At 74.1% G+C, this 53,941-nt stretch carries 54 protein-coding genes and 1 pseudogene; 14 read left to right on the top strand and 41 right to left on the bottom strand.

Translation table 11 applies throughout. The features are described 5' to 3' along the window. Positions 1–87: 87 nt before the first annotated feature. The 15 genes from J4709_RS51055 to J4709_RS50985 all read right to left on the bottom strand — a co-directional run bounded on the left by J4709_RS51055 (position 88) and on the right by J4709_RS50985 (position 12,330). Positions 88–876 carry a hypothetical protein gene (locus tag J4709_RS51055; RefSeq protein WP_208252768.1) on the bottom strand — a complete coding sequence of 263 codons (789 nt, stop codon included), beginning with the start codon at positions 874–876 and terminating at the stop codon, positions 88–90. A gap of 109 nt (positions 877–985) precedes the next feature. Then, positions 986–1,723, bottom strand: coding sequence for a VIT1/CCC1 transporter family protein (locus J4709_RS51050; RefSeq protein ID WP_232385343.1), 738 nt, complete (start codon positions 1,721–1,723; stop codon positions 986–988). A 10-nt stretch (positions 1,724–1,733) separates the two neighbouring features. Then, on the bottom strand, positions 1,734–3,071 hold the full coding sequence (gene lgt, locus J4709_RS51045; RefSeq protein ID WP_208252767.1) for a prolipoprotein diacylglyceryl transferase: 1,338 nt from the start codon (positions 3,069–3,071) through the stop codon (positions 1,734–1,736). A 156-nt stretch (positions 3,072–3,227) separates the two neighbouring features. Further along, entirely contained in the window at positions 3,228–4,049 is an 822-nt protein-coding gene (locus tag J4709_RS51040) for a DsbA family protein (protein WP_232385342.1), read from the bottom strand. A gap of 97 nt (positions 4,050–4,146) precedes the next feature. After that, a complete protein-coding gene (locus J4709_RS51035; protein WP_208252766.1) occupies positions 4,147–4,926 on the bottom strand; it encodes a DsbA family protein in 780 nt (259 codons plus the stop codon). A 56-nt stretch (positions 4,927–4,982) separates the two neighbouring features. Then, a complete protein-coding gene (locus J4709_RS51030; protein ID WP_208252765.1) occupies positions 4,983–5,471 on the bottom strand; it encodes a vitamin K epoxide reductase family protein in 489 nt (162 codons plus the stop codon). 218 nt (positions 5,472–5,689) lie between these two features. Continuing rightward, the gene (trpA, locus tag J4709_RS51025) at positions 5,690–6,502 is read right to left on the bottom strand and encodes a tryptophan synthase subunit alpha (protein WP_208252764.1); all 813 of its coding nucleotides are present in this window, start codon (positions 6,500–6,502) and stop codon (positions 5,690–5,692) included. Next, entirely contained in the window at positions 6,499–7,731 is a 1,233-nt protein-coding gene (gene trpB / locus J4709_RS51020; protein ID WP_208252763.1) for a tryptophan synthase subunit beta, read from the bottom strand. Before trpB ends, trpA begins: the two co-directional genes overlap by 4 nt. A gap of 132 nt (positions 7,732–7,863) precedes the next feature. Further along, the gene (gene trpC / locus J4709_RS51015) at positions 7,864–8,670 is read right to left on the bottom strand and encodes an indole-3-glycerol phosphate synthase TrpC (protein WP_208252762.1); all 807 of its coding nucleotides are present in this window, start codon (positions 8,668–8,670) and stop codon (positions 7,864–7,866) included. 134 nt (positions 8,671–8,804) lie between these two features. Beyond that, positions 8,805–9,260: a DUF2752 domain-containing protein gene (locus J4709_RS51010; protein WP_307802160.1), complete on the bottom strand. Its 456-nt coding sequence runs from the start codon at positions 9,258–9,260 to the stop codon at positions 8,805–8,807. 73 nt (positions 9,261–9,333) lie between these two features. Next, positions 9,334–9,993 (bottom strand): response regulator transcription factor, encoded by a 660-nt coding sequence (locus tag J4709_RS51005; RefSeq protein WP_173100100.1) that lies wholly within the window; start codon positions 9,991–9,993, stop codon positions 9,334–9,336. Then, positions 9,990–10,712 (bottom strand): Trp biosynthesis-associated membrane protein, encoded by a 723-nt coding sequence (locus J4709_RS51000; RefSeq protein ID WP_208252761.1) that lies wholly within the window; start codon positions 10,710–10,712, stop codon positions 9,990–9,992. Before J4709_RS51000 ends, J4709_RS51005 begins: the two co-directional genes overlap by 4 nt. Beyond that, a complete protein-coding gene (gene hisI, locus J4709_RS50995; protein WP_208252760.1) occupies positions 10,709–11,101 on the bottom strand; it encodes a phosphoribosyl-AMP cyclohydrolase in 393 nt (130 codons plus the stop codon). Before hisI ends, J4709_RS51000 begins: the two co-directional genes overlap by 4 nt. 113 nt (positions 11,102–11,214) lie before the next feature. Beyond that, positions 11,215–11,421 (bottom strand): cold-shock protein, encoded by a 207-nt coding sequence (locus J4709_RS50990; protein WP_018657218.1) that lies wholly within the window; start codon positions 11,419–11,421, stop codon positions 11,215–11,217. A 252-nt stretch (positions 11,422–11,673) separates the two neighbouring features. Then, positions 11,674–12,330, bottom strand: coding sequence for a TIGR03085 family metal-binding protein (locus J4709_RS50985; protein WP_208252759.1), 657 nt, complete (start codon positions 12,328–12,330; stop codon positions 11,674–11,676). Positions 12,331–12,495: 165 nt separating this feature from the next. On the opposite strand from J4709_RS50985, the gene J4709_RS50980 reads away from it, so the two are divergent. From J4709_RS50980 to J4709_RS50965, 4 genes are all read left to right on the top strand, one after another. Continuing rightward, on the top strand, positions 12,496–14,316 hold the full coding sequence (locus tag J4709_RS50980) for an ABC transporter ATP-binding protein (protein ID WP_307802159.1): 1,821 nt from the start codon (positions 12,496–12,498) through the stop codon (positions 14,314–14,316). After that, positions 14,313–16,094, top strand: coding sequence for an ABC transporter ATP-binding protein (locus tag J4709_RS50975; protein ID WP_208252757.1), 1,782 nt, complete (start codon positions 14,313–14,315; stop codon positions 16,092–16,094). The genes J4709_RS50980 and J4709_RS50975 overlap by 4 nt, the downstream gene beginning before the upstream one ends. Positions 16,095–16,528: 434 nt before the next feature. Further along, positions 16,529–17,596 carry a hypothetical protein gene (locus J4709_RS50970; RefSeq protein ID WP_232385341.1) on the top strand — a complete coding sequence of 356 codons (1,068 nt, stop codon included), beginning with the start codon at positions 16,529–16,531 and terminating at the stop codon, positions 17,594–17,596. Between the two features lie 75 nt (positions 17,597–17,671). Beyond that, positions 17,672–18,118: a hypothetical protein gene (locus tag J4709_RS50965; RefSeq protein WP_208252756.1), complete on the top strand. Its 447-nt coding sequence runs from the start codon at positions 17,672–17,674 to the stop codon at positions 18,116–18,118. 11 nt (positions 18,119–18,129) lie between these two features. Here J4709_RS50965 and J4709_RS50960 read toward each other — a convergent pair whose 3' ends face one another. Beyond that, on the bottom strand, positions 18,130–18,702 hold the full coding sequence (locus tag J4709_RS50960; protein ID WP_208252755.1) for a phosphorylase family protein: 573 nt from the start codon (positions 18,700–18,702) through the stop codon (positions 18,130–18,132). Between the two features lie 78 nt (positions 18,703–18,780). Here J4709_RS50960 and J4709_RS50955 point away from each other — a divergent pair, with 78 nt between their 5' ends. Next, the gene (locus J4709_RS50955; protein WP_208252754.1) at positions 18,781–19,956 is read left to right on the top strand and encodes a winged helix DNA-binding domain-containing protein; all 1,176 of its coding nucleotides are present in this window, start codon (positions 18,781–18,783) and stop codon (positions 19,954–19,956) included. 115 nt (positions 19,957–20,071) lie between these two features. Here J4709_RS50955 and J4709_RS50950 read toward each other — a convergent pair whose 3' ends face one another. Genes J4709_RS50950 through J4709_RS50940 form a run of 3 tightly spaced genes read right to left on the bottom strand, consistent with a single transcriptional unit; the run spans position 20,072 to position 22,130 of the window. Continuing rightward, a complete protein-coding gene (locus J4709_RS50950) occupies positions 20,072–20,386 on the bottom strand; it encodes a hypothetical protein (RefSeq protein WP_208252753.1) in 315 nt (104 codons plus the stop codon). Continuing rightward, positions 20,383–21,594 carry a hypothetical protein gene (locus J4709_RS50945; protein WP_208252752.1) on the bottom strand — a complete coding sequence of 404 codons (1,212 nt, stop codon included), beginning with the start codon at positions 21,592–21,594 and terminating at the stop codon, positions 20,383–20,385. Before J4709_RS50945 ends, J4709_RS50950 begins: the two co-directional genes overlap by 4 nt. After that, positions 21,591–22,130, bottom strand: coding sequence for a sigma-70 family RNA polymerase sigma factor (locus J4709_RS50940; protein WP_307802158.1), 540 nt, complete (start codon positions 22,128–22,130; stop codon positions 21,591–21,593). Before J4709_RS50940 ends, J4709_RS50945 begins: the two co-directional genes overlap by 4 nt. A 132-nt stretch (positions 22,131–22,262) precedes the next feature. On the opposite strand from J4709_RS50940, the gene J4709_RS50935 reads away from it, so the two are divergent. Next, the gene (locus J4709_RS50935; RefSeq protein ID WP_208252751.1) at positions 22,263–23,417 is read left to right on the top strand and encodes an acyl-CoA dehydrogenase family protein; all 1,155 of its coding nucleotides are present in this window, start codon (positions 22,263–22,265) and stop codon (positions 23,415–23,417) included. Between the two features lie 16 nt (positions 23,418–23,433). On the opposite strand, the gene J4709_RS50930 is transcribed toward J4709_RS50935, so the two are convergent. Further along, positions 23,434–24,042 (bottom strand): hypothetical protein, encoded by a 609-nt coding sequence (locus J4709_RS50930; RefSeq protein ID WP_208252750.1) that lies wholly within the window; start codon positions 24,040–24,042, stop codon positions 23,434–23,436. A gap of 161 nt (positions 24,043–24,203) precedes the next feature. Here J4709_RS50930 and J4709_RS50925 point away from each other — a divergent pair, with 161 nt between their 5' ends. Then, a complete protein-coding gene (locus tag J4709_RS50925; protein ID WP_208252749.1) occupies positions 24,204–25,907 on the top strand; it encodes a CocE/NonD family hydrolase in 1,704 nt (567 codons plus the stop codon). Between the two features lie 4 nt (positions 25,908–25,911). Here the strand turns inward: J4709_RS50925 and J4709_RS50920 are convergent, their stop codons facing one another. The 9 genes from J4709_RS50920 to J4709_RS50880 form a co-directional block, all read right to left on the bottom strand. Further along, complete coding sequence (locus J4709_RS50920) at positions 25,912–26,772, bottom strand: ATP-grasp domain-containing protein (protein ID WP_208252748.1); 861 nt, start codon at positions 26,770–26,772, stop codon at positions 25,912–25,914. A 72-nt stretch (positions 26,773–26,844) separates the two neighbouring features. Further along, complete coding sequence (gene hisF / locus J4709_RS50915) at positions 26,845–27,621, bottom strand: imidazole glycerol phosphate synthase subunit HisF (protein ID WP_208252747.1); 777 nt, start codon at positions 27,619–27,621, stop codon at positions 26,845–26,847. Next, positions 27,618–28,337: a bifunctional 1-(5-phosphoribosyl)-5-((5-phosphoribosylamino)methylideneamino)imidazole-4-carboxamide isomerase/phosphoribosylanthranilate isomerase PriA gene (priA, locus tag J4709_RS50910; RefSeq protein ID WP_208252746.1), complete on the bottom strand. Its 720-nt coding sequence runs from the start codon at positions 28,335–28,337 to the stop codon at positions 27,618–27,620. Before priA ends, hisF begins: the two co-directional genes overlap by 4 nt. Positions 28,338–28,359: 22 nt before the next feature. Beyond that, entirely contained in the window at positions 28,360–28,998 is a 639-nt protein-coding gene (gene hisH, locus J4709_RS50905; RefSeq protein WP_208252745.1) for an imidazole glycerol phosphate synthase subunit HisH, read from the bottom strand. Then, positions 28,995–29,165 carry a CG2302 family histidine operon protein gene (locus J4709_RS50900; protein WP_208252744.1) on the bottom strand — a complete coding sequence of 57 codons (171 nt, stop codon included), beginning with the start codon at positions 29,163–29,165 and terminating at the stop codon, positions 28,995–28,997. Before J4709_RS50900 ends, hisH begins: the two co-directional genes overlap by 4 nt. A 2-nt stretch (positions 29,166–29,167) precedes the next feature. Continuing rightward, entirely contained in the window at positions 29,168–29,761 is a 594-nt protein-coding gene (hisB, locus tag J4709_RS50895; protein ID WP_208252743.1) for an imidazoleglycerol-phosphate dehydratase HisB, read from the bottom strand. Then, positions 29,758–30,846: a histidinol-phosphate transaminase gene (locus J4709_RS50890; protein ID WP_208252742.1), complete on the bottom strand. Its 1,089-nt coding sequence runs from the start codon at positions 30,844–30,846 to the stop codon at positions 29,758–29,760. The genes hisB and J4709_RS50890 overlap by 4 nt, the downstream gene beginning before the upstream one ends. Continuing rightward, on the bottom strand, positions 30,843–32,150 hold the full coding sequence (gene hisD, locus J4709_RS50885; RefSeq protein WP_208252741.1) for a histidinol dehydrogenase: 1,308 nt from the start codon (positions 32,148–32,150) through the stop codon (positions 30,843–30,845). The genes J4709_RS50890 and hisD overlap by 4 nt, the downstream gene beginning before the upstream one ends. A gap of 91 nt (positions 32,151–32,241) precedes the next feature. Beyond that, a complete protein-coding gene (locus J4709_RS50880; RefSeq protein ID WP_208252740.1) occupies positions 32,242–33,069 on the bottom strand; it encodes a PhzF family phenazine biosynthesis protein in 828 nt (275 codons plus the stop codon). Positions 33,070–33,261: 192 nt separating this feature from the next. On the opposite strand from J4709_RS50880, the gene J4709_RS50875 reads away from it, so the two are divergent. Together J4709_RS50875 and ybaK are read left to right on the top strand one after the other, a co-directional pair. Then, the gene (locus J4709_RS50875; RefSeq protein WP_208252739.1) at positions 33,262–33,924 is read left to right on the top strand and encodes an LON peptidase substrate-binding domain-containing protein; all 663 of its coding nucleotides are present in this window, start codon (positions 33,262–33,264) and stop codon (positions 33,922–33,924) included. 58 nt (positions 33,925–33,982) lie between these two features. Then, positions 33,983–34,489 carry a Cys-tRNA(Pro) deacylase gene (gene ybaK / locus J4709_RS50870; RefSeq protein WP_208252738.1) on the top strand — a complete coding sequence of 169 codons (507 nt, stop codon included), beginning with the start codon at positions 33,983–33,985 and terminating at the stop codon, positions 34,487–34,489. Here the strand turns inward: ybaK and J4709_RS50865 are convergent. Further along, a complete protein-coding gene (locus tag J4709_RS50865) occupies positions 34,373–34,951 on the bottom strand; it encodes a hypothetical protein (RefSeq protein WP_232385339.1) in 579 nt (192 codons plus the stop codon). The two genes, ybaK and J4709_RS50865, sit on opposite strands and share 117 nt — an antisense overlap. 166 nt (positions 34,952–35,117) lie before the next feature. Here J4709_RS50865 and J4709_RS50860 point away from each other — a divergent pair, with 166 nt between their 5' ends. Both J4709_RS50860 and J4709_RS50855 read left to right on the top strand, forming a co-directional pair. Further along, a complete protein-coding gene (locus J4709_RS50860; protein ID WP_208252737.1) occupies positions 35,118–35,834 on the top strand; it encodes a DUF6882 domain-containing protein in 717 nt (238 codons plus the stop codon). A gap of 94 nt (positions 35,835–35,928) precedes the next feature. After that, entirely contained in the window at positions 35,929–36,819 is an 891-nt protein-coding gene (locus tag J4709_RS50855; protein ID WP_208252736.1) for an LLM class flavin-dependent oxidoreductase, read from the top strand. A gap of 13 nt (positions 36,820–36,832) precedes the next feature. Here the strand turns inward: J4709_RS50855 and dnaE are convergent, their stop codons facing one another. After that, positions 36,833–40,363 carry a DNA polymerase III subunit alpha gene (gene dnaE, locus J4709_RS50850; protein ID WP_208252735.1) on the bottom strand — a complete coding sequence of 1,177 codons (3,531 nt, stop codon included), beginning with the start codon at positions 40,361–40,363 and terminating at the stop codon, positions 36,833–36,835. A gap of 489 nt (positions 40,364–40,852) precedes the next feature. On the opposite strand from dnaE, the gene J4709_RS50845 reads away from it, so the two are divergent. Then, on the top strand, positions 40,853–41,248 hold the full coding sequence (locus J4709_RS50845; RefSeq protein ID WP_208252734.1) for a chorismate mutase: 396 nt from the start codon (positions 40,853–40,855) through the stop codon (positions 41,246–41,248). Between the two features lie 33 nt (positions 41,249–41,281). On the opposite strand, the gene J4709_RS50840 is transcribed toward J4709_RS50845, so the two are convergent. Genes J4709_RS50840 through J4709_RS54385 form a run of 3 tightly spaced genes read right to left on the bottom strand, consistent with a single transcriptional unit; the run spans position 41,282 to position 43,358 of the window. Then, positions 41,282–42,214: an RluA family pseudouridine synthase gene (locus J4709_RS50840; RefSeq protein ID WP_208252733.1), complete on the bottom strand. Its 933-nt coding sequence runs from the start codon at positions 42,212–42,214 to the stop codon at positions 41,282–41,284. After that, positions 42,214–42,939 (bottom strand): signal peptidase II, encoded by a 726-nt coding sequence (lspA, locus tag J4709_RS55315; RefSeq protein WP_269757696.1) that lies wholly within the window; start codon positions 42,937–42,939, stop codon positions 42,214–42,216. Before lspA ends, J4709_RS50840 begins: the two co-directional genes overlap by 1 nt. A gap of 38 nt (positions 42,940–42,977) precedes the next feature. Further along, positions 42,978–43,358, bottom strand: coding sequence for a TraR/DksA family transcriptional regulator (locus J4709_RS54385; protein ID WP_232385347.1), 381 nt, complete (start codon positions 43,356–43,358; stop codon positions 42,978–42,980). A gap of 944 nt (positions 43,359–44,302) precedes the next feature. Here J4709_RS54385 and ileS point away from each other — a divergent pair. Both ileS and J4709_RS50820 read left to right on the top strand, forming a co-directional pair. After that, on the top strand, positions 44,303–47,479 hold the full coding sequence (gene ileS, locus J4709_RS50825; RefSeq protein WP_208252731.1) for an isoleucine--tRNA ligase: 3,177 nt from the start codon (positions 44,303–44,305) through the stop codon (positions 47,477–47,479). Positions 47,480–47,637: 158 nt separating this feature from the next. Beyond that, positions 47,638–48,417 carry a DUF1707 SHOCT-like domain-containing protein gene (locus tag J4709_RS50820; protein ID WP_307802157.1) on the top strand — a complete coding sequence of 260 codons (780 nt, stop codon included), beginning with the start codon at positions 47,638–47,640 and terminating at the stop codon, positions 48,415–48,417. A 222-nt stretch (positions 48,418–48,639) separates the two neighbouring features. On the opposite strand, the gene J4709_RS50815 is transcribed toward J4709_RS50820, so the two are convergent. From J4709_RS50815 to J4709_RS50785, 7 genes and pseudogenes are all read right to left on the bottom strand, one after another. After that, positions 48,640–50,064, bottom strand: a complete 1,425-nt coding sequence (locus J4709_RS50815) for a hypothetical protein (protein WP_208252730.1) — start codon at positions 50,062–50,064, stop codon at positions 48,640–48,642. Between the two features lie 176 nt (positions 50,065–50,240). Then, positions 50,241–51,185, bottom strand: a complete 945-nt coding sequence (locus tag J4709_RS50810; protein WP_173100066.1) for a DivIVA domain-containing protein — start codon at positions 51,183–51,185, stop codon at positions 50,241–50,243. A 49-nt stretch (positions 51,186–51,234) separates the two neighbouring features. Next, the gene (locus J4709_RS50805; RefSeq protein ID WP_173100065.1) at positions 51,235–51,519 is read right to left on the bottom strand and encodes a YggT family protein; all 285 of its coding nucleotides are present in this window, start codon (positions 51,517–51,519) and stop codon (positions 51,235–51,237) included. 21 nt (positions 51,520–51,540) lie between these two features. After that, positions 51,541–52,077: a cell division protein SepF gene (locus J4709_RS50800; protein ID WP_173100064.1), complete on the bottom strand. Its 537-nt coding sequence runs from the start codon at positions 52,075–52,077 to the stop codon at positions 51,541–51,543. Between the two features lie 102 nt (positions 52,078–52,179). Then, positions 52,180–52,911, bottom strand: a complete 732-nt coding sequence (locus tag J4709_RS50795) for a YggS family pyridoxal phosphate-dependent enzyme (protein WP_372442249.1) — start codon at positions 52,909–52,911, stop codon at positions 52,180–52,182. Continuing rightward, the gene (gene pgeF, locus J4709_RS50790) at positions 52,908–53,693 is read right to left on the bottom strand and encodes a peptidoglycan editing factor PgeF (RefSeq protein WP_208252729.1); all 786 of its coding nucleotides are present in this window, start codon (positions 53,691–53,693) and stop codon (positions 52,908–52,910) included. Before pgeF ends, J4709_RS50795 begins: the two co-directional genes overlap by 4 nt. Next, a pseudogene (locus J4709_RS50785) lies at positions 53,690–53,941 on the bottom strand (cell division protein FtsZ); the annotation flags it as partial. The gene pgeF and the pseudogene J4709_RS50785, both read right to left, overlap by 4 nt.

Genomic DNA, 53,941 nt, shown 5'->3' with positions numbered 1-53,941 from the left:
CCCTTACCACTCTTACCCGACCGGACGCCCTTCCGATCGGGCGGCCGCCGCGGCGGCCGCGGTCATCGGGTTCCACGACGGCGGAGACTACTGCCCGGCCAGGTCGAGCCGCTGGTAGAGGAAGTCACCGGCGTTCTCCACGACCAGGCTGACGTCGATCATCTCGTTGAGCGAGGCGGGCCGCTCACCGCCCGCGCGCTCCACCCACGTCACGACCGCGTAGTGCCCGTAGACGCTGGCGTACGCGGCGGTGAACCCGGGCCCGAACGCCGGGACGCCCTTGGGCTGCAGCGGCGTCAGGCCGCCGGCGCCGGTCGCCTTGTCGAGGTCGCGGAGCACCTGCGCCGAGCCCTCCTGGCTCACCAGGTTCACGACCATGAACTGCCCGACGTACTTCTTGTCCGGGCTGACGTAGGCGCTGCGGACCACCTGGGTGCAGCCGTACTTGGCGAGGTCGCCCTGCAGCCGCTCGCCCCAGCTGGCGGCCTTGCAGTCGGACGTCAGGTCCGAGGCGGCCATCGACAGCGTGTACTTGCCCTGCTTGAGGGTCTTGGCGTCCGCGGAGAACGCCTCCCCCTCGGTGATCGCCCGGTTGTCGGCGCCGCGCTGGGCGATCTTCCCGAAGCCGTCGGCGCTGAAGTCGGGCGTGTAGGCGGTCGGCACGGCCTTCGCCGCGGGCTTGTCGCCGCCGCCTCCGCCGCCGAGGGCGACCACGGCCACCACCGCGATCACGATCACGGCGACGAGCGCGGCCGCGCCGCCGTACAGCAGCTTGGGGTTCGGGAGCTTCCGGGAGGGCTTGTCCTCCGGCCAGAAGTCCTGTCCCGCACCGTCGCGCCCGGCCGCGGGGGAACCAGTATCACGGGCCTCGATCACGCCCCGGAGCTTAGCGGTCCCGCCGCACCCGCCGCGCCCAAAAGGGCGATTCATCCGTATCTGTTGCGAAGCCGGCCGCGGCGAGGCGCAGCTCAGCGCCCCGCCCGGGTCACAACCCGTTCGTTCCGATGAGCGCGCCGACGCCGTAGGTGATCGCGGCGGCCGCCGCGCCGAACAGCAGCTGGCGCGCCCCGCCGAACCACCACGCCCGCGTCGTCACCCGCGACACCAGCGCGCCCGCGGCGAACAGCCCGAGCGCCGCGACCGCGGCGGCCGGCCACAGCGTGGACGCGCCCAGCAGGTACGGCAGCACCGGCAGCAGCGCCCCCACCGCGAACGACAGGAACGACGACCCCGCCGCCAGCAGCGGCGACGGCAGGTCCCCCGGGGACACCCCGAGCTCCTCCTTGGAGTGGACCTCCAGCGCCCCCTCGGGGTTGCGCGACAGCTGCCGCGCCACCTCCGCGGCGGTCTCCGGGTCCACCCCGCGCGCCTCGAACACCCCGGCCAGCTCGCGCTGCTCGGCCACCGGGTTGCGGGCCAGCTCCAGCCGCTCGATCTCGATCTCGGCGAGCGCCAGCTCCGACTGGGACGCGACGGAGATGTACTCCCCCGCCGCCATCGAGAACGCGCCCGCCGCCAGCCCGGCGAGGCCCGCCAGCAGCACGATCTTCGGGTCCTGCCTGCCGCCCGCGATCCCCGCGATCAGCGCGAAGTTGGAGACCAGCCCGTCCATCGCGCCGAACACGGCGGGCCGCAGCCAGCCCCCGCTGACGTCGCGGTGCTGGTGGTGCAGTTCCGGCGTGTGCTCGGACTTCTCCCCGGTCATCTCCCCCGAACCGGCCATCTCGCTCGTCCTACTTCCCGTCCTTGACGGGCTCTCCCTTCCCTACCCGCTCGGAAGCGTCGGCGGCACCGTCGGGATCATTCTCCCCGGTCACGGCGGCGGCTTCGGCGCGGGGTTCGGGTTCGGGTTCGGCGCCGTCCGCCGGCTCGGGCTCGACGGCCGCCTCCGGGCGCTCAGCGGGCTCCTCCGCCGCCTCGGGGGCCGGGGCGGGCACCGGCGCCTCCGCCGGCTCGGCGGGCTCGTCCTCGGCGGGCTGCGCGGCGTCCGCGGCGTCCGCGGACTCCGCGTCGGCGGGCTCTTCCGCCTCGTCCTTCCCGGCCGTGTCCTTCTCCGGCGCGGGCTCCGCGGACTCCGGCTCGGCGTCCGCGGCGGGCGGCTCGTCCTGCGCGGGCCCGTCGTCGGCGGTCCCGGCCTTCGTGATCTCGACCTTCGCGGGCTCCGCCGCCTCGGCGGCCGCGGGCTCCTCGCCGGCGGGCCCCTCGGCCGCGACGACACCGGGCGCGTGGCCGGCGACGGCCTCAGGGCCGGTCTTGTTGCGCGCGAAGTACAGGTAGGCGGCGGCGCAGAGGAACACCACGATCGAGGTGTAGTCGTTCAGCCGCAGGCCGAGGAAGTGGTGCGCGTCGTCGATGCGCAGCGCCTCGATCCAGCCGCGTCCCACCGTGTAGGCGGCGACGTACAGCGCGAACGCGCGGCCGTGCGTGAGCTTGTAGCGGCGGTCCGCCCAGATGATCAGGATCGCGACGCCGATGCACCACAGCGACTCGTACAGGAACGTCGGGTGGTAGGTGCCGATGTTCTCGTACTTGGGGTCCAGGGCGGGGCCGTCGCCGAGCGTCGGCCGGTGGCTCGGGTCGATCTTCAGGGCCCAGAACGTGTGCAGCGGCTTGCCGTACAGCTCCTGGTTCCAGTAGTTGCCCCAGCGGCCGACCGCCTGCGCGAGGACGATCCCGGGCGCGCACGCGTCGGCGAGCGCCAGGATCGAGATGCCGCGCCGCCGGCAGCCGATGTACGCGCCGACCGCGCCGAGCGCGATCGCGCCCCAGATGCCGAGGCCGCCCTTCCAGATCTCCAGTGCCCGGACCGGGTCGCCGCCGCTGCCGAAGTACCGCTGCGCGTCGGTGATCACGTGGTACAGGCGCCCGCCGACCAGGCCGAACGGCACCGCCCACACGGCGATGTCGATGATCGTGCCGGGGCTGCCGCCCTTGGCCGCCCAGCGTCGCTCGCCGACCCAGACCGCGGCGACGATGCCGAGAATGATCATGATCGCGTAGGCACGGAGCGGGACGGGTCCGAGGTGCCAGACGCCCTGGGACGGGCTCGGGATGAAGGCGACCGGGTGCATGACCGTTGACGTTACCGCCTCCGGCGGCGTGGGACGGAAACGTCCGCGCCACCGACAGCCGATCGCCGCGCTACGGACACCGGTACGAGACCGTACAGAGCGGCGAACAGCCCTCGCGCGGAGCGGTTTCAGCCCTGCGCGGAGCGCGGCGGCCCGTCAGCGCTGGGCAGGCGCCGTGCCCGCGGAGCGCGGCGTGCCGGAGCCCGCCTGGGCGACGGCCTTCTGCAGGGCGTCCGAGGAGCCCAGGGCGTCGTTGCCGAGCTGCTTGCCGTTCAGCGCCAGGAACGGGGTCGCGGTCACGCCGACCTTGCCGGCGTAGGCGGTGGCCTGGTCGACCTGGCCCATCTTCTGCGCGCCGTTCACGCACGCGGCGAACGAGGGGGCGGTGACGCCGAGCTGCCCCGCCCACTTGATCAGGTCCGGGTCGGAGAAGCCCTTGTCGCCCTCGGGCGGCTGCTCGGCGTACAGCTTGTCGTGGTACTTCACCCAGTGGTCGGCCGGCATGCAGGCGGCGGCGTTGGCGGCGCGCCGCGAGTTGGACATCAGCGGGTCCTGCTGGAACAGCTGGAACGGCCGGTAGACGACCTTGACCCGGCCCTCGGCCGCGAGCTTCTTGATCGTGCCGCCGACGCGGGCCTCCATCGCCTTGCAGGCCGGGCACTGGAAGTCCTCGAAGACGTCCAGGACGGGCGCGGTGACGCCGGAGTTCGCCATGGCGACCGAGCCGTCCTGCTGGCGGGTCGCGGGCGCGATGGGGCCGGTGTACTTCTGCGCGGCGGGGCCGCCGTCGCCGCCCCGGTTGCCCAGCGCGACGACGACGATGACGACCACGACGGCCACGGCCGCCACCGCGCCGAGCACGACCACCAGCAGCCGCCTGCGCCGCTGCTGCGCCGCCGCCCGCCTCCGCTCCTCCGCGAGCCTGTCCCGCGCGGAACGCTCCCTGTCGGCCTTGCTCATCGATCCCCCAACGGCCATGACGATGTGTTACCGGGTCATGTCCGAGCGTAGTGGGGAGGGGCGTCCCGCGCGGTGAGGCCGCACGGAGGGTCCTGCGGTCAGGGGCGGCGGGCGGTCACTTCTTCGGGGTGGCGGCGGCCGCCGCGACCATGGCCTTCAGGCCGTCGGGGGTGAAGACGACGTTGGTGTCGAGCTTGCGCCCGTCGAGGAAGACCGTCGGGGTGCTGTCGACCTTGCGGGTCTGCAGCGCGTAGTTGGTCATCGCGGCGACGTCGGCCTTCTTCTGCTCGCCGGTGACGCACTTCTCGAAGTTCGGGTCGGAGATCCCGATGTCCTTGCCCCACTTGACCAGGTCCTTGGGCGCGAAGCCCTTCGAGCCCTCGGCCGGCTGGAAGCGGAACAGCGCGTCGTGGTAGGAGATCCACTTGTCGGCGGGGACGCACAGCGCGGCCTCGGCGGAGCGCAGCGAGTTCGTCTTGACCGGGTCGGGGCTGTTGCCGAACAGGTGGAACGGCCGGTAGACGACCTTCACCTTGCCCTCGGCGGCGAGCTGCTCGACGGTCGAGCCGGTGTTCTTCTCGAACTCCTTGCAGTTCGGGCACTGGAAGTCCTCGAAGATCTCCAGCTCCGGCTTGGTGACGCCGGCCTTGGCCATCACGATCGAGCCGTCGGCCTGGCGGCTGAGGGGGGCCAGCGCGCCCGAGTGGACCTCGGCGCGGCCGCTCTTGTTCTTGTGGTCGACGACGAGGACGGTCGCCACCACGATCACCGCCACCGCGACCACCGACCCGAGGACGATGGACAGCAGCCGCCGCTGCTTGGCCCGCGCCGCCTGCCGCCGCCGTTCGGCGGCCAGGCGCTCTCTCGCGGACCGCTCCCGTGCGGCCTTGCTCATTGGTACTCCTAGGAATGGGGGCCGCGCGTGGTGCGTGCGGCGCGGGTCCGGCGGGACTAGTCGGCCTGACCGATCCGCCGGAACTCGTCGAACAGAACGAGGACGAAGAGCAGGATAGTGATGGCGTGGACCCCGCTGCACCACAGGCAGATCTTGTGGAGCAGCGCGAACTCGACCGTCACCAGGTAGACGACGAACAGGACGCCCACCGACACCGCCGCCAGCCGCCCCCAGCGCAGCGGCGGCCACGGCGAGCGCATCGCCCACGGGGTGATCAGCGCGCCGAAGCCGACGAAGAACGCGAGCCCGAGCAGCGGCATGGGGATGCCGAGCAGCGTGGAGTACTCGCTGGTGGTGACCGCGTGGCAGTCCACCGTGGCGGTCGCCGAGCAGACCAGCGCGCCCTGGTCGTAGTGGGTGATCGTCAGGTAGACGGAGATGCCGAGCCCGGCCAGGGTCAGCAGCCAGGCGAGGGCCTGGTACCACAGGGCCGGGACGGGCGCCGCCGCCGTCGCGCGTTCCCGCGCCGTCATCTCTTGCGTCATCGTGGATCCTTCCGGGACGGCCTCCGCCGGCGAAAACACCTTACGGGAGCGGGAGGCCGCCACAAGCATCAACCGGACGGCGGTGACGGCGAGTTCCCGGAACGCGGAAAAACGTCCGCGGAAACGGCGGGGAGCCGTTTCCGCGGAACGAATGATCATTTTCCGGCCGTCCGATACGCGCCGGACGATGGGCCCGCAAGCCGCGCGGGCCGGGCGTTTCAGCGGCCCTTGCGGACGCCTTCGGCCAGTTCCGTGGTGAGCGCGCGGACGCCGGCGAGGCCGGTGGCGAGGTCCGGGGCGTCGAGCAGCCGGCGGATGAACGCCGACCCGACGATCACGCCGTCGGCGAAGCCGGCGACCTCGGCGGCCTGCGCGCCGTTGCCGACCCCGAGCCCGAGGCCGACGGGCAGGTCCCGGCCGGACCGGTCGATGATCTCCCGGGTGCGCTCGACGAGCCGCGGCGCGCCGGTGTCGACGGCGGTGCGGGCGCCGGTGACGCCCATCAGCGACGCCGCGTACACGAACCCGCGGCACGCGCCGGTGACGGTCTCGATGCGCTCGTCGGTGGAGCTGAGCGCGACGAGGAACACCCGGTCGAGGCCGTGCTCGTCGGCGGCCTCGACCCACTCGCCGCCCTCCTCGGGCGTGAGGTCGGGGGTGATCAGCCCGGCGCCGCCGGCGGACGCGAGGTCGCGGGCGAACGCGCCGACGCCGTGCCGGTCGACCGGGTTCCAGTACGTCATGACCAGCGTCGGGGCGCCGGTGGCGGCGACGGCCTCGACGGTGCGGAACACGTCGGCGACGCGGACGCCGCCGACGAGCGCGCGGTGCACCGCGTCCTGGATGGTGGGGCCGTCCATCATCGGGTCGGTGTAGGGCAGCCCGATCTCGATGACGTCGCAGCCGGCGTCGACCATGGTCTTCGCGGCCTCGACGGCGCCGTCGAAGGTCGGGAACCCGGCGGGCAGGTAGCCGACGAGCGCGGCGCGGTTCTCGGCCCTGGCCTTGTCGTAGGCGTCCTTGACGCTCACTGCGCCTCCCCTTCGGGCATTAGGCCGAAGAAGGACGCGGCCGTGTGCATGTCCTTGTCGCCGCGTCCGGACAGGCACACCGCGATGGTGGCGTCCGGGCCCAGCTCCTTGCCGACCTTCAGCGCGCCGGCCAGCGCGTGCGCGGACTCGATCGCCGGGATGATGCCCTCGGTGCGGCACAGCAGCGAGAACGCCTCCATCGCCTCGGCGTCGGTGATCTCGCGGTACTCGGCGCGGCCGGAGTCGTGCAGCCAGGAGTGCTCGGGGCCGACGCCGGGGTAGTCCAGGCCGGCGGAGATCGAGTGGGTCTCCATGGTCTGGCCGTCGTCGTCCTGCAGCAGGTAGGTGCGCATGCCGTGGATGACGCCGAGCGACCCGCCGACGAGGGTCGCGGCGTGCTTGCCGGACCCGACGCCGTCGCCGCCCGCCTCGAACCCGTACAGCCGGACGGTCTCGTCCGGCACGAAGGCGTGGAACATGCCGATGGCGTTGGAGCCGCCGCCGACGCAGGCGACGACCGCATCCGGCAGCTTGCCGGTCAGCTCCAGGCACTGCCGCCGCGCCTCGACGCCGATGATCCGCTGGAAGTCGCGGACCATCATCGGGAACGGGTGCGGGCCCATCACCGAGCCGATGCAGTAGTGGGTGTCCTCGACGCTGGCGACCCAGTCGCGGAACGCCTCGTTGCAGGCGTCCTTGAGGGTGCGGCTGCCGGTCCGGACCGGGATCACCTCGGCGCCGAGCATCCGCATCCGGGCGACGTTGAGGGCCTGCCGCTCGGTGTCGACCTCGCCCATGTAGACGGTGCAGTCGAGGCCGAGCAGCGCCGCGGCGGTCGCGGTCGCGACGCCGTGCTGGCCGGCGCCGGTCTCGGCGATCACCCGGGTCTTGCCCATCCGGCGGGTCAGCAGCGCCTGCCCCAGCACGTTGTTGATCTTGTGGGAGCCGGTGTGGTTGAGGTCCTCGCGCTTCAGCAGCACCCGGGCGCCGCCCGCGTGCTCGCCGAACCGCTTCGCCTCGGTCAGCAGGCTCGGCCGGCCCGCGTAGTTCGCGAGCAGGTCGTCCAGCTCGGCGGTGAAGGCGGGGTCGTTCTTCGCGGTCTCGAACTCGCGGGTCAGCTCGTCCAGCGCCGCCATCAGCGCCTCGGGGGCGAACCGGCCGCCGAAGCGGCCGAAGTGGCCGGTGGCGTCGGGCACGGCGGCAGCGCGCGCCGCACTGTCGATGGTCATGGGAAAACGCGTCCTGTCACTGCGTAAGGGGCCTGTCGGACATTCTCATGGAGATGCTGCGAGGCCCCGCCATCGCTCGTGGAGCGGCTCTGCGGGCATGACCGTAGCCTACCGAGTTCCCGCCGGCGCCGGTCAGCCGCTCTGCCGCAGCGCGGGGTGCGCGCCGGCGGCGACCAGGTCGGCGACCGCGGTCCGCGGGTCGCGGCCGATGACCAGGCTCTCCCCCACCAGCACGGCGTCGGCGCCGCTGGAGGCGTAGGCGAGCAGGTCGTGCGGGCCGCGCACGCCGGACTCGGCGATCTTCACGACGGGCTTGGGGATCGCGGGCGCGACGCGGGCGAAGACGCCCCGGTCGACCTGCAGGGTGCGCAGGTCGCGCGCGTTCACCCCGATGACCTTAGCGCCCGCGTCCACGGCGCGGGCGGCCTCCTCCTCGGTGTGCACCTCGACGAGCGGGAGCAGCCCGATCGACTCGGCCCGCTCGACCAGCGACACCAGCGCGTCCTGCTCCAGCGCCGCGACGATCAGCAGCGCCATGTCGGCGCCGTGCGCGCGCGCCTCCCACAGCTGGTAGGAGGTGACGATGAAGTCCTTGCGCAGGACGGAGACGTCGACGTTGGCGCGGACGTCCGCGAGGTCCTGCAGGCTGCCGCCGAAGCGGCGCCGCTCGGTCAGCACGCTGATCACCTTGGCGCCGCCGGCCTCGTAGTCGCGGGCGAGGGCGGCGGGGTCGGCGATCGCGGCGAGCGCGCCCTTGGACGGGCTGCTGCGCTTGACCTCGGCGATGACCGACACGCCCGGGCCGCGCAGCGCGCCGAGCGCGTCGCGGGGGGCGGGGGCGGCCGCGGCCTTGTCCTTCAGCGCGCCGAGCGGGACCTCCCGCTGCCGTTCGGTGAGATCGGCCCGGACGCCGTCGATGATCTCGTCCAAGACGCTCAAGTGGTAGGCCCCCTATTTCAGGTCGATCCGTGCACCGATCGTAGCCGCCCCCGCCGACGGTCCTCGCACCCGGGAGGGGTCCGGGACGTCCGCGGGGCGCGGCGGTCCGGGCGTCCGGCGGCGCCGTCCGCGGGTCAGGGCGCCAGGGCGTGCGCGAACGGCAGGTTCCGCACGATCCAGTAGACGGCCACGACGCCGACGAAGGAGTACACCGGGACGGGCCGGAACAGCGCCGACCACATCGGCCGGCCCCGCGCGCTCAGCACCGTCCAGCGGACGTACAGGTAGCCGAAGACCGGCAGCAGCAGGAACAGCAGCGGGTTGAAGCCGAACGCGGCGCCGACGTGCCCGTGCGTGAGCGCGTTGACCAGCCGCATCGCGCCGCAGCCGGGGCAGTAGTAGCCGGTCATGGCGAGGAACGGGCAGGTCGGGTAGTGGCCGGGCTGGTTCGGGTCGACGAACGCGACCAGCACCGACGCCCCGGCCGCCGCGGCCAGCACGGTCCCGTGCGGCAGCAGCGTCCGCGCAAGGCTCCCGCGCGGACGCTCGCCCGCCGGATGGGGATGCGCGTGGACGGCGGGACGGCTCACGCCCTCCACCTTAAGGCCGTCCTCCGCCGAAAGTCCGCCCCCGCAAGAAGTCCGCCCCCCCGCAAGAAGTCCGCTACGCGTCGAGGACGTATCCGACGCCGCGGACGGTGCGGATGGGGTTGTCCTGGCCGAGTTTCGCGCGCAGCTGCGCGACGTGGACGTCGACGGTGCGGCTGCCCGCGCCGGCGCCGGGGCCCCAGGCGGCGTCGAGGAGCTGCTCGCGGGTGAAGACGCGGCCGGGATTGGCCATCAGGAACTCGAGGAGGTCGAACTCGGTGACGGTGAGCGCGACGCGGGCGTCGCCGACCGCGGCGGTGCGGCGGTGCGGGTCGAGGGCGACGGGTCCGGCGCGCAGCGGGCCGGGCGCCGGGAGGGGGCCGCGGCGGCGCAGCGCCTCGGCGACGGCGGCGACCAGCACGCGGGGCCCGAAGGGGCGGTCCACGCGGTGCTCGCCGAGGCCGCGGGCGATCGCGGGGTCGAGGGGGCCGGCGACGGCGACGACGGGCGCGGGGCGGGCCGCCTCGGCGACGCGGCGGTACAGGTCGGCGGGCAGCGCGCTGGTGGACAGGTCGAGGACGACGACGTCGGGGCGGGTGCGCTCGGCGGCGGCCGGGGCGCGCGAGGGGTCGGCCTCGATCCGCACGTCGTAGCCCTCGCGGGCCAGGTAGCGGCGCTCGAGCTCGGCGACGTCGGGGTCGTGCTCGGCGACCAGGACGAGGCCGTCGGCGGTCACGGCCGGCCGTTCCGCTGCCCGGCCGCGTCCCTAGCCATCGGTTCCTGGGCCTTCGGCTCCTGAGCGGCCGGGTCCTGGGCCGCCGGGTCCTGGGCGGCCGGGTCCTGGGCGGCCGGGTCCTGGGCGGTCGGGTCCTCGCCGCGATCGAGCGACTTCCATAGCGCGGACGGGTCCTCCCCCGCCGCGCCGCCCGCCGGGGCCTTCCGCACGGCGGGACGGGACGCGGGCGCGCCGGACCGCTCGTAGCGGGCGGACATGCCGGGCCAGCGGGCGCTGCGGACGGCGGCGATCAGACCGCCCGCGACCAGGAGGACACCGCCGGTCACCGAGGCCATCCACCACAGGTTCACGGCCAGCGCGGGATGCGCGCCGATCTTCAGCAGGGCGCTCTTGTCCCCGGCCACCGACAGCACGTGGGCGCGCTGGACGGCCGCGGCGGAGGCGTAGACGGCGCCGGCGCCGAACAGGGCGATGAGGATCCCGACCAGGGACCGGATGCGGCCGCGGGTGGCGAACAGCGCGGCGAGGCCGGCGAGGCCGGCCCAGGCCAGCGCGGTCGCGGTGCCGCCGAGGTCGTGGCCGGTCAGGTGCTGGGAGAACGGCGTGATCGCGTCCTCGGCCTTGACGGTGGCCCAGGGGCGGCTGCCGGCGAGCAGGGCGAGGCCCGCGCCGGCGGCGCACAGCAGCGCGGTCAGCCCGCGCTCACGCCCGGGGGTCATGAGCGCGCGTCAGGGCGTTCCCCGACCACGGCGTCGAGGACGTCGGCGTCCCAGCAGGTGCGGTCGCCGGTGTGGCAGGCCGCGCCGACCTGGTCCACCTTGACGAGGATCGCGTCGGCGTCGCAGTCGAGCGCGACGGACTTCACCCACTGCTGGTGGCCGGAGGTCTCGCCCTTCACCCAGTACTCGCGGCGGCTGCGCGACCAGTAGGTGCAGCGGCCGGTGGTGAGGGTGCGGTGCAGGGCCTCGTCGTCCATCCAGCCGAGCATGAGCACCTCGCCGGTGTCGTACTGCTGGGCGATCGCGGGCACGAGGCCGTTCGCGTCGCGCTTCAGCCGCTCAGCGATCTTGGGGTCCAGGTCGGACGTGGGAACGGACATGCCGTCCATTGTGCCGGGTGGTCCCGGGTACCCGCGACGGCCCCCGCGCGGGGGCCGCGGCGACGAAAGGGCCCGCCTTCCCCGGGCAGGGGGAGACGGGCCCAGACGTACGACTGCGGGTCTTACAGGGGGACGACCTGGTCGGCCTGCGGACCCCGGTTACCCTGCGTCACCTCGAACTGGACGCGCTGGTTCTCGTCCAGCGTGCGGTACCCGGAGGACTGGATCGCCGAGTAGTGCACGAAGACGTCCGGCCCGCCGCCGTCCACGGCGATGAAGCCGAAGCCCTTCTCGGCGTTGAACCACTTCACGGTGCCCTGCTGGGGCATGTCTTTCTCCTTGCGGCAAAACACGGGCCCACACCTCGCGGGCCCGGCGCGGTCGCTGCGGAACGCTCTCGCCCCCGGTACGGTCCCGGAAAAGCCAAAACGCCCGCTGCCATCAGTCCGCGGGCGTCTGGACAAACGATCGAGAACCACGACTGCAACCGACGGCCCCACCGTATCACCGGTTCCGCGTAAAACGCAGGAGCGGGAAGGCCCGCGTTTCTCCTCTCGGCGAACCCTGCCGTTACCTGCCCGTTAAAGACTCCAACCGGTCTCGGTCAGGGTCTTGACAGAGTCCGTGGGCCCGGTGAGGCGGACCTTCGCGACGTCCGTACGGCCGAGCGCCCACAGGACCAGTTCGCCCACCGGTCCGTGCACCCGCACGGGCCCGGGGCCGCCGCGGCCCCCGCCGGAGACCCGGGCGCTGCGCCCGTCGGGCCGCACCAGCGTTACCTCGACGTGAACTTTCCTTAGGACAAAGCGGGCAATTTTTATCCGTCGCCAGAGAAGTTCCTCGAGTTCACCGGACAGGTCCCTGGGCTCCCAGTCGGGCGCGGCCCGGCGGATGTCCTCATGGTGAACAAAGAACTCGACACCGTTGGCGATTTTGTCCACGCCCGGAACCGCGTACGGCGAGAACTTCGGCGGTCCCTGCCGAAACCGTTCCACCAGCCGCTCGAACGGGACGGCCCGCGCGGTGCGCCGCCGCACCCGCTCGGTGTAGAAGCCCAGCGGGCGCAGCAGTATTCCGGGCGCGGCGTCCGGGCGCCCCTCCCGGACGACCAGGTGCGCGGCCAGGTCGCGGGCGTCCCAGCCGCCGCACCGGGTCGGCGCGCCGGGGCCCGCCGCGGCCAGGGCGCCGGCCAGCAGGCTCCGCTCGTGCCGGACGGGGCCGTCCTCGGGCGTGCTCATCGCATGATCGTAGGCCGCCGGACGCCGCTCGGGAATAAGCGTCGTATCCGGATGGTAGGGACTATTCAGGCCCGCAGAACCCCCACAACCCCGTACGCAGGGGGCACCACCGCGGGTCGCCGTGCCGTGATCGAGGAGTAAGCCGTGCCGCCTGCGTCCAGACGCGTGTCCCCCCATGTCCTGCGCGAGGGGCTGCGGGTGCTGTCGGTCGCCGTCCGCGCCGAACCGCGCGTGTTCACCGTGTCGGTGATCGCCAGCGCGGTCTACGCGGCGATGACCGTCGCCACCGCCCAGGTGCTCGGGTGGGCGACGCAGACCGTCGTCCTGCCCGCCTTCCGGGACGGGCACACCACCGCCGGGGCGCTGTCCGGCGCGGCCGCGGCGATCGTCGGCGTCGCGCTGCTCAAGGCGCTCGGCGTCGCGGGCCGCCGCTTCTACGCGGGCCTGATGCAGTACCGGATGCAGGCCGCCTACCGGCGGTCGGTGACCCGCCAGTACCTGCGGCTGCCGCTGGCCTGGCACCACCGGCACCCGACCGGGCAGCTGCTGTCCAACGCCAACGCCGACGTGGAGGCGGTGTGGGCGCCGATCGCGCCGCTGCCGATGGCGGTCGGCGTGGTGTTCATGCTGCTGATCGCGGCGGTGTCGATCCTGCTCACCGACGTCGCGGTCGCCGCCGTCGGCTTCCTGATCTTCCCCGCGATCGCGCTGATCAACGTGGTGTACCAGCGCCGGCTCGCGCCCGTCGCGACCCGCGCGCAGCAGCTGCGCGCCGAGGTCAGCGAGGTCGCGCACGAGAGCTTCGAGGGCGGCCTGGTCGTCAAGACCCTCGGCCGCGAGGCGGCCGAGACCGAGCGGTTCCGGGAGCGCGCGCACGAGCTGCGCGACGCCAACATCGCCGTCGGCCGGATCCGCGGCCTGTTCGACCCGGTGCTGGAGGCGCTGCCGAACCTCGGCGTGCTCGCCGTCCTGCTGATCGGGTCGGTGCGGCTGGAGTCCGGCGCGATGACCGCCGGCGACCTGGTCCACGTCGCCTACCTGTTCACACTGCTGTCCTGGCCGATCCGGGCGCTCGGCTGGGTGCTCGCGGAGGTGCCGCGCAGCGTCGTCGGCTGGGAGCGGGTCCGCGGCGTGCTCGACGCGACCGGGTCGCTGCCGTTCGGCGACGCGGCGCTCGGCGAGGACAAGGCCGCCGCGCTGGAGGTCCGCGACGTCCGGTTCTCCTACGAGGGCGCCGACGGCGACCGCGAGGTCCTGCACGACGTGTCGTTCACCGCCTCCCCCGGCCGGACCCTCGCGGTGGTCGGGCCGACCGGGTCCGGCAAGTCCACGCTCACCTCGCTGCTGGTCCGCCTCGTCGACCCCGCCGACGGGTCCGTGCTGCTGGACGGCCTGGACCTGCGGGACGTCCGCCGCGGCGGTGTCGCGGAGACCGCCGCGCTCGTCCCGCAGCAGACGTTCCTGTTCGACGACACCGTCCGCGGGAACGTGACACTCGGCCTCGACGTCCCCGATGAGCGCGTCTGGGAGGCGCTGCGGCTCGCGCAGGCCGACGGGTTCGTCGCGGCCCTCGCCGACGGCCTCGACACCCGCGTCGGCGAGCGCGGCGCGTCCCTGTCGGGCGGGCAGCGGCAGCGGCTCGCGCTGGCGCGCGCGCTGGTGCGGCGCCCGCGGCTGCTCATCCTGGACGACGCGACGTCCAGCGTCGACCCGCAGGTGGAGGCGCGCATCCTGCAGAGCCTGCGCGAGGCCCAGTCCCTGCGCGACGACGGCGGCGGCGCGACCGTCGTGGTCGTCGCCTACCGCAAGGCCACCATCGCGCTGGCCGACGAGGTCGTCTACCTCGACCGCGGCAAGGTCACCGCACGCGGCACCCACACCGAGCTGCTGGAGACCTCGGAGGGCTACCGCAACCTCGTCAACGCCTACGAGCGGGCGGAAGCGGAACAGGAAGCGCTCGACGGCGGCGAGGAGGCCCTGGCATGACGGTGATCGACGAGACGGCCGCCACCGAAGGCGGCCTCAGCACGCTGCGGCGCGGCCTGCGGCTCAGCCCCGAGTTCCGCGCCGGCCTCGCGGGCACGCTCGCGCTCGCGCTGCTGTCCACGGCGGGCCGGGTGGTGGTGCCCATCGCCGTCCAGCAGACCATGGACAAGGGCCTCGACCGCGCCGGCGGCCCCGACATCGGCTTCATCCGCACCGCGGTGCTGCTGTGCGCGGTCGCCGTGCTCCTGACGGCCCTGTGCGCGTACGCGATGAACGTCCGGCTCTACAAGACGTCCGAGGGCGGCCTCGCGGGACTGCGCGTCAAGGCGTTCCGGCACGTCCACGACCTGTCGATGCTGACGCAGAGCGGCGAGCGGCGCGGCTCCCTGGTGTCGCGGGTGACGACGGACGTCGACCAGATCAGCAACTTCATGCAGTCCGGCGGCCTGATGTTCATCGTGTCGATCGGGCAGCTGCTCGTCGCGAGCGTGCTGATGCTCGTCTACTCGTGGCAGCTCGCGGTGCTGGTGTGGGCGGCGTTCCTGCCGCTGGCGTTCGCGCTGCGCCGCTTCCAGCGGATCGTGTCCGCCCGCTACATGCAGGTCCGCGAGCGCATGGGCGACCTGCTCGCCGCGGTGAGCGAGTCGGTGGTGGGCGCCGCCGTCATCCGCGCGCACGCCTCCGAGGAGCGCACCGGCCGCCGCGTCGACGACACCGTCGACGCGTTCCGCAGCACCCAGACCCGCGCCCAGGCCATGGTCGCGCTGACGTTCCCCGTGAGCGAGCTGGTCGCGGCCATCGCCACCGGCGCCGTCGTCGTCGTCGGGACGCTGCTCGGCATCGGCGGCCACCTCACCGCCGGCGAGCTGATCGCGTTCCTCTTCCTGGTCACCCTGTTCGTCAGCCCCATGCAGACCGCGACGGAGGTCCTCAACGACGCGCAGAACGCGATCGCCGGCTGGCGCCGCGTGCTGGGCGTCCTCGACACCGTCCCGGACGTCGCCGACCCCGGCGACGCCGGCGAGACCCTGCCGCGCGGCCCGATCGAGGTGCGGTTCGAGTCCGTCGGGTTCGCCTACCCGGGCGGCCCGCCCGTCCTGCACGGCGTCAACGCCGAGATCGCGCCCCGCAGCCGCGTCGCGATCGTCGGGCAGACCGGGTCGGGCAAGACCACCTTCGCCAAGCTCCTCACCCGCCTCATGGACCCGGTGTCGGGGCGCGTCCTCATCGACGGCGTGCCGCTGGACCGCGTCCGGTTCTCCTCGCTGCGCGAGCGGATCGTCATGGTGCCGCAGGACGGCTTCCTGTTCGACGCGTCCCTGGCCGACAACGTCCGCTACGGCCGCCCGGACGCCACCGACGAGGACCTCGTCCTCGCCCTGACGGAACTGGGCCTCGCCGACTGGCTCGCCGGCCTCCCCCAGGGCCTGGACACCCCCGTCGGCCAGCGCGGCGAGTCCCTCTCGGCCGGCGAGCGGCAGCTCGTCGCGCTGGCCCGCGCCTACATCGCCGACCCGGACCTGCTCGTCCTGGACGAGGCCACCTCCGCCGTCGACCCGGCTACCGAGGTCCGCATCCAGCGCGCCCTGGACGGCGTCACCCGCGGCCGCACCGCGATCTCGATCGCCCACCGCCTGTCCACCGCCGAGGCCGCCGACGAGGTGATCGTCTTCGACGCGGGCCGCATCGTCCAACGCGGCCCCCACGCCGACCTGGTGGCCCGACCAGGCGTCTACGCCGACCTCCACGCCTCCTGGATAGCCCAACGAACCATCTGACCCCCCAACCCGCCCCCGGTGGTTTGAACCTCAGCCACCCACCACGGGCAGGCACGCGGAGCGAGCCCTGCGAGCGCAGCGGGCCTGCCCGACGACGGACGAGGCGTTTAGCTCTAGCGGAGCGTGAAACGCCTCGTCCGCCGCGACGGGGGTTCCAGGGGGTCGCCCCCCTGGGGAGACACCGCCCCCCTGGGAAAACACAGCTAAAGCACTTGCCCGGTATCTGGTCTGGTGCGCATTCTGCTGGGGTGAGCAATGAGGTCGTGTTGGAATCGGCGGGCACGCTGCGGGGTCAGCTGCAGCGGGGGCTCGGTAGGGCTGCGCGGCGCGCGGCGGACAGGCCCGGTGCGGGCGAGTACGTCTATGACTGCATCCGCAGGGATCCGCGGTGGGACCGGCAGTGTGAGGCGAGAGGCCTGTACTACGCGCGGTTGATGGTGGATCTGGAGTTGCCGGTGTGGCCGGTCGCGGAGCATCTCGCGGACCCGTCGGACCATGCGGACGGCGACGAGTGGCGGGTGCGGCTGGCGCTGGAGGTGCTGGGGCATCTGGTGCGGTTGAGCCGGCGGGAGGCGGCGGTGCCGCTGCGCCGGTACGCCGAGGAGGGCGCGCACTGGTTCGACGCGTTGGACGAGCTGGTGGAGCTGGGCGATCCGCGGTTGGCGGAGGGGCTGGACGAGCTGGTGGCGGCGCGGTGCGATGACGGTGATCTGGGGTTGCTGGTGGCGGGTGGTCCCAATCCGGTGCTGGAGAGCTGGGCGGTGCGGCAGCCGCGGATAGCGGAGGCGCTGGCGCGGCGGCGGGAGGCTGGGCGGGCGCGGCGTCCGGTGGGTGCGGTGCCGGGCGGCGCGGAGCGGTCGGAGGCGGAGTTGCTGGAGCTGGCGAGGCGCCGGGACGACGGCGCGATCGCGGCGATCTTCGAGTTGGGGCGGCGGCGGACGCTGGCGCTGCTGGATCTGGCGGCGGAGGTGCTGCCGCAGCGGCCGAGCCGGTTCGGCGGGGCGGTGTGCCGGGCGCTGCGGGAGTACGGGCCGGAGGCGCTGCCGTGGGCGCGGGCGTGGGCGGCGGAGCGCGGCGGGTGCGCGTTCATGGGGATCAGCATGCTCGCGAGGTACGGGACGCGGCAGGACGTCCCGCTGCTGATGGAGGAGTTGCGGGAGGCGCTGGACGCGCAGGAGTGGCGGGGCGCCGCGAGTCCGGTGGAGGGGCTCGGGAGGCTCCGTGCCGGTGAGGCCGTGCCGTTGTTGAAGACCGCTTGGACCGAGTCTCCTTACGCTTTCCTGCGCCCCCGCATTGTGACCGCTTTGACCCGTACCGCGCCCCATACCGCCGAGTCGTACACGATCGAGGGGCTGTGGGACTGCGAGGAGGGCGTCCGGACGGAGGCCGCCCGGTTCGCGCCGCTGATGCACGAGACGCGGATCCGGCTGCAGCGGCTGCATCACGACGACGCGGAGGATCCGGGGGTGCGGGCGGCGGCGGCCGCGCGCTTCGCCGCCTGAGCCGCGGCTGAACCCTTCCGGGCCGGCGCGCGTACCGCCCGTCGTATCGCGCATCTCACCCCGGGAGGACGGGCCATGGGCTCCACGCATCACCTCGGACGCGCAGCGAGGGCCTCGCGCGCCGGCCTGGCGCTGGCGGCCGCCGCCGTGCTGGCGCTGCCCCTGGCGGCCGGCTGCAGCGCGAAGAAGGCCGGCGCGTCCGGCGACGCCGACCGGGCCGCGGCGCCGGCGAGCCTCGACGAGCTGGCCGCGCGGACGGGCTGCAGCCTGGCGGGCCGGCGCAAGGCGGATCAGCTGCAGCAGGGCAACTGCCAGAACTCGCGGGGCCATTATGTGCTGGTCAGCTTCGACAGCGACCAGGACATGAACGCGTGGCTGAACGAGGCGAAGCCGTGGGGCGGGACGTACCTGGTGGGGACGCGGTGGGTGGCGGTGAGCACCCAGGCGACGCTGCAGTCGCTGCGCAAGGACCTGGGTGGGCACATCCTGTCGGGCGACATGCACGGGATGGGCCACTCCTGACCGGGCGGCGGTCAGGCGAGCGCGGCGGCCCAGCGTTCCAGGGCGGGGCCGGTGCGGGCGAGGACGCGCCGGGCGGCGAGGCCGCGGGCGATGGTGCCGGGCCGCAGCAGCGGGTGGCCGGGGCCGTCCACGATGACGCGCAGGGCGGCGACCGGGACGCCGTCCGGGAGGGCGGCCGCGACGTGCGCCGACTCCATGTCGACGGCGCGGGAGCCGTCGGCCGCCCACACCCGGCGTTCCGCTTCGCGGACGATCCGGTCGGCGGTCACCAGCGGCCCGACGTGGACGCGCAGGCCGTCGGCGGCGAGGTCGGCGGCGAGGGCCGGTGCGCCGGGGCACGGGACGGGCTTGCCGCCGCCGCGGATCTCCTCGGCGACGACGACGTCGCCAGGGGCGAGCCGGTCGTCGAGCGCGCCGCCGAACCCGACGACGGCGACGGCGCGGCCGCGGGGCAGCCGGGCGGCGCGCCGGGCGCGGTAGCCGACGGCCGCGGCGGGCGCCCGGGCTAGCCCGCGCCGGACGGCGCGTGCCTCCAGCCGCAGCGCCGCGCACACGACCAGGCCGGGCGCCTCGTCACCGGTCATCCGCCCAGTGCAGCACGCGGCGGCCCGCAGATCCAGTTCCACGGTGCGCGGGGCGGCGCGCGCCCCTATGATTCGTTCATGCGTTCGATCAGCACAGCGGAACGGCGAGCCCGGCTCGTGCGGCGGCACCGGCTGGCCGCGGAGGCCCGCACCGACGACGTCGCGGAGATCGCCAGGTCGCTGGTGGTGCTGCACGCCACCGACCCGGCCACGGTGTACCTGTCCGTGGCGGCCCGCAGCGTCGCGGCGGGGCCGGCCGACGTGGAACGCGCCCTCTACGAGGAGCGGACGCTGCTGCGGATGCTGGCGATGCGCCGGACGATGTTCGTCGCGCCCGTCGGCCTCGTCCCCGCGCTGCAGGCGTCCACGGCGAGCGCCCTCGCCGCCAAGCAGCGCCGCCGGTACGGGACGCTGATCGAGCGCGGCAGCGACCTCACCGACGTCCCGGCCTGGTTCCGGGAGGTGGAGGACGCGACGCACCGGGCGCTGCTGGAACGCGGTGAGGCGACCGGCGCGCAGCTGGGCGCGGCCGTGCCGGCGCTGCGCACCCAGGTCGATCCCGCGCCGGGCAAGGCGTACTCGCGGCCGACGGGCGTGACGACGTGGGTGCTGGTGACGCTCGGCTGCGAGGGGCTGATCGTGCGGGGCCGCCCGAACGGCGGCTGGACCAGCAGCCAGTACCGGTGGGCGCCGATCGAGACGTGGCTGCCCGGTGGCATCGAGCGGGTGCCGGCGGACGAGGCGCGCGCCGAGGTGGTGCGGCGGTGGCTGCGCGCGTTCGGCCCGGCGCCCGCCGCCGACCTCAAGTGGTGGACGGGCTGGACGGCCGGGGAGGTCGGCAAGGCCCTCGCCCTCGTGGACACCGCGGAGGTCGACCTCGGCGGCGCGACCGGGCTCGTCCTCGCCGACGACCTGGAGCCCGCTCCCCCGGCGGAGCCGTCGGCGGCGCTGCTGCCCGCGCTCGACCCCACCCCGATGGGCTGGCAGGACCGCGGCTGGTTCCTCGGCGACCACGGCCCGCTGCTGTTCGACCGCAGCGGCAACGTCGGCCCGACCGTCTGGTGGGACGGGCGGATCGTCGGCGGCTGGGGCCAGCGCAAGGACGGCGAGGTCGCGTTCCGGCTGCTGGAGGACGCCGGCGCCGACGCCGCGGCGGCCGTCGCGCGGGAGGCCGAGCGGATCGCCGCCTGGTACGGCGACGTCCGCGCGATTCCGAGGTTCCGCACCCCGCTGGAGCGCGAGCTCACCGCCTGAGCGGCGCCTGCAGCGAAGCGAAGGCGCCGGTCAGGCCGCTCTTGCCGGGGGGCCGTGGGGGGTCGCCCCCCACCGGGACACAGCCCGGCGCCTGCAGCGAAGCGGAAAGCGCCGGTCAGGCGCCGTCGCGTTCTCGGGGCCGGGCCGCGGGGAGGGCGGCGCGGGCGATGAGGCTCGCGATGACCTGGGCCGTCTCGGGCGGGCCCGCGGCGACCCGGCGCAGCACCGCGCGGTCGTAGTCGCCCAGCTCGACCCCGTGCTCGGCGCAGGCGCGCAGGAGCAGGTCGAGGTTGCGGGCCCGCATGACGCCGCGCTTGGCGTGCCCGGCGTAGATGTCGCGGACCTCGGCGAACGCGTCGGCCTCGGTGGCGTAGGGCCCGCTCGCCGCGCTCTCCCGCGACGCCGCGGCCTCCCTCGGGGGTGTGGTCATCGGACGTGTCCGAGCCGGTAGGCGGCGCCGTCGCGCCACAGCAGCCAGCCGCCCGCCGCCAGCGCCGGGCCCTTCAGGACCACCGCGCTGATCGCCCCGGGAGGCGTGCGGCCGTCGCCCAGCCGGCGGGTGTCGATCACTCCGGAGACGCCGCCGGTCGTGTAGGCGATCAGGTGGTCGCCGGCGGTGAGCAGCGCGCCGCGGTCCGATTTCGCGGCGGGCGGCTTCCCGAGGCCGAGGCCGGCCGCGACGTTCTTCCAGCCGTGCCTGGCGACGATCCGCAGTTGCCCGTCCACCAGCGTGGCGAAGTAGTCCTCGTTGGCCGCCGCGCGCCATTTCTGGTCGGAGCCGGTGCCGGGGACGGACCGCCGCGCGCCGTCCTTGTCGGGCGCGCCGGTGAGCTTCAGCGGCCGGATCCCGGGCGGGAGCGGGTGCTCCCGGACGATCGCGTCGGTGCGCACGTCGATCTCGCGGACGACGTCGTCGTTGGAGGTGTCCGCGACGAACAGCGTCGGATACGCGAGCGCCAGGGCCCGCCCCAGCACGCCCTTACCGTGACCGTCGACGGTGCGGCCCGTGTCGCCGCAGCCGGTGGCGACGAACGGCTGGTTCATCGGGTCGTCGCCGACGACCGCGCCGCCGCCGGTGAGGACGGGGTCGGCGGGCGTGGCGCCCTGCGGGCCGATGACGCCGGTGCGTCCCCCGGTGGTGCGGCAGCTGAGCTTCCAGGAGCCCGGCGCGATCCAGGTGACGAAGCCGTTCCCGGCCGCGACGCCGCCCTCCGCGCGGACGCCGAGCGGCTCGGCCCGGCCGCCCTTCGGCCCGGCGGTGTAGACGCGGCCGTCGGCGGTGCGCCCGGCGACCCTGCCGTCCGGCCCGAGCGCGTCCGGGGTGAACGCGGCGCCGCCCGCCACGGTCGCGGGGATGGTGACGATCGTCGACGGGTCCACCAGGTTCCCCGGTGACCGGACGCCCGCCGCGGTGTCCGGGCCGTCCCGGTGCGACGCGCCCGGCAGAGCGCCCGGGACCGCAGCCGCAGCGGCGACCGCGGCGACGGCGGCCACGGCGCCCGCCGGCACGGCCGCCCGCCGACGGACGGTCGACCGGCGGACCCGACGGGCGTTCTCCGCGCGCGCGCCCGCATGCGGCCGGACGGTGTCCGCCTGCGCGCCGAACGCGTCCCTGAGCCTGTCCTCGATGCCGTTCACTGCTCCTCCTCGTCCTTCAGCCGCCGGCCGAGCGCCGCGATGGCGCGGGCGGTGTGGGCCTTGACCGTGCCGGGGGCGATGCCCAGCGTCTCGGCGGTCTCGCGCTCGCTCAGGTCGAGCCAGTAGCGCAGCACGAGCACCTGCCGCTGCCGGCCCGGCAGGTCCGCGACCGCGGCGAGCAGGGCGCGGACGGCCTCGTCCCGGACGACCTCGTGCTCGGCGGACCCGGCGTCCGGCGGCGGCGCGAGCTGGGCGTGCCGGCGCCGCGCCATCCGCAGGTGCCGCAGCCGGCTGCGGGCCGCGTTGCACACGCTCGACCGCAGGTAGGCCAGCGCCGCGTTCTGGTCGCGCAGCAAGCGGCGCCTGCGGTGCAGCCGGACGAAGGCGTCCTGCACGACGTCCTCGGGGTCGTCGGCGCCGAGCAGGGAGGCGAGCCTGACCAGTCCCCAGAAGTGGGCGGTGAACAGCTCCTCGTACCCCTCGCCGGGACGCGGGAGCGGCACCGCGATGGCGGCTGTCGTCTGCTGGTGCGTCACGGACCAGAGACGAACGTGCGCCCGGAAGGTTTACCACCCTCGGGCGTTTTTGTTCCCCGAACCAATGCCAACAAAGCGGAGACCATTTCCGCTCTGCCCGCCCGCAGGGCTCTGATCAGCCATGATGTGGGCATGCCCGCAGATCGCATGCTCCCCTCGCCCGAGGCGGCGGACGTCGTCGCGCTCGCCCGCGACCTGGCCCGCCGCGAGCTGGCGCCGCGCGCCGCGCCCGCGGAGGAGGCCGGCCTGTTCCCGCGCGAGATCTTCCGGATGCTGGGCCGCGCCGGGCTGCTCGGCCTGCCCTACCCGCCCGACCTCGGCGGCGGCGGACAGCCGTACGAGGTGTACCTCCAGGTGCTGGAGGAGATCGCGGCGGTGTGGGCGTCGGTCGCGGTGGGGGTCGGCGTGCACACGCTGTCGTGCTTCCCGCTGTACGCCTGCGGCACCGACGTGCAGCGCAAGCAGCTGCCGGAGCTGCTGGAGGGCGACCTGCTCGGCGGGTACGCGCTGGCGGAGGAGCACGCCGGGCCGGACGCGGCGGACCTCAGCACCCTCGCCGTCCCGGACGGCGACGGCTACCGGATCACCGGCACCAAGACCTGGATCACGCACGGCGGCGAGGCCGACTTCTACGTGCTGTTCGCCCGCACCGCCGGCGGCCCGGGCGGCCTCACCTGCTTCCTCATCGAGGGGCGCATGGACGGCCTGGCGTTCGGGGCGCCGGAGCGCAAGATGGCGCTCACCGCGTCCACGACGGCGCGGCTGCACTTCGACGGCGCGTGGGTGCCGGTCGACTGGCGGATCTCCGACGAGGGCTGCGGCTACCCGATCGCGGCGGCGGCGCTGGAGGCGGGGCGGCTCGGCATCGCCGCGTGCGCCGTCGGCCTCGCGCAGGGCGCGCTGGACCACGCCGTCCGGTACGCGGCGCGGCGCGGCCAGTTCGGCCGCCCGGTGATCGCCAACCAGGGGATCGCGTTCCTGCTGGCCGACATGGCCGCCGCCGTGGAGACGGCCCGTGCCGGGTACCTGGAGGCCGCCCGCCGCAAGGACCGGGGGCTGCCGTTCGCGCGGCAGGCGTCGATCGCCAAGCTCGCCGCGACCGACGCGGCGATGAAGGTGACGGCGGACGCGGTGCAGGTGCTCGGCGGCGCGGGCTACACCCGCGACCACCCGGTGGAACGGTACATGCGGGAGGCGAAGGTCATGCAGATCTTCGAGGGCGCCAACCAGGTCCAGCGGATGGTGATCGGCCGCCACCTCGCCCGCGACGCCGGCTACGCCTGCTGACCCGCGCCTGACGGTCTCAGCTCGGCACCGCGGGGCGGCGGTCCCGTCCCGCGGCGCCGAGCCGCGCCCGCTGGTCGGCGCGGCTGCGCCGGGTCAGGGTGAGGACGAACCCGGCCGCGGCGGCCACGCAGGCGGCGAGGGCCCCGAGGAACGCCAGGCCGACGTAGAAGTCGGCGGTGCCGTCCGGCGCCATCAGCAGCGGCCCGTCGGTGCCCCGGCAGGTCAGCACGGCCGCCCCGGACACCGGCGCCGTCAGCGAGGCGGTGTAGCGGCGGCCCGGGCGCTCGTCGGCGCTCCAGGAGTCCTTGCGGGTCAGCCGGACGGGGCTGCGCCTGCCGTCGTGAACGACGGCGCACCCGAACGGCGTCGACCCGTCCCGCCGCACGTAGAGGAAGTACGTGCGGCCCTCCTCCAGCCGGACCGGGAGCCCGGCCGCCGCGTCGCCGGTCACGGCGGGCCCGGCGGCGGCGCCGGCGTCGTCGCGGGTCAGCGCCAGCGCGGTGAGCAGGCCCGCGGCGGCCAGCACGACCAGCGCGACCGGCACCGCGTACCAGCCCGCGGCGGGCCGGACGGGCGGCGGGCCGCAGGACGGTACGGGCGGCGCCGGCCCGTCCGGAACGTTCACTCGCGGCCACATCCCGGTCCCCCCGATCCGAAAACGCCACCGTGTCGTGCCGCCACGATCCCAGACCATGGACCCGCACGTCAGGGACTTCGCGAGGGCGCGGAGGTGTCGTCCGGTCGCGAGCGGTTACCTTACTAGGTAGTAGCAATCTTGGAGGTGGCATGGCCCTCAGGGACCGCCTGCCCGGCCCGCCGATCCGGGTGCGCCGCCCGCGCGGGCTGCCCCGCGCGCCGCTGCCGCGCTACACGGTCGAGCGGGACCTGCCGGTGACCATGCCGGACGGCGTGACGCTGCTCGCCGACCGGTACGTCCCGGTGGGCGTGCCGCGGCCGCCCACCATCCTGGTCCGCACGCCCTACGGGCGGCGCGGTCCCGCCGCACTGGCGAACGGCCTGCCGTTCGTCCCGTTCGGGTTCCAGCTGGTCGTCCAGAGCGCGCGCGGGACCTTCGGGTCCGGAGGCGAGTTCGACCCGCTCGGCAGCGAACGCGACGACGGCCTCGCCACCGTCGCGTGGCTGAAGGAGCAGCCGTGGTTCGGCGGGACGTTCGCGACCTACGGCGCCAGCTACCTCGGCTACTCCGCCTGGGCGATCGCCGCCGAGGCCGGCCCGGAGCTGAAGGCGATGTCGCTGCAGATCACCGCGTCGTCGTTCCGGGACGCCGCCTACGTCGGCGGGTCGTTCGCGCTGGAGTCCACGCTCACCTGGACCGACCTCACCCACCGGCAGCAGCAGCCGCTCGGGCTGCTCACCGCGACGCTGCTGTCGCGCCGCCGCGCCGTCCGCGCCGCCCGCTCCGGCCTGCCCCTCGGCGAGCTGGACGTGGCGACCGGCGGCGAGCAGATGCGCTTCTACCAGGACCTGCTCACCAACCACGGCACGGACGCGGGCTACTGGGACGGCCGCGACTTCAGCGGCACCGTCGGGCAGGTCGAGGCGCCCGCGACGCTGCTCGGCGGCTGGTACGACGTGTTCCTGCCCTGGGAGCTCAAGGACTACCTGGCGCTGCGCTCCGCCGGGCACCGGCCCTACCTCACCATCGGCCCCTGGTGGCACACCGACGCCCGGCACGGCCTCGTGTCGTTCCGCGAGACGCTCGCCTGGTTCCGCGCGCACCTGCGCGGCGACCCGTCCGGGCTGCGCGCCGAGCCCGTCCGGCTGTACGTCACCGGCGCCCGCGAATGGCGGCACTACAACGACTGGCCGCCGCCCGGCATGCGGCAGGAGCGCTGGCACCTGCACCCCGGCGGCGGCCTCGGCACCGGCGGCCCCCGCCCGTCCTCCCCCAGCGCCTACCGGTTCGACCCGGCCCGTCCCACGCCCGCGCTCGGCGGGCCGACCCTGCTCGGCAGCTCCCGCCCCGTCGACAACCGGCCGCTGGAGCGCCGCCCGGACGTGCTGGTGTTCACCTCGCCGCCGCTCGCCGAGCCGCTCGACGTGATCGGCCCGGTCGGCGCCGACCTGTTCGTCCGCTCCGACCGCGAGCACACCGACTTCGTCGTCCGGCTCTGCGACGTCGCGCCGGACGGGACGTCCCGCAACGTCTGCGAGGGCGGCCTGCGGCTCCCGGCGTTCGCCGAGAAGCCGGTCGGCACGTCCGGCGTCCGCCGCATCGCGGTCGACCTGTGGCCGACGGGGCACCGGTTCGCGCGCGGCCACCGCGTCCGCGTGCACGTGGCCAGCGGCGCGCACCCGAAGGTCGCCGCGAACCCCGGCACCGGCGAGCCGCTCGCCACCGCCCGCCGCATGGTCCCGGCCGACCAGGAGGTCTTCCACGATCCGGACCACCCGTCCGCGATCGTCCTCCCGGTCGCCGCCGCGTCCCCCGAGGCCGTCACCCCGGCCCCCGGCGAGGACCCCGCCTAGGGCGTCAGAGCCGGTCGGCGACCACCTTGGCGAAGCGGGCCTCGCTGCCGGGGGCGAGTTCGAGGTAGAGGGCGGGCTCGATGAGTTCGAGCTCGATCAGCACCGGCGCGCCGGCCGGGCCGGGGACCAGGTCGACGCGGGCGTAGAGGAGGTCGCCGCCGCCCGGGACGGCGGCGAGGACGCGGTGCGCGAGGTCCAGTTCGGCGTCGGTCGCGGTGGTGGCGGTGACCTTGCCGCGGGTCTCGCCGAGGCCGGTGAGGCCCTCGATGCCCGCGCCGGGGTTGAGGACGCGCGCCTTGCGGCCGGCGTGGCTGTACTCGCCGCCGATGAACACCAGGGCGGCCTCGCCCGCGGTGTCGACGGCCCCCAGGTACGGCTGGAGCATCACGGTGCGGCCGGCGTCGCGGAGGTCGCGCAGGTGGGCGCGGGCGGCGTCCTCCTCGCCGGGGCCCCAGCGGGCGGTGTCGCGGGAGCCGGACGAGACCGACGGCTTCAGCACGTACTCGGGCCAGTCGGCGGGGATGTCGTCGGGGTCCCAGCGGGTCGGGACGACGGGCAGGCCCGCGGCCTCCAGGTCGCGCAGGTAGCGCTTGTCGCTGTTCCAGCGCAGCACGTCCGCCGCGTTGAGGACGCGCGGCAGGCCCTGCGCCCAGGCGACGAACGCCTCGCGCCGGTCGGTGTAGTCCCAGGGGGAGCGGACGACGACGAGGTCGTAGCGGGACCAGTCGACGGCCGGGTCGTCCCAGACGGCGATGTCGGCGGCGACGCCGAGGCCGGCGAGGGCGGCGGCGAGCATGCGCGCGTCGTCGCTGCCCTCGGGCAGCCAGGAGCAGGTGGCGAGGGCGCAGCGGGGTGAGGCTGTCACGGGGGTCCTTCTCGGGGCGGGGGGTGGATCAGCGGAGGCGGATCGGCGGGGGGCGGATCGGCGGACGCCGGGTCAGCGGACGGGCTCGCCCGCGGCGCGCAGCGCGTCCTTCACCTCGGAGATCGTCATCTCGCCGAAGTGGAAGACGCTGGCGGCGAGCACCGCGTCGGCGCCTGCGGCCACGGCCGGGGCGAAGTGCCCGACGGCGCCCGCGCCGCCGCTGGCGATGACGGGCACGGTGACGGCCGCGCGGACGCGGCGCAGCATGTCCAGGTCGAAGCCGGCCTTGGTGCCGTCGGCGTCCATCGAGTTCAGCAGGATCTCGCCGACGCCGAGCTCCTGGCCGCGCCGCGCCCACTCGACGGCGTCGATGCCGGTGCCCTTGCGGCCGCCATGCGTGGTGACCTCGAACCCGGACTCGGTGCCCTGCCCGTTCGGAAGCACGGCGCGGCGGGCGTCGACGGACAGCACGACGCACTGCGACCCGAAGCGGTGCGCGGCCTCGCGCAGGAACTCCGGACGCGCGATCGCCGCGGTGTTGATCGACACCTTGTCGGCGCCCGCGCGCAGCAGCCGGTCGACGTCCTCGACGGTGCGGACGCCGCCGCCGACCGTCAGCGGGATGAACACCTGCTCGGCGGTGCGGCGCACCACGTCATAGGTGGTGGAGCGATCGCCGCTGGACGCGGTGATGTCCAGGAACGTCAGCTCGTCGGCGCCTTCGGCGTCGTAGCGGCGGGCCAGCTCGACGGGGTCGCCGGCGTCCCGCAGGTTCTGGAAGTTGACGCCCTTGACCACGCGCCCGGCGTCCACGTCCAGGCACGGGATGACCCGTACGGCGACGGTCACTTCACCGCCTCCAGGGCTTCTTCCAGCGTGAACGCCTGCGCGTACAGCGCCTTGCCGACGATCGCGCCCTCGACGCCCACCTCGACGAGCTTGGCGAGTTCGCGCAGGTCGTCGAGGGAGGAGACGCCGCCGGACGCCACGACGGGCTTGTCGGTGCGCGAGCACACCTCGCGCAGCAGCTCGGTGTTGGGGCCGCGGAGCGTGCCGTCCTTGGTGACGTCGGTGACGACGTAGCGGGGGCAGCCGTCGGCCTCCAGCCGGGCGAGGACCTCCCACAGGTCGCCGCCCTCGCGCGTCCAGCCGCGCGCGGCGAGCGTGGTGCCGCGCACGTCCAGGCCGACCGCGATCTTGTCGCCGTGCGAAGCGATGATCTTGCGGCACCAGTCCGGATCCTCCAGCGCGGCGGTGCCGATGTTCACCCGCGCGCAGCCGGTCGACAGCGCCGCCTCCAGCGACGCGTCGTCGCGGATGCCGCCCGACAGCTCCACCTTCACGTCCAGCCGCCCGGTCACCTCGGCGAGCAGCTCCCGGTTGGACCCGCGCCCGAACGCGGCGTCCAGGTCGACCAGATGGATCCACTCCGCACCCGCGTCCTGCCAGGCCAGCGCGGCCTCGAGGGGCGCGCCGTAGGAGGTCTCGGTGCCGGCCTCGCCCTGCACCAGGCGGACCGCCCGGCCGTCGGCGACGTCAACGGCGGGAAGGAGCGTCAGAGTCATGCGGAAACCCCATCGATACAGGTCAGGAGAGGGTGGACAGCCAGTTGCGCAGGAGCAGCGCCCCCGCGTCGCCGGATTTCTCCGGATGGAACTGGGTCGCGCACAGCGGGCCGTTCTCGACCGCCGCGACGAACCGGTCGCCGTGCTCGGCCCAGGTGACCAGCGGCGGCTCGATCGTGCCGGTCGGGTCGGGCGCCAGCTCCCAGCGGCGCGCCGCGTAGGAGTGGACGAAGTAGAACCGCGCGTCCTGGAGCCCCCGGAACAGGACGGACCCGTCCGGGACGTCCACGGTGTTCCAGCCCATGTGCGGGACGACCGGCGCTTCGAGCCCGTCGACCGTGCCGGGCCACTCGTCGCAGCCCTCGGTGGTGACGCCGTGCTCGATGCCCTTGGAGAACAGGATCTGCATGCCGACGCAGATGCCGAGGACCGGCAGGCCCCCCGCGAGGCGGCGGCCGATGATCTGCTCGCCGCGCACCTCCCGCAGCCCCTTCATGCAGGCCGCGAACGCGCCGACGCCCGGGACGACCAGGCCGTCGGCGGCGAGCGCGGCGTCCCAGTCGGCGGTGACGGTCACGTCCGCGCCCGCGCGGGCGACGGCGCGCTCGGCCGAGCGCAGGTTGCCCGACCCGTAGTCGAGCACGACCACGTTCGGGCTCACAGCCACATCACTCCCCCGGCGAACGCCAGCCCCGCCAGGCACAGCACGATCAGCGCCGCGACCTTCAGGCCCTGCTTGACGAAGCTGTAGACGCCGGCGAGCAGGAACGCCGCGACCGCGAAGATGGCGACGTTGCCGAAGGTGAAGTGCAACCCACCGATGTCCACGGCTACAGCGCTCCCTTGGTGGACGGGATCCCGTGCACCTTCGGGTCGAACGCCACGGCGTCGCGCAGCGCGCGCGCCAGCGCCTTGAACTGCGCCTCGACGATGTGGTGCGCGTTGCGCCCGTACGGAACGTGGACGTGCAGCGCGATCTGCGCGTTCGACACGAACGACTCGAAGACGTGCCGGGTCATCGTGGTGTCGTACTCGGGGCCGATCATCGGCGCCATGCCCTCGGGCTCGACGTGCACCAGGTAGGGGCGGCCCGACACGTCCACGGTGACCTGCGCGAGCGCCTCGTCCAGCGGGATGGACGCGTCGGCGAAGCGGCGGATGCCCGCCTTGTCGCCGAGCGCCTCGCGGAACGCCTGGCCGAGCGCGATCGCGGTGTCCTCGATCGTGTGGTGGCTGTCGATGTGCAGGTCGCCGGCCGTCTTGACGGTCAGGTCGAACGACCCGTGCTTGCCGAGCTGGGCCAGCATGTGGTCGAAGAACCCCACGCCGGTCGCCACGTCGACCTGGCCGGTCCCGTCCAGGTCGATCTCGACGAGGACCTGGGTCTCCTTGGTCCCGCGCTCGACCTTTCCCTTGCGCGTCACACGCTCTCCTTCAATGCAGTGCGGAAGGCGGCCATCTCCCCGGGGGCGCCGACGCTCACCCGCAGCCACTCGGGCGGGCCCACCTCCCGGATCAGCACGCCGCGCTCCAGCAGGGCCTCCCAGACCTTCCGGCGGTCCGGGAACGTCCCGAACAGGACGAAGTTGGCGTCGGAGTCGGCCACCCGGTACCCCTCGGCGCGCAGCCACGCGACCAGGTCGTCGCGCTCGCGGCGGAGCGCCTCGACGCCGCCGAGGAGCTCCTCGCCGTGCGCGAGGGCGGTGCGCGCCACCGCCTGGGTGACGGCCGACAGGTGGTAGGGCAGCCGGACCAGCAGCAGCGCCTCGATCACGGCCGGGCCGGCGGCGAGATAGCCGAGCCGGGTGCCCGCCATCGCGAACGCCTTCGACATCGTCCGGGTGACGATCAGCCTCGGGTGCCCGTCGAGCAGCGTCAGCGCCGACGGCGTGCCCGCGCGGCGGAACTCGCCGTAGGCCTCGTCGACCACGACCATGCCCGGCGCCGCGTCGAGGACCGCCTCGATCGCCGTCAGCGGCAGCGCGGTGCCGGTCGGGTTGTTCGGCGAGGTGAGGAACACGATGTCGGGCCGGTGCTCCTCGACCGCTTCGATCGCGCGGGCCGGCTCCAGGCCGAAGTCCTCGTCGCGGAACGCGTTGATCCAGCCGGTGCCGGACACCCCGGTGATGATCGGGTGCATCGAGTAGGACGGCTCGAAGCCGAGCGCGGTGCGCCCCGTCCCGCCGAACGCCTGCAGGATCTGCTGGATGATCTCGTTGGAGCCGTTCGCCGCCCACACCCGATCGGCGGCGAGGCCGATGCCGGGCGTGTCGGTGTTCAGGAACGCGGCGAGGCCCTCGCGGAGCGCGACGGCGTCGCGGTCGGGGTAGCGGTTCAGCGACCCGGCGACGTCCATGACGGCCTCGCCGAGCGCCTTCACCAGCCGCTCCGACGGCGGGTAGGGGTTCTCGTTGGTGTTCAGCGCGTACGGCACGTCCAGCTGCGGCGCGCCATAGGGCTCCCTGCCGCGCAGGTCGTCCCGCAGCGGCAGGTCGTTCAGCGAAGTCACGAAGGGATCTCCCAGTCGAAGCGGGCCTTCAGGGCGGCCCCGTGCGCGGGCAGGTCCTCGGCCTCGGCGAGCGCGACGACGCGCCCGGTGGCCTCGGCGAGGGCGTCGCGGTCGTACTCGACGACATGGACGCCGCGCAGGAACGACTGCACCGACAGCCCGGACGAGTGGCACGCGCACCCGCCGGTCGGCAGCACGTGGTTGGACCCGGCGAGGTAGTCGCCGAGCGACACCGGCGCGTACGGGCCGACGAAGATCGCGCCGGCGTTGCGGACGCGGGCGGCGACGGCGGGCGCGCCGGCGGTGTGGATCTCCAGGTGCTCGGCGGCGTAGGCGTCGACGACCTTCAGGCCGTCGTCGATCCCGTCGACCAGCACGATGCCGGACTGCCGCCCGGCGAGCGCCTCGGTGATCCGCTCGGTGTGCCTGGTGCGCGCGACCTGCGCCTTCAGCTCCCGCTCGACCTCGTCGGCGAGCCGCACCGAGTCGGTGACCAGGACGGCGGCGGCGAGCGTGTCGTGCTCGGCCTGGCTGATCAGGTCGGCGGCGACGTCCACGGCGTTCGCGGTGTCGTCGGCGAGGATCGCGATCTCGGTCGGGCCGGCCTCGGCGTCGATGCCGATCACGCCCTTGAGCAGCCGCTTCGCGGCGGCGACGTACACGTTGCCGGGCCCGGTGACCAGGTCGGCGCGGGGGCACTCGTCGGTGCCGTAGGCGAACATGGCGATCGCCTGCGCGCCGCCGACGGCGTACACCTCCTCGACGCCGAGCAGCGCGCACGCCGCCAGGATCGTCGGGTGCGGCAGGCCGCCGAAGTCCTTCTGCGCGGGCGAGGTGACGGCGAGGGAGCCGACGCCGGCCTCCTGCGCGGGCACGACGTTCATGACCACGCTGGACGGGTACACGGCGCGGCCGCCCGGCACGTACAGGCCGACGCGGCCGACCGGGATCCACCGCTCGGTGACGGTGCCGCCCGGCACGACCCGCGTGGTCGTGTCGGTGCGGCGCTGGTCGCGGTGCACGGCGCGGGCGCGGCGGATGCTCTCCTCCAGCGCCTCGCGGACGGCGGCGTCGAGCCCGGCGAGGGCCTGGTGGACGGCCCGGACCGGGACCCGCGTGCTCTCCAGCTCGACCCCGTCGAACGCCTTCGTGTGCTCCCGTACCGCCTGCGAGCCCCTATGGCGCACGTCCTCGCAGATCGGCCGCACCTTGTCCAGGGCGGCCTCGACGTCGAAGTCGGCGCGGGGCAGCACGGAGCGCAGGTCGCCGGGAAGCGAGCCGCGCAGGTCGATACGGGAAATCACGCGCCCAGTCTACGGAGTGGCCCCGGTCCCTCGCGCACCGTCTCAGGTGCCGAGACGCCCGTGTCGCCCGGGTCAGGGGACGTGCCGCGGGTCACACCCGCAGCGTCCCGTCCAGCACGGTCACCGCCGTACCGGACAGGACCACGCGGTCGCCGCGCAGCGCCGTCCGGACGTACCCGCCGCGCTCGGACGCCTGGTAGCCGGTCAGCTCGCAGCGGCCGAGCCGCTCCGCCCAGAACGGGGCGAGCGCGCAGTGCGCCGACCCGGTCACCGGGTCCTCGCCGTCGCCGAGCAGGATCCGCGCGCCGAAGAACCGCGACACGAAGTCGTGCGGGCCGCCGGCGCCCTCGGCGCGCCGGGCCGTGACGATCACGCCGCGCGCGTCGACCCGGCCGAGCGCCGCCATGTCGGGCGCGAGGCCGCGCACCGCGTCCTCGTCCGCCAGCTCGGCGATCAGGTCGTTCTGCGCGTTGCGGCCCGTCCAGCGGACCTCGGCGCCGAGCGCCTCGGCGAGCCCCTCGGGGGCCTCGGCGGGCTCGGGCGGGCAGGCGGGGAAGTCCATCGCGAGGCCGTCCCCGTCCCGGGTGACGGTGAGGACGCCGCTCTTCAGCGTGCGGAACCGGATGGGGCGGCCGGCGGGGACCGTCCCGGTGTCGTACAGGGCGTGCGCGGCGGCCATCGTGGCGTGCCCGCACAGCGCCACCTCGACCAGCGGCGTGAACCAGCGCAGCTCGAAGTCGGCGCCGGGCTCGTCGACCGGCCGGACGAACGCCGTCTCCGAGTGCTTCATCTCGGCGGCGACCCGCTGCATCCAGGCCGGGTCGGGCTCCGCGCCGGTACCGCCGTCCAGCAGGCAGACCCCGGCCGGGTTGCCGGCGAACGGGCGGTCGGTGAAGGCGTCCACGACGAGCATCCTCATGCCCGCGACGCTACCCGCGGCGCCGCCGCGGACGGCACGGCCAATCGGACGGAAGTGGCCCGCGGCCCCCAGACTGGACGACGGCGTGACACTCGCTTCACACTGTGAGAAATCACCCCTTACCAAGATCATCAAGACGGGCGTAGGCTGGCGCGGGAGGGCGTCCCCGGGCCGGCGCGGGAAAGAGGCGACATGACGGAGCGGCTCCCCCTGTTCCCGCTGGGCACCGTGCTGTTCCCCGGCCTGGTGCTCCCGCTGCACCTGTTCGAGGAGCGGTACCGGCGGCTCATCGGCGACCTGCTCGAACGGCCCGAGCCGCGCGGCTTCGGCGTGGTCGGCATCGAGCTCGGCCACGAGGTCGGCGAGGACGCCGCGCGCCGCCTCGCCGGGGTCGGCTGCCTGGCCGAGCTGCGCGAGGCGCACCGCCACCCGGACGGCCGCTACGACATCGTCACCACCGGCACGCGCCGCTTCCGGGTCAAGGAGCTTGACCGGTCCCGCCCCTACCTGCGGGGCGAGGTCGAGTTCCTGCCGGAGGAGCCCGGCGCCGGCCCCGAACCCGCCGCGCGCCGCGTCCGGCGGCTGTTCCGGCTCTACCGGGAGCGGCTGACGGCCGCCGGCGCCGGGCCCGTCGACGACCCGGAGCTGCCGGACGACCCGGTCGCCCTCTCCTACCTGATCGCCGCGTCGGTCGTGCTGGACGGGCACGACAAGCAGCGGCTGCTGGAGTGCGAGGACGCGGCGCTGCGGCTGGCGGCCGAGCGCGAGCTGCTGGTCCGGGAGAACCGGATCCTGGACGCGCTGCCGATGATCCCCGCCGGCCAGTTCCTCGACGGCTCGTTCACCCTGAACTGACCGGGTTCCGGCACGGAGCGCCAGGGCGCGGGGGCGGAGATCACGGCAGACTGTCCCCATGGGCAAGCAGGCGGGCGGCGGCAAGGCGGGCGGCAAGGGCACGCCCGCCACGGTCGCCGCGACCAAGGCCGGGATCGCGTTCACGCTGCACTCCTACGAGCCGGACCCGGCCGCCGAGTCCTACGGGGAGGCGGCGGCCGACGCGCTCGGCGTCCCGCACGACCGGATCTTCAAGACGCTGCTGGCCGAGGTGGACGGGCGGCTGACCGTCGGGGTGGTGCCGGTGTCGGGGACGCTGGACCTGAAGGCGCTGGCCGCGGCGGCGGGCGGCAAGAAGGCGGCGATGGCGCAGCCGCGCGACGCCGAGCGCGCGACCGGCTACGTGGTCGGCGGCATCAGCCCGCTCGGGCAGCGCAGGCGGCTGCCGACGGTGATCGACGACTCGGTGTCAGCGCTCGCGACCGTCTACGTCTCGGCCGGTCGGCGCGGACTGCAGATCGAGCTCGTCCCCGCCGACCTCGTCGCCCTCACCGGAGCCGCCCTCGCCCCGATCGCCCGGGGGTAGCCGGCGGAACACCACCTCCAGCAGCCCGTAGGCGGCGACCGCGACCACCGGCCAGAACATCAGCACGCCCTTGGCGCCCAGGTCCGCGACGCCGGTGACGGTGGCGCCGTCGCGGGCGTGCCGGACGACGTCGTGGAAGTGGCCGAGCCCGACCAGGTGCCCGGTCCGCCAGGCGAGCAGGGACGCGGCGACGCCGCCGGCGGCGAGCCCGAGGATCAGCGCGATGTCGTTGCGGCGGCCGCGCGCGGCATAGGCGACGGCGCCGCACAGCAACCCCGCGACCAGGCCGATCAGCGCGAACCTGCCGTCGATCCCGATCGGGCCCTCGCCTTCCGGATCGGCGATCAGAGGCTCACCCTGGATGATCAGATAGCTGACCCGGGGGATGGTGTTGGCCCACAGGAGCCCCGCGAGCGGCCCCAGCACCGTCACGATGGCGGTGGTGACCAGCCAGGTGGTCAACTGCCTCCCGGTCGGTCGCCGCACTGCGTACGCTCCTAGATGGAAGTGTCCTCTGACAGCGAAAGCCTAGCCTGCCCAGGTCAGCCGATCGACAATCGAGTGGTGTCCGATTCCCGTCTTGATTCACACCCGCGACCGCCCCGGTTACTGGGATAATGTGCCCGACATGTCCGGATTCAGTCCCGCGTTCGAACGCCTCGGCGCCGCCCTGGCGGCCGTCGTCCTGCAGCAGCAGGAGACGCTCGCCGAGTTCCTCCCGCGCGAGGACTGGAGCGCCGACCTCACCGCCCGCACCTACGCCAGCGGCGGCGTCACCGTCCGCGTCTCGCTGCTCGGCTCCTACGCCGCGCAGGAGCGCACCTGGCTGTGGGGATGGGCGAACCCGCAGTTCGGCGACGCCCATCCCGCGGTCGTCCCGACGCTGGCCATCCGCGCGCTCGGCGAGCGGCTCGGCATCACCGAGTTCACCACGCCCGAGGTCGACCTGTCCTGGTACGACGGGCCGGCCGGGCACGGCGGCGAGCTGATCGCGATGGCGGCGGGCGGCGTGCTGCGCGGCGCCGGCTACATCGGCGCCGGCTACGACGGCGGCTCGGCCTACCTGCACGTCGACGACCCGCAGGTGCCGGCCGCCGGCTGGGACCCGATCCCCGTCCCGCGGCTGCTGGCCGGCGCGGCGAGCCTGTTCCCGCACGAGCCGCGGCTCACCCTCGCGGGGCTGCTGTCGCACCACCGGATCGCCTACCGGCAGAGCGACGAGCTGACCGAGCTGCGGCCGCCCGGCGGCGGCGGCGCCCGCGCGCTCTTCGACGGCCTCGGCCGCTTCGTCGACTGGCAGGCCGACCGGCTCGCGCCGGCCGCCCCCGCCGCCGTCCGCGGCTGACCCCGACGGCGCCGGACGGCGGCGGACCGCACCGGTGTCCCCGCCGGTAACGGTACTGATCCGGACCGGGGCCGGCGTCGGTAGCGTCGTGCTCATGATCTACCGATTCGGAGTCCAGCTCGCCCCGTCGGCCACCGGCCTGGACGAGCTGCTGTCCCTCGCCCGCCTCGCCGACCGCGACGGCCTCGACCTGCTCGGCGTCCAGGACCACCCGTACGCCGCGGACCTCGCCGACACGTTCGCCGTCATCGCGGCCGCGCTCGCCGGCACCGAGCGGCTGCGGGTGTTCCCCGACGTGGCGTCCCTGCCGCTGCGCGGCCCGGCGATGCTCGGCAAGCAGTCCGCCACGCTCGACCTGCTCAGTCGCGGCCGCTTCGAGCTGGCGCTCGGCGCCGGGGCGTACTGGCCCGCCATCGCCGCGATGGGCGGCCCGCGGCGCACGAACCCGCAGGCCCTGGGCGCCCTTGAGGAGGCCGTCGAGATCATCCGGGCGATGTGGCGGCCGGGTGAGACCGTCCGGGTCCGCGGCGAGCACTACACCGTCGAGGGCGTCCACGCCGGGCCCGCGCCCGCGCACCCGGTCGGCATCTGGATCGGCTCGGTCGGCCCGAAGGCGCTGGCCCTCACCGGCCGGATCGGCGACGGATGGGCCGCCCCGATCCCGCACTACCTCCCGTACGAGAAGTGGCGCGAGGCGCAGGACACCATCACCCGCGCCGCGCGCGACGCCGGCCGCGACCCGTCCGCGATCACCCGGATGGCGCAGCTCGTCGGCGACGTCACCGACGCGCCCGGCCCCGTCCGGCTCCAGGGCGAGGAGCCGATCCGCACCGATGCCGCCGGCTGGGCCCGCGTCGTCGCCGACCTCGCCACCGGGACCGGCTTCGACACGTTCGTGTACTGGCCGGAGAACCCCGGCGAGGCACAGCTGCGCCGCTGGACGCAGGAGGTGGTTCCCGCCGCCCGCGCCCTGCTCGCGGAATGACCGGGGCGGGCGGCTAACCGAGGCAGGACGGGCCGAGGAGCTGCTTCAGATCGCCCATCAGCGCCGGCGACGGAGCGACGCGCAGCCGGTCGTCCAGCCGGACGACCGTGGTGCGCGGCCCGTTCTGCAGGTGCAGGTGCACCTCCGACGTGCCCGGATGGGTGACCAGCACCTCCTTCAGCCGCGACACCGTCGGCGGCGTGCAGCGGCCGAGCGGCAGCGTCACCGACAGCGGGCCGGTGCCCTCGGTGATGGTCAGGTCGGGCTGGGTGACCTCCATCGCGATGATCTTCGCGACGTCCTCGCGGCGGTCCAGCTTGCCCTTGACGATCAGGATCGCGTCCTCGGCGAGCAGCGTGGAGCACAGCTGGTACGACGACGGGAAGCACAGCACCTCGATCGAGCCGGCGAGGTCCTCCAGCTGGAACATCGCCCACGAGTTGCCCTGCTTGGTGACCTTGCGCTGCAGGCCGGACAGCAGCCCCGCGATCACCACGATCTGCCCGTCGGGCCGCTCGCCCTCGTTCAGCGAGGCGATGGTGCAGTCGGCCTCGCGCTCCAGGATGTGCTCGACGCCGAGCAGCGGGTGGTCGGAGACGTACAGGCCGAGCATCTCCCGCTCGAAGGCCAGCAGGGTGGTCTTGTCCCACTCCTCGCCCTCGGGGATCGCGACGGCGAACGCGTCCTCGCCGCCGTCCTCCTCCAGCGCACCGAACAGCGAGTCCTGCCCGACGGCCTCCTTGCGCTTGATGTCGATGACCGAGTCGATCGCCTGCTCGTGCACCATCAGCAGCGCCTTGCGCTGGTGCCCGAGCTCGTCGAACGCGCCCGCCTTGATCAGCGACTCCACCACCCGCTTGTTGCACACCTGCGGCGGGACCTTGTTGAGGAAGTCGTTGAAGTCGGTGTAGGCGCCCTTCTCCTTGCGGGCCGCGACGATCCCGTCGACCACGTTGTGGCCGACGTTGCGGACCGCCGACAGGCCGAAGCGGATCTCGGTGTCGCCGAGCGGGGTGAAGTCGGCCTCGGAGGTGTTGACGTCCGGCGGCAGGACCTTCAGCCCCATCCGGCGGCACTCCGACAGGTACAGGGCGCTCTTGTCCTTGTCGTCGCCGACGGAGGTGAGCAGGCCCGCCATGTACTCGGCCGGATAGTTCGCCTTGAGGTAGGCGGTCCAGTAGGAGACCAGGCCGTACGCGGCGGAGTGCGCCTTGTTGAACGCGTAGTCGGAGAACGGGACGAGGATGTCCCACAGCGTCTTGACGGCCTCCTTGGAGAAGCCGTTGTCGATCATCCCCTGCTCGAAGCCGACGAACTGGGCGTCCAGCTCGGCCTTCTTCTTCTTGCCCATGACGCGGCGGAGCAGGTCCGCCTTGCCGAGCGTGTAGCCCGCGACCTTCTGCGCGATCGCCATGACCTGCTCCTGGTAGACGATCAGGCCGTAGGTCGTGTCGAGGATCTCCTTCAGCGGCTCGGCCAACTCCGGGTGGATCGGGGTGATCTCCTGCTGGCCGTTCTTGCGCAGCGCGTAGTTGGTGTGGGAGTTCGCGCCCATCGGGCCCGGCCGGTACAGGGCGCCGACCGCGGAGATGTCCTCGAAGTTGTCCGGCTTCATCAGCCGCAGCAGCGAGCGCATCGGGCCGCCGTCGAACTGGAACACCCCGAGCGTGTCGCCGCGCGCCAGCAGGTCGTAGGTCGGCTGGTCGGTCAGCGGCAGCGCGAGCAGGTCGACGTCGACGCCCTTGTTCTTCTTGATCCCCTTGAGCGCGTCGTCGATGATCGTCAGGTTCCGCAGGCCCAGGAAGTCCATCTTCAGCAGGCCGAGCGTCTCGCAGGTCGGGTAGTCGAACTGCGTGATGATCGCGCCGTCGGCGTCCCGGCGCATGATCGGCACGTGGTCGGTGATCGTCTCACCGGACATGATGATCCCGGCGGCGTGCACGCCGGTCTGCCGGATCAGCCCCTCCAGGCCCTGCGCCAGATCCATGATCTGCTTGACGTCGGTCTCCTCCTCGTACAGCTTCCGCAGCTCGCCGGCCTCGCCGTAGCGCGGGTGCTTGTCGTCGAAGATGCCCGACAGCGGGATGTCCTTGCCCATGACGGCGGGCGGGAACGCCTTGGAGATCCGGTCGCCCAGCGCGTACGGGAAGCCGAGCACGCGGCCGGCGTCCTTGATGGCGGCCTTCGCCTTGATGGTGCCGAACGTGGCGATGAAGGAGACCTTGTCGGCGCCCCACTTCTCCGTCGTGTACTTGATGACCTCGGCGCGCCGGTCTTCAGGGAAGTCGATGTCGATGTCGGGCATGGACGCGCGCTCGGGGTTCAGGAACCGCTCGAAGATCAGCCCGTGCGGGATCGGGTCGAGGTCGGTGATGCCCATCGCGTAGGCGATCAGCGAGCCCGCCGCGGAGCCTCGCCCCGGGCCGACCAGGATGCCGTTCTGCTTGGCCCACATGATGAAGTCGGCGACGACGAGGAAGTAGGACGGGTACCCCTTGCCGAGGATGACGCCCATCTCGTACTCGGCCTGCTCCTTGTACCCCTCGGGCAGGCCGTCCGGGAAGCGCCGCTCCAGGCCCGCCCAGACCTCCTTGCGGAACCAGCTCTCCTCCGTCTCGCCCTCGGGGACGGGGAAGCGCGGGCTGAGGTCGCGGTGCTCGAACATCCCCGCCGGGTCGACCTTCTCGGCCAGGAGCAGCGTGTTGCGGCAGCCCTCCGCCCAGATGTCGGAGGAGTCGATGCCGCGCATCTCGTCGGCGGTCTTGAGGTAGTAGCCGGACCCGTCGAACCGGAACCGGTCGGGGTCGGCGAGCTGCTTGCCGACCTGGACGCACAGCAGCGCGTCGTGCGCGGTCGCCTCGGACTCGTGGGTGTAGTGCGAGTCGTTGGTGACGATCGGCGGGATGTTCAGCCTCTTGCTGATCTCGATCAGGCCGTCCCGGACGCGGCGCTCGATCTCCAGCCCGTGGTCCATCAGCTCGAGGTAGTAGTTGTCCTTGCCGAGGATGTCCTGGAAGTTCGCGGCGGCCTTGAGCGCCTCGTCGAACTGGCCGAGCCGCAGCCGCGTCTGGATCTTGCCGGACGGACAGCCGGTCGTGCCCATCACGCCCTCGGAGTGCTCGGCGAGCAGCTCCTCGTCCATCCGGGCGTACTTGAAGACGAACCCCTCCATGTACGCGCGGCTGGACATCTTGAACAGGTTGTGGAGCCCGTCCTTGTTGCGCGCCCACAGCGTCATGTGGTTGATCAGGCCGCCGCCGGAGACGTCGTCGCGCTTCTGGCTCGGCTCGCCCCACTGGATCTTCTTCTTGTGGAAGCGCGACTCGGGCGCCATGTACGCCTCGATGCCGATGATCGGGGTGACGCCGGCGGCGGTCGCCTGCTTGTGGAAGTCGTAGGCGCCGTGCATGTTGCCGTGGTCGGTCATCGCGATCGCCGGCATCTCCTGCCGCCCGACCTCCTCGAACATCTGCTTCAACCGGGCGGCTCCGTCGAGCATGGAGTACTCGGTGTGAACGTGCAGGTGAACGAAAGAGTCGGCCATGCCCGATGCGCCTCCTGGTGCTCGCATGCGACCGCCCACGTGCGGGGCCCGCACGTGGTCGCGTTATCGGTCCCGGGGGAAGATCGCCGTCCCGGACGGGTCGCCGGGATGACGCGGTCCTGAGAGCCTAACCCCGTCCGGGGCCGCTCCGCGCCCCGACTCGCCCAGCCGTCCCGGGGGTCACGCGCGGCATCCGCGGGAACACCCGCCGCACCCTCGCGGCCCGTCTCACGACGCGAGACGGGCGTCCGGGATTTGACTGGAGCTCACCGTCCCGCCGTATCATCGTCGCGTGGAACGTCGCCATTTCGGGTTTACCCGGCCGGCTCCGGAACAGCCGGCCGCCGCCATCACCTGAGCGACGACCCCGGAGCCGGCAAGAGCGGAGACCCACCCGGGCCTCCGCTTTTTCATGGACGCTTTTCATGGACGCGGCCCCGGGCACGCAATCCCCTGCGCGGTGCGGCCGCCCCGAGAAGGGAGACCGACATGCACGACCGGGTCATCGACGCCACCGGCGGCACCCCCGACGCCCCCGGCCCGTCCCGCCCCGCCTGCGGGACGTCCGGCGCGCCCGCGGAGCCGGCCGCGCCGCTGCTGCGCGTGTCGCTGCCGTCCGTCGAGGACCTCGGCACGGTGGCCGAGGCGCGCGCGGCGATCGACGGGCTGGACGCGGCGCTGGCCGTGCTGCTGGAGCACCGCGCCGCCGTCGCCGCGCTCGTCCAGCGGCTCAAGCCCGTCGGCGGGTTCGCCGGCCGCAGCCCCGACCGGGAGCGCGAGATCGTCGACGCGATGGCCGAGCACGCGCCCTCGCTCGGCCGCGACCGGCTCGCCACGATCATGAACGCGGTCATCGAGGCCGGCCTGGACGCCGCCGGGCGCTGACCGGCGGCCCGCGGGGCGCGCCCCGCGGGCCCGTCAGGACTCGGCGGCGACGATCTCCAGGGCGCGGGCCAGGTCGTCGGGGTAGGGGCTCTCGAACTGCACCCAGTCGCCCCGCGTCGGATGCTCGAACCCCAGCCGCGCGGCGTGCAGCCACTGCCGACGCAGCCCGAGCCGCTCGGCCAGGGTCGGGTCGGCGCCGTAGGCCATGTCGCCCGCGCAGGGATGCCGGATCGCCGACATGTGCACGCGGATCTGGTGCGTGCGGCCGGTCTCCAGGTCGATGTCCAGCAGCGTCGCCGCCCGGAACGCCTCCACCGTGTCGTAGTGCGTCACCGACGGCTTGCCGCCCGCCACGACCGCGAACCGGCCGTCGCCCGACGGGTGCCGGTCGATCGGCGCGTCGACCGTCCCGCGGAACGGGTCCGGGTGGCCCTGGACGAGCGCCTGGTAGCGCTTGTCGATGCGGCGCTCCTTGAACGCCCGCTTGAGCCGGGAGTAGGCGACCTCGCTCTTGGCGACCACCATCGCGCCGGTGGTGTTGGCGTCCAGCCGGTGGACGATCCCCTGCCGCTCGGACGCGCCGCTGGTCGCGATCGTGTGCCCGGCGCCGAGCAGCCCGCCGAGGATGGTGGGGCCCGTCCAGCCGGTCGTCGGATGCGCGGCGACGCCGATCGGCTTGTTCACCACGACGATGTCGTCGTCCTCGTAGAGGATCCCCATGCCGGGGACGGGTTCGGCGACCGGCGCGGGCGCCGCCGGCGGGGGCGGCAGCGTCACCTCCAGCCAGGCGCCCGCCTGCAGCCGCTCGGACTTGGTGGCCACCTCGCGGCCGTCCAGCAGCACGTCGCCGGCGGCGATGACCTCGGCGGCCCCGCCCCGCGACAGCCCGAACAGCCGGGCGAGCGCGGCGTCGACCCGCTCGCCCTCCAGGCCGTCGGGCACCGGGAGGCCGCGCACGTCGGCCATCAGTGCTTCTCCTCGCGCGCCGGGACGTCCCCGGTGCCGGATCCGGACGGGCCGTCGCCGGCGCGGGGGGCGCCGTCGGGGGCCGGTTCGTCCGCGGCCGGCGCCTCCGGAGCGACCTCCGCGGCGGGCGCGGGCGCCTCCGGACGCGCGGACGGCTCCGGACGCGCGGGCGGCTCAGCCGGCGCGGACGGCTCGGCGGCGGGCTCGTCCGCCTCCTCCTCGCCGTCCTTGCCCGACAGGCGCGTCCCGTCGATCTGGAGGCCGCGCGCCGCCAGCACGACGGCCAGGATCCCGCCGCAGACGATCGCCGAGTCCGCCAGGTTGAACACCGGGTAGTGCGGGAACTCGATCCAGTCGACGACGTGGCCCTTCAGCGGCGCCGGGGCCCGGAAGAGCCGGTCGATCAGGTTGCCGATCGCGCCGCCGAGCAGCAGCCCCAGGCAGGCGGCCCAGGGCAGGCTGCGCAGGTTGCGGGCGGTGCGCAGGATCGCCACCACCACGCCGCAGGCGATCACGGTGAAGACGATGGTGTAGCCGGTGCCGATCGAGAACGCGGCGCCGCTGTTGCGGGTCTCGCGCAGGGTCAGCAGCCCGCCGAGCAGCCGGACCGGCGCCCGGTCCTGCAGCGTGGCCACCACGATGGTCTTGGACACGATGTCGGCGGCGAGCGCGGCCAGGGCCACGGCGATCAGCACGCCGACACGGCGCGGCCGGGGAGGTCCCATGGACTCCCCGGCCCCTCCGTCAGGGTTCGTTTGGTCGCTCAGCGACGTTCCTCGCGTTGTTTGCATGTCACACACAGGGTCGCACGCGGGAAGACCTGAAGGCGCGCCTTGCCGATCGGCTCGACGCACGACTCGCAGGTCCCGTACGTGCCCGCTTCCATCCGCTGGACTGCCCGCTCTATCTGGGCGAGCAGGTCCTGTGAATTGTATGCGAGCGCCAACTCGTGCTCGCGCTCGTAGGTCTTGGCGCCCGCGTCGGCCTGGTCGTCCCCCGCGCCCTCGCTCATGTCGCCCTCCGCGATCTGCACCGCGGACGCCGCGATCTCCTCGCGCAGCGCGACGATCTGCTCCTGCAGCCCGGCCCGCACCTCGGCCAGCTCGGCGGCCGTCCAGTGCCCTTCGCCCTCGCGGACCGGCAGTTCCGCGGCCTTCGCCGCCGCGGCCTTGCCGTTGCCCGCCGCGCGGCCGGGCTTGGCCGCGGGCTTGGCGGCGCCGCGCTTGGCGGACGGTTTGGCGGACGGTTTGGCCGCCGCCCGCGCGCCCCCGGCGGGCCTGGTCGCGTCCTTGGCCGCCGGTGTCTTCGCCGCGCCCTGCCGCGCGCTCCGGCCCTTCGCGCCGGATGGCATCGCCTTTCCGGAGGGCACCGCCTTTCCAGCGGGCCCATTCGTTCCGGAGGGCGCCGGCTTTTCCGCGGGCGCGGCCGTTCCAGAGGGCACCGTGCCCTTCCCCGCGCCGGCCATGGTGGCCTCCTCGGCGCTGATCGCCTCGACGGGCAGTGCGGGCAGCATAAGTCCCCTTTCGCGGGCCGGGTAAACACCCTGGGTCGGTTACCGACCGCTTATGCCCGGGGCCCGCTCACAAGGAAACTCCAGCAGGTAGCAGGAGATCGCAAAGGAAGCCCATCACCCGGGTCAGGCACCGGCGAGGCGACGGCACGGCACAGGCGCGGCACCGGGAAGGCACCGGGGAGGCACCGGGGAGGCTTCGCGCGGCCGGAAAACGGGAAGAGGCCGGGGGCGGGGTGCGTTAGAGTCGGGGAAGCAGTCTTTTTTGGCAGGCCGCGATGGGGACACCTGCCGCCGTACGCAGCGATGAGCGACCCGGGGACGGTGCGAGCCCGGGGGCGAGCCCGGCGGCCTGATCACCCCGGAGCCGCCGGAGGAACCGTCCCGGACGTCCGTCCGCGGGCCCAGTAGACCCGGCAGCCGGAGACTCGAACGAAGCGGATCGCGCCGGTCCGGACGACCAGGCGGGCGCGGTCAAGGAGGGTGGTACCGCGGGTCCCCGCTCGGCCGGTCCGGGCAGGCGTCTCGTCCCTCCGGTCCACGTGCACGAGCCCACGTCGATCCGGAGGTCCGCCCAAGTGAGCCGTCAGTTCCGGCCGCTGCCCGCGCAGGTCGATCTGCCCGCCATGGAGCGGGACATGCTGCGCCGCTGGCAGGAGAGCAAGGTCTTCGAGCGGTCCCTGGAGCGCACCGCGTCCGGGACCCCCTGGGTCTTCTATGAGGGCCCGCCCACCGCGAACGGCATGCCCGGCGTCCACCACGTCGAGGCGCGCGTGTTCAAGGACATCTTCCCGCGGTTCAAGACGATGAAGGGCCACCACGTCCCCCGGAAGGCCGGCTGGGACTGCCACGGCCTGCCCGTCGAGGTCGCGGTGGAGAAGGAGCTCGGCCTCACCGGCAAGAAGGACATCGAGGAGTACGGCGTCGCGGAGTTCAACGACCGCTGCCGCGAGTCGGTCCTGCGCCATGTGGACGCGTTCGAAGAGATGACCGAGCGCATGGGCTACTGGGTCAACACCGACCAGGCGTACCGGACGATGGACCCCGAGTACGTCGAGGCCGTGTGGTGGTCCCTCAAGCAGGTCTTCGACAAGGGCCTGCTGTTCCGCGACTTCCGCATCACCCCGTACTGCCCGCGCTGCGGGACGGGCCTGTCCGACCACGAGCTGGGGCAGCCCGGCGGGTACGAGACGGTGTCGAGCCCGTCGGTGTACGTGCGGATGCCGGTCACGTCCGGCCCGCTCGCCGAGATGGGCGCCGCGCTGCTGATCTGGACGACGACGCCGTGGACGCTGGTGTCCAACACCGCCGTCGCCGTCCACCCGGACGTGACCTACGTCGCCGCACGTCCCGCCGGGTCCGACGAGGTCCTCGTGGTCGCCGAGCCGCTCGTCGACCAGGTCCTCGGCGAGGGCGCCGAGCGCCTCGCGACGTACCAGGGCCGCGAGCTGGAGCGCACCGCCTACCAGCGGCCGTTCGACCTCGTCGACATCCCGGACGCGCACTACGTCGTCCTGGGCGACTACGTGACGGTCGAGGACGGCACAGGGCTCGTCCACCAGGCGCCCGCGTTCGGCGCGGACGACATGACCGTCTGCAAGAACTACGGCATGCCGATCGTCAACCCGATCGGCCCGGACGGCCGGTTCCTCCGCGAGGTGCCGCTGGTCGGGAACAAGTTCTTCAAGGACGCCGACGAGCCGCTGACCGACGACCTGCGCGCGCGCGGGCTGCTGTTCCGCGGCGGCCACTTCGAGCACAGCTACCCGCACTGCTGGCGCTGCCACACGGCGCTGCTGTACTACGCGCTCCCCGCCTGGTACATCCGCACCACGCAGATCAAGGACCGGCTGCTCGAGGAGAACGAGAAGACGAACTGGTTCCCCGAGACCGTCAAGACGGGCCGCTACGGCGAATGGCTGCGCAACAACGTCGACTGGTCGCTGTCGCGTAGCCGCTACTGGGGCACGCCCCTGCCGCTGTGGGTGTGCGGCGACGACGAGGACCACATCACCTGCGTCGGCTCCCTCAAGGAACTGGGCGAGCTGGCCGGAAGCGACATGTCCTCGCTCGACCCGCACCGCCCCTACGTGGACGACGTGACGATCCCGTGCCCGCAATGCGGCACGGAGGCGCGCCGCGTCCCCGACGTCATCGACGCCTGGTACGACTCGGGCTCCATGCCGTTCGCGCAGTGGGGCGCGCCGCACCGCAACAACGACGTCTTCGAGAACACCTACCCCGCCCAGTACATCTGCGAGGCGCAGGATCAGACCCGCGGCTGGTTCTACTCCCTCATGGCGGTCGGGACGCTGGTGTTCGACAAGTCGTCCTACGAGAACGTCCTGTGCCTCGGCCTCATCCTCGCCGAGGACGGCCGCAAGATGAGCAAGCACCTCGGCAACGTGCTCCGGCCCATCCCGCTGATGGACCAGCACGGCGCCGACGCGCTGCGCTGGTTCATGCTCGCCAACGGCCTGCCCTGGGCGTCCCGCAGGGTCGGCAACCCCGCCCTGGAGGAGATCGTCCGGAAGGTCCTGCTCACCTACTGGAACACCGCGTCCTTCTTCGTCCTCTACGCGAACGCGGCGCAGGCCCAGGGCAAGGCGTGGACGCCGGACCGGCTCGGTGAGGCGCCCGCACCCGCCGACCGCCCGCTCCTGGACCGCTGGGCGCTCGCTGAACTGCACCGCACCGTCCGCGAGGTGGACACCTCGCTGGAGCAGTTCGACACCGCCCGCGCGGGCCGCCGCCTCGCCGAGTTCATCGACGACCTGTCCAACTGGTACGTCCGCCGGTCCCGGCGCCGCTTCTGGGAGGGCCCCGAGACGCCCGAGGGCGCCTCGGCGTTCGCGACGCTCTACGAGTGCCTGGAGACCCTCACCCGCCTCATGGCGCCGATGGTCCCGTTCATCACCGACCACGTGTGGGACGTCATCCGGCCCGAGGGCGGCCCCGAGTCGGTGCACCTCGCCGACTTCCCCGCGGTCGACGAGGACCTGCTCGACGCCGACCTGACCGCGCAGATGGCGCTCGTCCGGCGGCTGGTCGAGCTCGGCCGGTCCGCGCGCGCCGCCAGCGGCGTCCGCACCCGCCAGCCGCTCGGCCGCGCCCTCGTCGGCGCCGCCGGCTGGGCCGCGCTGCCCGGGCAGCTGCGCGCGCAGATCGCCGAGGAGCTGAACGTCCAGGCGTTCGAGGAGCTGTCCTCCATCGGCGGCGACCTCGTCGAGTACGAGGTCAAGCCGAACTTCCGCGAGCTCGGCAAGCGGTACGCCAAGGACACCCCGAAGGTCGCCAAGGCCGTCACCTCCGCCGACCCCGCCGCGCTCGTGCACGCGCTGCGCGACGCCGGCGCCGCCGAGGTCGACGCCGAGGGCGTCGGCGCGGTGAGCCTGTCCCCCGGCGACGTCGTCGTCACCGAGCGGCCGCGCAGCGGCTGGGCCGTCGAGAGCGCCGCGGGCGAGACGATCGCCCTCGACCTCACCGTCACCGCCGAGCTGCGCCGCGCCGGGCTCGTCCGGGAGGCCGTCCGGCTCGTCCAGGAGGCCCGCAAGGCCGCCGGGCTGGACGTCACCGACCGGATCGAGCTGTGGTGGCAGGCCGCCGGCGACGACCTCGCCGAGGCGCTGCGCGCCCACGGCGACGAGGTCGGCGCCGAGGTCCTCGCCACGTCCGTCACCGAGGGCCGTCCCGAGGGCCTCACCGCCGGCCGCGACGACGAGCTGGGCCTGTCCTACTGGCTGCGGAAGAGCTAGCCCGGCGACGCACCCTGGGGCGAGAGGCCGTCGGGCCTGCTCGCGACCGGGGTCCGGTCCGGGGACCCGTTCCCGGACCGGACCCCGGTCGCGGCGCGACACGTCCGGTTCCTCGCGACACATCGCGTTGGCGGCGCCCCGTTTGCGATGATGGTCCCGTGAACCTTCCCGAGCAGCCCTCCGAGCCCGACTCTCCCGCGCGCATGCGCGCCTCGGACGCCGACCGCGACCAGGTCGCCGACCGTCTGCGCGAGGCCCTCGCGGAGGGCCGCATCACGCCGGAGGAGCACGCCGAGCGCATCGACGCCGTCTACAACGCCAAGACCTACGCCGACCTCGACCCGCTCCTCGCCGACCTGCCGTCCGAGCAGGCGCCGCGGCCCAAGGTCCGCCTGCAGAAGGACGAGACGCCGCTCCCGCCGCCCGTCCGGCAGTCCTCCAGCCTCGTGGCGATCTTCAGCGGGGTGAGCCGCAAGGGGCGCTGGCTGGTCGAGCCGACCACCAACGTCTCCTGCGTGTTCGGGGGCGCCGACCTGGACTTCCGGCAGGCCGTGCTCAGCCAGGGCGAGGTCACCGTGAACATCAGCTGCCTGTTCGGCGGCGTCGACATCACGGTGCCGCCCGGCGTGCGGGTGACCAACTCCGCCGCGATGGTGTTCGGCGGCGCCGACCTGCCCGACGACGTCATCGACCCGGACGCGCCGCTGATCCGGCTGACCGGCATGGTCATCTTCGGCGGGGTCAACGTGCGGCGCCGCGAGATCGGCGAGCGGCCCTCCCGGCACGACCGGCACCTGGAGCGCCACCGGCGGCACCTCGAGAAGATGGAGGAGCACCACGAGCGCATGCTGGAGCACCACGAGGAGATGCACCGCCGCCGCGACGAGCGCCGCGAGCGGCTCCGCGAGCTGCGCGCCGAACGCCGCCGCCACCGCTGACCGGCACGTACCGGGCGGGCGATTCACCCCACCGCTCCCCCGCGGCGTCCGGCGGCCCGGCGCACGCTGAAGCCGCTTGGAGACGACCGCGACGGCTCGCCCGCCGTCGCCGCCCTCAGCGCCGCGAGCGCGCGGCGCCGGCACGAGGGCGAACGGAAACGACGCGGCGATCGCCGCGTCGTCCGGTGAAGAAGGACGCCCCCGGAGCCGGGGGCGCCGCGATCAGTCCCGTGCGTGCTCGCGGTCGGGCTGGCAGACCAGGCAGGGCGTGCAGCCGCGCGCCTTCGCCTCGGCGCGCGACAGCGCCTCCAGGTCGTCCGCCTCGTCGCCGATGTCCTCGATCAGCGCGCAGTCGGTGCGGTGGTATCGCTTGGTGCCGCTGAGGATGCGGACCTGCGGGCCGTCGTCGTCGGCGGCGGCGTCCTCGTCCGGCTCGTCGGCCTCGGCGGGCCGTTCCTCGGCGGCCGGCTCGGACGGCGCGGCGGGCTCGGGGACGGGCGCGTCCTCGGCGTCGCGGGGACGCGGCGCGGCCGTCTCGCCCAGGTTCAGCGGGTCGGACCCGAAGTCCGCGGTGACGTCGGTCGGCGCGGATCCGGCCGCTGCGGGCCGCTCGTCCGCGGCCGCGGCCTCCGGCTCGGGCTCGGGCGCTTCGGCCGCCTGCGGCTCGGCGGCGGGCTCCTCGGCCCGCTCCGGCTCCCGCGGCGCCAGGCCGGCGACGGGGATGTCCGTCAGCGTCGGCCCGGCGGGGCTCCGGTACGGGGCGGGCTCCGGCTCCGGCTCCGGCTCCGGGTCGGGATCGGCCGGCGAGGACGACCAGGCGGACGGCGTGCGGCCGGCCGCCGGCTCCTCGTGGCGCTCACCCGACGGGCGGGCGGTCTCGGCGGACTCCTCCGGCGCCCCGACGCGCGGGATCTCCGCGGTCCGGTCGAACGGCGCGGGCGCGGCGTGCGGGACGGGCGCGGCGGCGGGCGCCGGCTTGGCCAACCCGGCCAGGCCGCCGTCCGGGCTCGGCGACGGGGAGCGGTCCACACCGGGCGAGGCGAGTCCAGGGCCGTCCACGACCGTCCTGCCCAGGTCCGGTGACCCGGGGCCCGACGCCTTGGCGCGCGCCGCCAGTGCGGTGTCGGGCATGCAGGCGGTGCAGGGGCTGAACCCCTCTTCCTTCGCCTCGGCGTAGGTGAGCTCCTCGGTGTCGCGCCCGGCGAGCTGCCGGCACGTGTCGAGGTGGTAGCGCTTGCGGCCGCGCACGACGTGCACCAGGGCGTCGTCGGGCACGTCCACGGGCTGGACGGGGAGATCGAGCTCGTCGTCGGGCTCGGCGGGGGCGTCCGCGAGCGGACGGGACGCCGCGGGCGCGCCGGCCGCGCTCTTGGCGGCGGGGACCGGCGGAGCCGGCCGCTGGCGCTTGCCCTTCCTGCCCTTCCTGGCCGGCGCGGCGGGGGCGCCGCTGCCGAAAAGCTCCCTGCGGCGCAGGAACACCCCGATGGCCAGGCACAGCGCCGAGACGATGCTGACGGCGATCGATATGTAGATCACCACCAGCGCGTCCAGGCCGAAGACCTGTGCGCTGTCTCCGTTGCCCGCGACGATTCCCGCAACCAGCAGGGCGATCGCCGCCACCACGAGAACGCCACTCAGGATGATCACAGGGTCTCTCCCCCTCGTTCGGACCGCTCGGCTCCGGGCCGCCCTTCAGGCCCGTGCCGCCACGCAGCATCTCTCCCGATCAACCGGACCCGGCCGACCTCCCGGGCCGCCCGGACGGCGACGATGCCATCCTCGGCGCGGCGATCGGGACGACACTATCGCCTGCGGTGCCCGCGTCAGCGCCTCTCGTGCGGCGGGTTGTCACCGCCGCCGGAGTGGAACGCGCCCGTCGCCGAGTGCTGCACCTGCTGGGTGTGCTCGGCGGGCGACGGGAACGCGGGACCGGCCGGGCCGGGGCCGCCGTTGCGGTTCTCGGCGTGCGGCGGCAGCGCGTTCTGCGGGCCCGTCTGCGGCCCGCCCTGCGGAACCGGCGGCTGCGGGCTCGGGGACTGCGACATCGCCTGCGCCGCGCCCGGGACGGCGGCGAACGCGCCGGTCTCGGTGCTGCCGGCCTCCAGGTCGCGCAGCTGGCCCTCGAGGTAGACCTTCAGGCGGCTGCGGTACTCGCGCTCGAAGGCGCGCAGGTTGTCGACCTCGCGCTCGAGCTCCTCGCGCTGCTGCACGAGCGAGCCCATGACCTGGCGGTGCCGCTCCTGGGCGTCGCGGTCGAGGGCCTCGGCGCGGGACCGGGCCTCGCTGACGATCTGGTCGGCCTGCCGGCGGGCCTTGCCGAGGATCTCCTCGGCCTCGCGGCGCGCGCGGCCGAGCGTCTCGTCGGCCTCGCGGCGCGCGTCGGCGATCGCCTGGTCGGCGGTCTGCTGCGCCAGCGCGAGCACGCGCGCGGCGGTGTCCATGTTGTCCTCGCCGGTGGGCGCGGGCGCCATGCCGAGGCCCAGGGGGACGGGCTCCGGCTCGGGCTGCGGCTGCGGCTCGGGGCGGGGAGGCTCGGGGATCTTCTGGACGTCCGGCTTGGGCTCCACGATGGGGGCGGCCATGGCGGGAACCTTGCCACGGAGGCACTCGGCCAGCTTGGCCCGCAGCTCCTCGTTCTCCTGGATGAGGCGGTCGAGCTCGGCCTCGACCTCGTCGAGGAAGGCGTCCACCTCCTCCTCGTCGTACCCCGGCCTCAGCCTGGTGGTACTGAACTGCTTGTTCCGCACATCGGCGGGTGTCAGCGGCATGTTCGTCTCCTTGGCGCGCTTGGAGTCTGTCCCAAAGGACGGTATCCGATCAGAGCCTCTGCACGAAGATGATCAAGACCCAGACCACAAGGATGAGGAAGGTGAAACTGAGGTCCAGCGCCACGTTACCCAGCCGTATGGGAGGGATGAAACGCCTCAGCAGCTTTAGCGGCGGATCGGTGATGGTGTAGGTCGCCTCGGCGATCACGAGCACCACCCCTCTGGGACGCCACTGCCTGGCGAACGACTGCAGCACCTCCAGGATCAGCCTGCCGATCAAGAACAGCAGGAAGATGTACAGGAGGTACGTCAGCACCTGTCCAACGATGTTCACGGACACTCTCGCATGTGGCTGTCAGCTTTGGTTGAAGAACCCTCGTTCTGCCATCCGGGCCTTGTCCTCCGCCGTCACCTCCACGTTGGCGGGCGACAGGAGGAACACCTTGTTGGTAACACGCTCGATGCTCCCGTGCAGGCCGAACACGAGACCCGCCGCGAAGTCGACGAGCCGCTTGGCGTCGCTGTCGACCATCTCGGTCAGATTCATGATCACCGGGGTGCCCTCACGGAAGTGCTCCCCGATGGTCCTCGCCTCGTTGTAGGTCCTAGGGTGCAGCGTAGTGATGCGCGCAAGGTCGGTGGTACCGGACTCGTAGAGCGCCACGGAGCGTCGCTCCGCCGGCGACGCCGCGTGATGATCGCGTTCGCGGTCCGCGGCCTCCTCGGCTCGGGTAAGCTGACCGCCGGATTCGTCCTCGCGGCGGCGCCCCTGGCCGGGGTCGGTCTCGTCGTCGTAGGGCTCGTAGTCGTACTCGTCGCCGTACTTGTCGTCGTAGCGGTCGTCCTCCACCAGGCCGAGGTAGACCGCCATCTTGCGCATCGCGCTGGCCATACGCCCCTCCGTGTCCTGTGGCCGCGGCACCCGGCGCCCGCGGCGCCGCTGGACCGATCCGTCTACGTGGCCCGCGTTCCGGCAGGTACCACTCCCGGGACATTACCTGACGATTGCCCGTCGGCCGCCGAGCAACGCCGTACCGATCCGCAGGTGTGTCGCGCCACACGCGATCGCCTGCTCCAGATCACCGCTCATGCCCGCAGAGACGATCCGGGCGTCCGGATGGTTCCGCCGCAGATCCGCCGAGACCGCCGCGAGCCGCTCGAACGCGGGCAGCGGGTCGGCGCCGAGCGGCGCGACGGCCATCAGCCCGCCGAGCCGCAGGCCGGCGGCCCCGGCGATCGCGTCGGCGAGGGCCGGCACCTCGGCCGGGGACGCGCCGCCCCGGTGCTCGGCCTCGTCCAGCGAGACCTGGACGAGGCAGCGCAGCGTGCGGCCGTCGCGGGCGGCGGCGTCCGACAGCGCGGTGACGAGCCGGGCCCGGTCGACCGAGTGCACGACGTCGGCGTAGGAGGCGACGGCGCGGGCCTTGTTGGTCTGCAGCCGGCCGACGAAATGCCAGGTGAGCGGCAGGTCGGCGCATTCGGCCGCCTTGGGCCGCGCCTCCTGGTCGCGGTTCTCGCCGACCTCGGTGAGGCCGAGTCCGGCCAGCAGCCGCACGTCGGAGGCGGGGAAGGTCTTGGTCACCGCGATCAGGGCGACCTCCGCCGCGTCGCGTCCGGCGGCGGCGCAGGCGGCGTCGATGCGGCCGCGCAGTTCGGCGAGGCTCTCGGCGAGTTCGGCGCGCCGCTCGTCCGGGCTCAGCGGACTCCCCGTCCCGTCGGCGGTCACGCGTCGCCCTCCGGCCGCGGGTCCCCGCCCGCGCCGGGCCCGTCGTCGAGCCAGACGAATCCGGCGAACCGGCCGGTGCGGCCGTCGCGGCGGTAGGAGAAGAGGCCGGGCGTCTGGATGGTGCAGCGCGGGTCGACGCGGACGTCGTCCACCCCGCCCGCGGCGAGCTGCGCGACGATCCCGGCGCGGATGTCGAGGCCCGGGGTGCCCCGCGACGTCGTGGCGTGCGCGGCGGGCACCACGGCGGCGACCTCCTCGCGCATCTCCGCGGGCACCTCGTAGCAGCCGCCGCACGCGGCGGGGCCGATCGCGGCGCGGATGCGGGCGGGGTCGGCGCCGCGCTCGCACATCGCCTTCACCAGCGCGGGGACGACGCCGGCGGCGGTGCCGGGGCGGCCGGAGTGGGCCGCGCCCGCCACGCCCGCGGCGGGGTCGGCCAGCAGGACGGGGGCGCAGTCGGCGACGAGGACCGCGAGGACCAGGCCGGGGACGGTGGTGACGACCGCGTCGACCGGGCCGTGGTCGCCGGCGGCGCCGCCGGCGGGGGCGGGGGCGGTGACGAACGCGACGTCGGCGCCGTGCACCTGCCGCATCCAGACGGTGCGGTCGGGGTCGGCGCCGAGCGCGGCGGCGGCGCGCCGCCGGTTCGCGGCGACGGCGGCGGGGTCGTCGCCGACCGCGCCGCCGAGGTTCAGGGAGTCGTAGGGGGCCGTGCTCACGCCGCCGGACCGCCCGGTGAAGGCGGCGCCGACGCCGTCGCCCAGGGCGACGGTGGTGATCACTTCAGGAAGTCGGGCACGTCGAGGTCGTCGTCCTCGTCGAACACGACCGGGCGGCGGCGGCCGCCAGCGGGGGCGGGGCCGCCGTCGTTCTCGCCGGCGTGCACCCGGGACGGGGTCGAGTCGGCGGACGGGCGCGGCGCGGGGGCGCGCGAGCCGGCGTCGGCCTGGTCGCGGTCGGCGGGCTGCAGCGCGGGCGCCTCGGCGCGGGCGGGCTCGGCGCGGGCCGGGTCGCCGGGCGGCGAGCCGCC

Source organism: Actinomadura violacea, from assembly GCF_017573465.1.
Classification (GTDB): domain Bacteria; phylum Actinomycetota; class Actinomycetes; order Streptosporangiales; family Streptosporangiaceae; genus Spirillospora; species Spirillospora violacea.
Note: the sequence above shows the minus strand (reverse complement) of the source record. Positions and strands in the feature narration are given on the sequence as shown.

Bases quoted from the DNA above. Each gene is read 5' to 3' on its own strand.
- J4709_RS51050 (WP_232385343.1), bottom strand. From the start codon at position 1,723: ATGGCCGGTTCGGGGGAGATGACCGGGGAGAAGTCCGAGCACACGCCG.
- lgt (WP_208252767.1), bottom strand. From the start codon at position 3,071: ATGCACCCGGTCGCCTTCATCCCGAGCCCGTCCCAGGGCGTCTGGCAC.
- J4709_RS51040 (WP_232385342.1), bottom strand. From the start codon at position 4,049: ATGGCCGTTGGGGGATCGATGAGCAAGGCCGACAGGGAGCGTTCCGCG.
- J4709_RS51035 (WP_208252766.1), bottom strand. From the start codon at position 4,926: ATGAGCAAGGCCGCACGGGAGCGGTCCGCGAGAGAGCGCCTGGCCGCC.
- J4709_RS51030 (WP_208252765.1), bottom strand. From the start codon at position 5,471: ATGACGCAAGAGATGACGGCGCGGGAACGCGCGACGGCGGCGGCGCCC.
- trpB (WP_208252763.1), bottom strand. From the start codon at position 7,731: ATGACCATCGACAGTGCGGCGCGCGCTGCCGCCGTGCCCGACGCCACC.
- J4709_RS51000 (WP_208252761.1), bottom strand. From the start codon at position 10,712: ATGACCCCCGGGCGTGAGCGCGGGCTGACCGCGCTGCTGTGCGCCGCC.
- hisI (WP_208252760.1), bottom strand. From the start codon at position 11,101: ATGGACGGCATGTCCGTTCCCACGTCCGACCTGGACCCCAAGATCGCT.
- J4709_RS50990 (WP_018657218.1), bottom strand. From the start codon at position 11,421: ATGCCCCAGCAGGGCACCGTGAAGTGGTTCAACGCCGAGAAGGGCTTC.
- J4709_RS50985 (WP_208252759.1), bottom strand. From the start codon at position 12,330: ATGAGCACGCCCGAGGACGGCCCCGTCCGGCACGAGCGGAGCCTGCTG.
- J4709_RS50975 (WP_208252757.1), top strand. From the start codon at position 14,313: ATGACGGTGATCGACGAGACGGCCGCCACCGAAGGCGGCCTCAGCACG.
- J4709_RS50970 (WP_232385341.1), top strand. From the start codon at position 16,529: ATGGTGGATCTGGAGTTGCCGGTGTGGCCGGTCGCGGAGCATCTCGCG.
- J4709_RS50965 (WP_208252756.1), top strand. From the start codon at position 17,672: ATGGGCTCCACGCATCACCTCGGACGCGCAGCGAGGGCCTCGCGCGCC.
- J4709_RS50960 (WP_208252755.1), bottom strand. From the start codon at position 18,702: ATGACCGGTGACGAGGCGCCCGGCCTGGTCGTGTGCGCGGCGCTGCGG.
- J4709_RS50955 (WP_208252754.1), top strand. From the start codon at position 18,781: ATGCGTTCGATCAGCACAGCGGAACGGCGAGCCCGGCTCGTGCGGCGG.
- J4709_RS50950 (WP_208252753.1), bottom strand. From the start codon at position 20,386: ATGACCACACCCCCGAGGGAGGCCGCGGCGTCGCGGGAGAGCGCGGCG.
- J4709_RS50935 (WP_208252751.1), top strand. From the start codon at position 22,263: ATGCCCGCAGATCGCATGCTCCCCTCGCCCGAGGCGGCGGACGTCGTC.
- J4709_RS50925 (WP_208252749.1), top strand. From the start codon at position 24,204: ATGGCCCTCAGGGACCGCCTGCCCGGCCCGCCGATCCGGGTGCGCCGC.
- priA (WP_208252746.1), bottom strand. From the start codon at position 28,337: ATGACTCTGACGCTCCTTCCCGCCGTTGACGTCGCCGACGGCCGGGCG.
- J4709_RS50880 (WP_208252740.1), bottom strand. From the start codon at position 33,069: ATGAGGATGCTCGTCGTGGACGCCTTCACCGACCGCCCGTTCGCCGGC.
- J4709_RS50875 (WP_208252739.1), top strand. From the start codon at position 33,262: ATGACGGAGCGGCTCCCCCTGTTCCCGCTGGGCACCGTGCTGTTCCCC.
- ybaK (WP_208252738.1), top strand. From the start codon at position 33,983: ATGGGCAAGCAGGCGGGCGGCGGCAAGGCGGGCGGCAAGGGCACGCCC.
- J4709_RS50860 (WP_208252737.1), top strand. From the start codon at position 35,118: ATGTCCGGATTCAGTCCCGCGTTCGAACGCCTCGGCGCCGCCCTGGCG.
- J4709_RS50855 (WP_208252736.1), top strand. From the start codon at position 35,929: ATGATCTACCGATTCGGAGTCCAGCTCGCCCCGTCGGCCACCGGCCTG.
- dnaE (WP_208252735.1), bottom strand. From the start codon at position 40,363: ATGGCCGACTCTTTCGTTCACCTGCACGTTCACACCGAGTACTCCATG.
- J4709_RS50845 (WP_208252734.1), top strand. From the start codon at position 40,853: ATGCACGACCGGGTCATCGACGCCACCGGCGGCACCCCCGACGCCCCC.
- J4709_RS50840 (WP_208252733.1), bottom strand. From the start codon at position 42,214: ATGGCCGACGTGCGCGGCCTCCCGGTGCCCGACGGCCTGGAGGGCGAG.
- lspA (WP_269757696.1), bottom strand. From the start codon at position 42,939: ATGGGACCTCCCCGGCCGCGCCGTGTCGGCGTGCTGATCGCCGTGGCC.
- J4709_RS50810 (WP_173100066.1), bottom strand. From the start codon at position 51,185: ATGCCGCTGACACCCGCCGATGTGCGGAACAAGCAGTTCAGTACCACC.
- J4709_RS50800 (WP_173100064.1), bottom strand. From the start codon at position 52,077: ATGGCCAGCGCGATGCGCAAGATGGCGGTCTACCTCGGCCTGGTGGAG.